At 58.0% G+C, this 57671-nt stretch carries 45 protein-coding genes and 1 riboswitch (1 of these 46 running past the window's edge); of the genes, 23 read left to right on the top strand and 22 right to left on the bottom strand.

The genetic code is table 11. From position 1 onward, the window contains the following. Positions 1-633, top strand: the 3' portion of a protein-coding gene (gene aroG / locus OMR58_RS10140) for a 3-deoxy-7-phosphoheptulonate synthase AroG (RefSeq protein WP_200563562.1). 420 nt of this gene lie to the left of the window's left edge; 633 of the gene's 1053 nt are visible here — the last part of the coding sequence; its start codon lies beyond the left edge, outside the window; the stop codon is at positions 631-633. 1158 nt (positions 634-1791) lie between these two features. Here the strand turns inward: aroG and gpmA are convergent. The 6 genes from gpmA to modE form a co-directional block, all read right to left on the bottom strand. Continuing rightward, positions 1792-2544, bottom strand: a complete 753-nt coding sequence (gene gpmA, locus OMR58_RS10135) for a 2,3-diphosphoglycerate-dependent phosphoglycerate mutase (protein WP_012441996.1) — start codon at positions 2542-2544, stop codon at positions 1792-1794. A 156-nt stretch (positions 2545-2700) separates the two neighbouring features. Next, on the bottom strand, positions 2701-3729 hold the full coding sequence (gene galM / locus OMR58_RS10130) for a galactose-1-epimerase (protein ID WP_200563564.1): 1029 nt from the start codon (positions 3727-3729) through the stop codon (positions 2701-2703). Further along, positions 3723-4871, bottom strand: coding sequence for a galactokinase (gene galK, locus OMR58_RS10125; RefSeq protein WP_200563566.1), 1149 nt, complete (start codon positions 4869-4871; stop codon positions 3723-3725). Before galK ends, galM begins: the two co-directional genes overlap by 7 nt. 2 nt (positions 4872-4873) lie before the next feature. Continuing rightward, a complete protein-coding gene (gene galT, locus OMR58_RS10120; protein WP_105591110.1) occupies positions 4874-5920 on the bottom strand; it encodes a galactose-1-phosphate uridylyltransferase in 1047 nt (348 codons plus the stop codon). 402 nt (positions 5921-6322) lie between these two features. Continuing rightward, on the bottom strand, positions 6323-7789 hold the full coding sequence (gene modF / locus OMR58_RS10115) for a molybdate ABC transporter ATP-binding protein ModF (RefSeq protein ID WP_264545835.1): 1467 nt from the start codon (positions 7787-7789) through the stop codon (positions 6323-6325). 74 nt (positions 7790-7863) lie between these two features. Next, positions 7864-8643: a molybdenum-dependent transcriptional regulator gene (gene modE, locus OMR58_RS10110; RefSeq protein WP_200563570.1), complete on the bottom strand. Its 780-nt coding sequence runs from the start codon at positions 8641-8643 to the stop codon at positions 7864-7866. 154 nt (positions 8644-8797) lie between these two features. Between modE and OMR58_RS10105 the strand changes: the two genes are divergently transcribed. The 4 genes from OMR58_RS10105 (at position 8798) to modC (ending at position 11640) form a co-directional block, all read left to right on the top strand. Continuing rightward, positions 8798-8950 (top strand): AcrZ family multidrug efflux pump-associated protein, encoded by a 153-nt coding sequence (locus tag OMR58_RS10105; protein ID WP_105591113.1) that lies wholly within the window; start codon positions 8798-8800, stop codon positions 8948-8950. Between the two features lie 169 nt (positions 8951-9119). After that, positions 9120-9893, top strand: a complete 774-nt coding sequence (gene modA, locus OMR58_RS10100; protein ID WP_105591114.1) for a molybdate ABC transporter substrate-binding protein — start codon at positions 9120-9122, stop codon at positions 9891-9893. Next, positions 9893-10582: a molybdate ABC transporter permease subunit gene (gene modB, locus OMR58_RS10095; RefSeq protein WP_105591173.1), complete on the top strand. Its 690-nt coding sequence runs from the start codon at positions 9893-9895 to the stop codon at positions 10580-10582. Before modA ends, modB begins: the two co-directional genes overlap by 1 nt. Beyond that, positions 10582-11640 carry a molybdenum ABC transporter ATP-binding protein ModC gene (gene modC, locus OMR58_RS10090; protein ID WP_264545834.1) on the top strand — a complete coding sequence of 353 codons (1059 nt, stop codon included), beginning with the start codon at positions 10582-10584 and terminating at the stop codon, positions 11638-11640. The genes modB and modC overlap by 1 nt, the downstream gene beginning before the upstream one ends. Here modC and OMR58_RS10085 read toward each other — a convergent pair whose 3' ends face one another. Next, entirely contained in the window at positions 11641-12459 is an 819-nt protein-coding gene (locus OMR58_RS10085) for a pyridoxal phosphatase (protein WP_105591116.1), read from the bottom strand. Positions 12460-12572: 113 nt separating this feature from the next. Between OMR58_RS10085 and pgl the strand changes: the two genes are divergently transcribed. Then, on the top strand, positions 12573-13559 hold the full coding sequence (gene pgl / locus OMR58_RS10080; RefSeq protein ID WP_200563574.1) for a 6-phosphogluconolactonase: 987 nt from the start codon (positions 12573-12575) through the stop codon (positions 13557-13559). A gap of 149 nt (positions 13560-13708) precedes the next feature. Here pgl and OMR58_RS10075 read toward each other — a convergent pair whose 3' ends face one another. From OMR58_RS10075 to bioA, 3 genes are all read right to left on the bottom strand, one after another. Continuing rightward, entirely contained in the window at positions 13709-14185 is a 477-nt protein-coding gene (locus OMR58_RS10075) for a kinase inhibitor (protein WP_105591118.1), read from the bottom strand. Positions 14186-14458: 273 nt separating this feature from the next. Further along, positions 14459-15505, bottom strand: a complete 1047-nt coding sequence (locus tag OMR58_RS10070; protein ID WP_264545833.1) for an NADP-dependent oxidoreductase — start codon at positions 15503-15505, stop codon at positions 14459-14461. A gap of 98 nt (positions 15506-15603) precedes the next feature. Further along, positions 15604-16896, bottom strand: coding sequence for an adenosylmethionine--8-amino-7-oxononanoate transaminase (bioA, locus tag OMR58_RS10065; RefSeq protein WP_264545832.1), 1293 nt, complete (start codon positions 16894-16896; stop codon positions 15604-15606). Positions 16897-16984: 88 nt separating this feature from the next. Here bioA and bioB point away from each other — a divergent pair, with 88 nt between their 5' ends. The 4 genes from bioB to bioD are packed head-to-tail and all read left to right on the top strand — an operon-like array spanning position 16985 to position 20573. After that, the gene (gene bioB / locus OMR58_RS10060; protein ID WP_105591121.1) at positions 16985-18016 is read left to right on the top strand and encodes a biotin synthase BioB; all 1032 of its coding nucleotides are present in this window, start codon (positions 16985-16987) and stop codon (positions 18014-18016) included. Then, complete coding sequence (gene bioF / locus OMR58_RS10055) at positions 18016-19167, top strand: 8-amino-7-oxononanoate synthase (RefSeq protein WP_264545831.1); 1152 nt, start codon at positions 18016-18018, stop codon at positions 19165-19167. The genes bioB and bioF overlap by 1 nt, the downstream gene beginning before the upstream one ends. Then, positions 19151-19909, top strand: a complete 759-nt coding sequence (gene bioC / locus OMR58_RS10050; protein WP_264545830.1) for a malonyl-ACP O-methyltransferase BioC — start codon at positions 19151-19153, stop codon at positions 19907-19909. Before bioF ends, bioC begins: the two co-directional genes overlap by 17 nt. After that, entirely contained in the window at positions 19902-20573 is a 672-nt protein-coding gene (bioD, locus tag OMR58_RS10045; RefSeq protein ID WP_264545829.1) for a dethiobiotin synthase, read from the top strand. Before bioC ends, bioD begins: the two co-directional genes overlap by 8 nt. A gap of 63 nt (positions 20574-20636) precedes the next feature. Here bioD and OMR58_RS10040 read toward each other — a convergent pair whose 3' ends face one another. After that, positions 20637-21353, bottom strand: a complete 717-nt coding sequence (locus tag OMR58_RS10040; RefSeq protein WP_105591125.1) for an ABC transporter ATP-binding protein — start codon at positions 21351-21353, stop codon at positions 20637-20639. A gap of 838 nt (positions 21354-22191) precedes the next feature. Here OMR58_RS10040 and uvrB point away from each other — a divergent pair. Continuing rightward, the gene (gene uvrB / locus OMR58_RS10035) at positions 22192-24216 is read left to right on the top strand and encodes an excinuclease ABC subunit UvrB (RefSeq protein ID WP_264545828.1); all 2025 of its coding nucleotides are present in this window, start codon (positions 22192-22194) and stop codon (positions 24214-24216) included. Between the two features lie 175 nt (positions 24217-24391). On the opposite strand, the gene yvcK is transcribed toward uvrB, so the two are convergent. Further along, positions 24392-25300, bottom strand: a complete 909-nt coding sequence (gene yvcK / locus OMR58_RS10030; RefSeq protein ID WP_264545827.1) for a uridine diphosphate-N-acetylglucosamine-binding protein YvcK — start codon at positions 25298-25300, stop codon at positions 24392-24394. A gap of 163 nt (positions 25301-25463) precedes the next feature. Next, positions 25464-25601: riboswitch (molybdenum cofactor riboswitch) on the top strand. Here yvcK and moaA point away from each other — a divergent pair. From moaA to OMR58_RS09995, 7 genes are all read left to right on the top strand, one after another. Next, entirely contained in the window at positions 25592-26578 is a 987-nt protein-coding gene (gene moaA, locus OMR58_RS10025; RefSeq protein WP_200563591.1) for a GTP 3',8-cyclase MoaA, read from the top strand. (Overlaps the previous riboswitch by 10 nt.) Positions 26579-26593: 15 nt before the next feature. Continuing rightward, positions 26594-27109: a molybdenum cofactor biosynthesis protein B gene (gene moaB, locus OMR58_RS10020; protein WP_200563593.1), complete on the top strand. Its 516-nt coding sequence runs from the start codon at positions 26594-26596 to the stop codon at positions 27107-27109. A 1-nt stretch (position 27110) separates the two neighbouring features. After that, a complete protein-coding gene (moaC, locus tag OMR58_RS10015) occupies positions 27111-27596 on the top strand; it encodes a cyclic pyranopterin monophosphate synthase MoaC (RefSeq protein WP_200547718.1) in 486 nt (161 codons plus the stop codon). Continuing rightward, positions 27589-27834 (top strand): molybdopterin synthase sulfur carrier subunit, encoded by a 246-nt coding sequence (moaD, locus tag OMR58_RS10010; RefSeq protein WP_105591131.1) that lies wholly within the window; start codon positions 27589-27591, stop codon positions 27832-27834. The genes moaC and moaD overlap by 8 nt, the downstream gene beginning before the upstream one ends. A 1-nt stretch (position 27835) precedes the next feature. Beyond that, the gene (gene moaE, locus OMR58_RS10005; RefSeq protein WP_105591132.1) at positions 27836-28303 is read left to right on the top strand and encodes a molybdopterin synthase catalytic subunit MoaE; all 468 of its coding nucleotides are present in this window, start codon (positions 27836-27838) and stop codon (positions 28301-28303) included. Between the two features lie 78 nt (positions 28304-28381). Then, positions 28382-29473: a DUF1615 domain-containing protein gene (locus OMR58_RS10000; protein ID WP_264545826.1), complete on the top strand. Its 1092-nt coding sequence runs from the start codon at positions 28382-28384 to the stop codon at positions 29471-29473. Between the two features lie 122 nt (positions 29474-29595). Beyond that, the gene (locus OMR58_RS09995) at positions 29596-30306 is read left to right on the top strand and encodes a Bax inhibitor-1/YccA family protein (protein ID WP_105591134.1); all 711 of its coding nucleotides are present in this window, start codon (positions 29596-29598) and stop codon (positions 30304-30306) included. Positions 30307-30349: 43 nt separating this feature from the next. Here OMR58_RS09995 and OMR58_RS09990 read toward each other — a convergent pair whose 3' ends face one another. Genes OMR58_RS09990 through OMR58_RS09980 form a run of 3 tightly spaced genes read right to left on the bottom strand, consistent with a single transcriptional unit; the run spans position 30350 to position 33305 of the window. Then, positions 30350-31303: a lysylphosphatidylglycerol synthase domain-containing protein gene (locus tag OMR58_RS09990; protein ID WP_264545825.1), complete on the bottom strand. Its 954-nt coding sequence runs from the start codon at positions 31301-31303 to the stop codon at positions 30350-30352. After that, the gene (gene clsB / locus OMR58_RS09985) at positions 31303-32547 is read right to left on the bottom strand and encodes a cardiolipin synthase ClsB (protein ID WP_264545824.1); all 1245 of its coding nucleotides are present in this window, start codon (positions 32545-32547) and stop codon (positions 31303-31305) included. The genes OMR58_RS09990 and clsB overlap by 1 nt, the downstream gene beginning before the upstream one ends. Further along, positions 32544-33305 carry an endonuclease/exonuclease/phosphatase family protein gene (locus OMR58_RS09980; RefSeq protein ID WP_264545823.1) on the bottom strand — a complete coding sequence of 254 codons (762 nt, stop codon included), beginning with the start codon at positions 33303-33305 and terminating at the stop codon, positions 32544-32546. The genes clsB and OMR58_RS09980 overlap by 4 nt, the downstream gene beginning before the upstream one ends. Before the next feature lie 182 nt (positions 33306-33487). Here OMR58_RS09980 and OMR58_RS09975 point away from each other — a divergent pair, with 182 nt between their 5' ends. The 4 genes from OMR58_RS09975 to OMR58_RS09960 all read left to right on the top strand — a co-directional run bounded on the left by OMR58_RS09975 (position 33488) and on the right by OMR58_RS09960 (position 38111). Continuing rightward, on the top strand, positions 33488-33877 hold the full coding sequence (locus OMR58_RS09975; RefSeq protein ID WP_105591138.1) for a YbhQ family protein: 390 nt from the start codon (positions 33488-33490) through the stop codon (positions 33875-33877). Positions 33878-34135: 258 nt separating this feature from the next. Continuing rightward, positions 34136-35620 (top strand): ATP-dependent RNA helicase RhlE, encoded by a 1485-nt coding sequence (rhlE, locus tag OMR58_RS09970; protein ID WP_264545822.1) that lies wholly within the window; start codon positions 34136-34138, stop codon positions 35618-35620. A 51-nt stretch (positions 35621-35671) separates the two neighbouring features. Then, the gene (gene dusC / locus OMR58_RS09965; RefSeq protein ID WP_264545821.1) at positions 35672-36613 is read left to right on the top strand and encodes a tRNA dihydrouridine(16) synthase DusC; all 942 of its coding nucleotides are present in this window, start codon (positions 35672-35674) and stop codon (positions 36611-36613) included. A gap of 295 nt (positions 36614-36908) precedes the next feature. Next, positions 36909-38111, top strand: coding sequence for an MFS transporter (locus tag OMR58_RS09960; RefSeq protein ID WP_264545820.1), 1203 nt, complete (start codon positions 36909-36911; stop codon positions 38109-38111). On the opposite strand, the gene ppk2 is transcribed toward OMR58_RS09960, so the two are convergent. Then, positions 38105-39022, bottom strand: a complete 918-nt coding sequence (gene ppk2 / locus OMR58_RS09955; RefSeq protein ID WP_200563611.1) for a polyphosphate kinase 2 — start codon at positions 39020-39022, stop codon at positions 38105-38107. The two genes, OMR58_RS09960 and ppk2, sit on opposite strands and share 7 nt — an antisense overlap. A gap of 198 nt (positions 39023-39220) precedes the next feature. Here ppk2 and OMR58_RS09950 point away from each other — a divergent pair, with 198 nt between their 5' ends. Then, on the top strand, positions 39221-40252 hold the full coding sequence (locus OMR58_RS09950; RefSeq protein ID WP_200563613.1) for a transporter: 1032 nt from the start codon (positions 39221-39223) through the stop codon (positions 40250-40252). A gap of 443 nt (positions 40253-40695) precedes the next feature. Here the strand turns inward: OMR58_RS09950 and OMR58_RS09945 are convergent, their stop codons facing one another. The 6 genes from OMR58_RS09945 to OMR58_RS09920 all read right to left on the bottom strand — a co-directional run. After that, positions 40696-41898, bottom strand: a complete 1203-nt coding sequence (locus OMR58_RS09945) for a L,D-transpeptidase family protein (protein WP_200563615.1) — start codon at positions 41896-41898, stop codon at positions 40696-40698. 508 nt (positions 41899-42406) lie between these two features. After that, positions 42407-45577 (bottom strand): glycosyltransferase, encoded by a 3171-nt coding sequence (locus OMR58_RS09940; protein ID WP_200563617.1) that lies wholly within the window; start codon positions 45575-45577, stop codon positions 42407-42409. Between the two features lie 20 nt (positions 45578-45597). Further along, positions 45598-46854 carry an HlyD family type I secretion periplasmic adaptor subunit gene (locus OMR58_RS09935; protein WP_200563619.1) on the bottom strand — a complete coding sequence of 419 codons (1257 nt, stop codon included), beginning with the start codon at positions 46852-46854 and terminating at the stop codon, positions 45598-45600. Further along, entirely contained in the window at positions 46835-49033 is a 2199-nt protein-coding gene (locus tag OMR58_RS09930) for a type I secretion system permease/ATPase (protein WP_264545819.1), read from the bottom strand. Before OMR58_RS09930 ends, OMR58_RS09935 begins: the two co-directional genes overlap by 20 nt. Next, positions 49030-50463 carry a TolC family outer membrane protein gene (locus tag OMR58_RS09925; protein ID WP_105591148.1) on the bottom strand — a complete coding sequence of 478 codons (1434 nt, stop codon included), beginning with the start codon at positions 50461-50463 and terminating at the stop codon, positions 49030-49032. Before OMR58_RS09925 ends, OMR58_RS09930 begins: the two co-directional genes overlap by 4 nt. Before the next feature lie 218 nt (positions 50464-50681). After that, a partial coding sequence (locus tag OMR58_RS09920) for an Ig-like domain-containing protein (protein WP_264545818.1) occupies positions 50682-57671 on the bottom strand: 6990 nt, incomplete at its 5' end.

Genomic DNA, 57671 nt, shown 5'->3' with positions numbered 1-57671 from the left:
GCCGGTGAGTTCCTTGATATGATCACCCCGCAGTACGTCGGCGATCTGATGAGCTGGGGCGCTATTGGCGCACGTACCACGGAATCTCAGGTTCACCGTGAGCTTTCTTCCGGTCTTTCCTGCCCGGTTGGTTTTAAGAATGGCACTGACGGCACGATTAAAGTTGCCATCGATGCGATTGGTGCAGCCGGTGCGCCGCACTGCTTCCTCTCGGTGACCAAGTACGGTCATTCAGCGATTGTGGAAACCAGCGGTAATCAGGATTGCCATATCATTCTGCGCGGCGGCAAAGAGCCAAACTACAGCGCGCACCATGTTAGCGCGGTGAAGAGTGGTCTGGAAAAGGCCGGTCTGCCGGCGCAGGTGATGGTTGATTTCAGCCACGCTAACAGCAGCAAGCAGTTTAAAAAGCAGCTGGATGTGTCTACCGATGTGGCAGAGCAGATTGCTTCGGGTGAGCGGGCGATCATTGGTGTGATGATTGAGAGCCATCTGGTGGAAGGTAATCAGAGCCTGGAGAGCGGTGAGCCGCTGGTTTACGGTAAAAGCGTGACCGATGGCTGCATTGGCTGGGAAGATACTGAAACCGTGCTGCGCCAGCTGGCTGCGGCGGTGAAGGCGCGTCGCGGGTAATATCCGATTAGCGGTGGGCGGTACCTGAGCAGGTTTGCTACCGCTACAGCGCCTGATCAGACGGCTCGCTGCCCGCTTCGGCGGTCCTCGCGCCGCTTTGCGGTGCCCTCACTCCGTTCGTCAGCCTCCCGGACCAGCACAGACGGGGCGTCCTGCCCCGGCTGTGCTTTTCGGCCGCGTCCATGCGGCCAAATCCTGGCTTCCTCTCTTCGTTCAGCGCTGCGGATTGCCGAAGCGGGCAGCGATCCGTTTGCTCTGTAGCTTCAGCGTTTTTTTGCGATAACCCCCATGACTATTCAGCTGGTTGGCTTTAATCAGATTGCTGATTAACGTCTGTGGTGCGACCCCGGAGCCAGCCTCTGAAATGAACGGCGGGCAATTCGCAGCACTGGGGCGGGCGTTGCTGGTTTGTGTAGTCTGGTGCCGATGTGATTGCGCGGACGGGTTGCTGCCCCGGCTGGCGGTCCTCGCGCCACGCGCTGCGTGGTGCCTTCCCTTCGTTCGTCAGCCGATCGGACCGGCTCAGACGGCACATCCGTGTGCCGACCGAGCCTTTCGCCCGTGTCCTGCGGGCTTATCCTGGCTTCCTTTCTTCGCTCAGCGCTGTGGATTGCCCGTCGGGTCAGCAACCCGTCCGCGCCGTGACTCTTGAGCTGTCTTCAGGTTTGAAAGCCGCTGTTTGCGCCGCATTTACGGCCAATACTCATGTTGAGTGCTATGGGCTGAACTGGTCATTAAGCAGCGACAATAATGACACGAAGGTGCACAGCCTCTGCCGGGGATGCAGGACAATCCGCAGCGCTGAGGTGAAAGCAGCAGGCCAGGAGACGCCAACATGGACGTTGGCGTCAGGCGAAGTCGGGTCAGGGATGACACGTCTTCGCCGGTCCGACCGGCCGGATGCTGTAACCGAAGGCATCACGCAGCGCGTGACGCGAGGACGGCCGGAAGCCCCGGCAGAGGCTGGGAACCCGGCACGGTTTTTCAGCAACACCGGCAGAGGCTGGGAACCCGGCACGGTTTTTCAGCAGCATCGAAAGAGGCTGGGAACCTGGCAACATTCTCGTCGCGACTCTCCCCAAACCGCACACAAAAAAACCGCCATCTCAACGACGGCGGCTTTATCAACTCAGCTCACTCCTGCCTCTCGGCAGAAAATTACTTCGCTTTACCCTGGTTAGCTACGGCCGCGGCTTTCGCTGCGATCTCGTCTGCATCACCCAGATAGTAGTGCTTGATAGGCTTGAAGTTTTCATCGAACTCATACACCAACGGCACGCCGGTTGGAATGTTCAGTTCCAGAATCTCTTCTTCGCTCATGTTGTCCAGGTATTTCACCAGCGCACGCAGGGAGTTACCGTGGGCAGCGATGATCACTTTCTCGCCGCTTTTCATGCGTGGCAGAATAGACTCGTTCCAGTAAGGCAGAACGCGATCGATAGTCAGCGCAAGGCTCTCGGTAGTTGGCAGCTGCTCTGCGGTCAGTGACGCATAGCGCGGGTCGTGGCCAGGGAAACGCTCATCAGCACGATCCAGCTCCGGTGGAGTCACCGCAAAACCGCGACGCCACTGCTTAACCTGCTCGTCACCGTATTTGTTAGCGGTTTCGGCTTTATCCAGACCCTGCAGCGCACCGTAGTGACGCTCGTTCAGACGCCATGATTTCTCAACCGGCAGCCAAACCTGATCAACTTCGTCCAGAATATTCCACAGCGTGTGGATGGCACGTTTCAGCACGGAGGTGTAAGCAAAATCGAAGGTGAAGCCTTCTTTTTTCAGCAGTTGACCCGCTGCTTTAGCTTCGGTGCGGCCTTTATCAGACAGATCAACGTCGTACCAACCGGTAAAGCGGTTTTCGTTGTTCCACTGGCTTTCGCCGTGACGCACCAGAACCAGCTTAGTTACAGCCATAGCTTAACTCCTTAATAACTTTACGTTTCTATGATAATGGGAATCGGTAAACTGCCGGAGCCTGCGCGCGACAATTTTAATGTGCATTACCATAGCTGAAATCTGCGCAGCGCGTAAGCCCGTCGCGCATGCGTTGCGCGTTTTTCATGCGCTTTATCAAACTGCAATCAACTGGTAACGCGTCACCGACTGATACGATTCACCTGGCGCCAGCCAACAGTCCGGCTGCGGCCATTCAGGGTGATTAGGCGAGTCGGGCAGGAACTCGCTCTCCAGCGCAATACCCTGGAAAGCAGTATAGACTCCCTGTTCGCGCGCCGGGGTTCCCGCCAGGTAATTCCCGCTGTAAAGCTGCAAAGCCGGAGCGGTAGTAAACACTTTAAGCTGTAGTTGACCGTCGGCAGACCACAGCTCGGCAGCCGGTTCCGGCGAGTCATTCAACAGGTAGGCGTGATCGTAACCTTTCACCCGCTGCTGATCGGCATCCTTCAGGAAATCCTGCGCCACGCTCTTCGCCTGGCGAAAATCGAAACCGGTTCCCTCTACCGCTTTCAGTGGCGCAGCGGGAATCCCTTCGCTATCCACCGGCAGATAGTAATCGGCATTTAACAGCAGACGATGCTGGCGCGCATCGCCGTGTTCCGCATCCAGATTGAAATAGGCATGATTAGTCAGATTCACCGGGCAGGGTTTATCCACCGTCGCCTGATAGCTAATCGACAGGGTGTTATCTTCATCCAGATGATAGCGCAGCGAGACGATCAGTTCGCCCGGGAAGCCCTGATCGCCGTCGGGTGAATCAAGGCGGTATTCCACTTCGCTTTCGCTCTGGCAGACAATCTGCCAGCGACGATGGCTGAAGCCTTCAGGGCCGCCGTGCAGCTGGTGTTCGCCCTGATTGGCGCTCAGTTTAATGGCCTCACCGTTCAGTACCAGCTGTGAGTGGGCGATACGGTTCGCGTAGCGGCCAACTGTCGCACCAAGATAGGCAGACTGGTGAAGATAGTCGGAAGGTGTCGCGCAGCCCAGCAGCGCTTCACGCACGCTGCCGTCGCGCATCGGCACGCGTGCGGAAAGCCACGTTGCGCCCCAGTCCATAAATGTCGCCACCATGCCGTTGCTGTTGCGCAGGGTGGTAATCCGCCACGGCTGTCCGTCCGGGGCGTGGGAATCAGGTTTTAGCATGGGCCGGCTCCTTCTGAGGCTTTGCAAACGTAAAATGTTTCTTTGATACCGGACTGTGCCTCGTACTGCTCCGCCACGGCCGCCTTCACGCCCGCTACGCGATCCTGCGGCATCAGCGCCACCACACAGCCGCCAAAGCCGCCGCCGGTCATGCGTACGCCACCGCTCTCACCCAGCGCGGCTTTAACGATATCCACCAGCTGATCGATTGCCGGTACGGTGATTTCAAAGTCATCGCGCATTGAGGCGTGGGATTCTGCCATCAGCACCGCCATGCGGGTCAGATCGCCGTTGGCCAGCGCATCAGCCGCTTCCAGCGTGCGGGCATTTTCCGTCAGCACGTGGCGTACGCGTTTCGCCACCAGCGGGTCCAGCTCGTTCTGGCGCTCGTTAAACTGCGCTAGGGTTACGTCACGCAGGGAAGACTGGCCGAAGAAGGCCGCACCTTCTTCGCACTGCTGGCGGCGGGTATTGTATTCACTGCCGACAAGGCTGCGGCGGAAGTTGGAGTTAATGATCACGACCGCGATGTCTTCCGGCATCGGAACCGGTCGGGTGCCGAGCGTACGGCAGTCCAGCAGCATGGCGTGATCCTTCTCGCCCAGCGCCGAAATCAGCTGGTCCATAATGCCGCAGTTGCAGCCGACAAACTGGTTCTCCGCTTCCTGACCGTTGACGGCAATCGCTGCGCCATCCAGCGCCAGTCCGTAAAGGTGATTGAACACGGTGCCTACCGCCACCTCCAGAGAGGCCGAGGAGCTTAAACCTGCACCCTGCGGCACGTTGCCGCTAATCACCAGGTCCGCGCCGCCGAAGTTTGGCTGACGCTGTTGTAAATGCTTCACCACGCCGCGCACATAGTTGGCCCACATATAGTCCGGGTGGGAAACAATCGGCTGGTCGAGGGAGAAAATATCCTGCTGGCTGTCGTAATCAGCTGCAACAACCCGTACCTGACGATCGTCGCGCTTCGCACAGCTGATGACTGTCTGATAATCAATGGCACAGGGCAGCACAAAACCGTCGTTATAGTCGGTGTGCTCGCCAATCAAATTCACCCGTCCGGGTGCCTGAAGCGTATCGGTAGCCGCATAGCCAAAAGCGTTGGTGAAAATCTGCTGGGTAGTGGTCTTTAAAGTCATGGTTATGCTCCGGTTTCGCGGAAATGGATATCGCTGACGGCACGCAGACGTTCGGCTGCCTGTTCCGGCGTTAAATCACGTTGAGTTTCAGCCAGCATTTCGTAGCCGACCATAAATTTACGTACCGTTGCTGAACGCAGCAGCGGTGGATAGAAGTGTGCGTGCAGCTGCCAGTGTTCGTTGTCTTCACCGTTAAACGGCGCGCCGTGCCAGCCCATGGAGTAGGGGAACGAGCACTGGAACAGGTTGTCATAGCGGCTGGTCAGCTTTTTCATCGCCAGCGCCAGATCGTCGCGCTGCGCGTCGCTGAGATCGGTCAGGCGCTTCACGCTGGCTTTCGGCAGCAGCAGGGTTTCAAACGGCCACGCCGCCCACCACGGCACCACGGCCAGCCAGTGCTCGGTTTCTACTACCGTACGGCTGCCGTCCTGCAACTCGCGTGCGCAGTAATCGACCAGCATCGGTGAGCCATTTTTGGCATACCAGGCACGTTGCAGATCGTCCTCGCGCTTCGCTTCATTCGGCAGGAAGCTGTTGGCCCAAATCTGGCCGTGCGGATGCGGGTTGGAGCAGCCCATCGCCGCGCCTTTATTCTCAAAGACCTGCACCCACGGATAGCTTTGGCCCAGCTCAGCGGTTTGTTCCTGCCAGGTTTTCACCACATCAATCAGGCCGTCCAGCGTCAGTTCCGGCAGGGTTTTGCTGTGATCGGGGGAAAAACAGATCACCCGGCTGGTGCCGCGTGCGCTTTCACAGCGCATGAGTAAATCTTCGCTTTCCGGGGCATCCGGCGTATCGGTCATCAGCGCCGCAAAGTCGTTGGTAAAGACATAGGTACTGGTGTAATCGGGATTTTTATCGCCGGTTACGCGGGTATTGCCCGGGCAGAGAAAACAGTCGGGATCGTGCGCAGGCAGCCTATCCTGCGAGGGTGTTTCCTGCGCGCCCTGCCATGGTCGTTTGGCGCGATGCGGGGAAACCAGAATCCACTGATCGGACAGCGGATTGTAGCGACGATGTGGATGATCCACCGGATTGAATTTTTGCATGTTAAGTCCTGATAACCTTCTGTCTGCGTCAGATCTGATAAAAAAATAGCACAGTCGCGGTGCGGAAAGCGTGATCGAAATGGAAAAAATGGAATCGTTTACACAAACTTTAAAAACGGCAATGTCGCTAAGAGTAAAGGATGGACACAATTTCGCAAGCTTGTGGTAGTGAATTAGTGGTAGCGATTACACGATGTGATTTACGCCACGTGCCGGTCACTGTAAGCCTGGATAAAACGCAATGGAGTGAAGAGGTAGAGCCGCGTCCGTGTTTGAGGTAAGTCATGCAGAAACGGGAAGGGAAGGTGCTAATGAGTATTAAGAGAAACACACCGGGTGAGTTCCACCAGAAGTGAGAGGAGAGCAGGGCAGGTCCACGAACGAACCCGCCCGGCGCAGGAATTACAGCGTTTCCTGTAAATATCCGTAGCGGTCGCCATCGGCAATAAAACTCAGACGATGGGTAATGCACTGCGGGGCATCTTCCGCGTGGTGGGAAACAAACAGCAGCTGGGTGCGGCCTTCACCGATCAGTACATCAACAAAACGACGAACCAGCAGGCGGTTAATCGGGTCCAGCCCCTGTAGCGGTTCGTCGAGGATCAGCAGAGCCGGGTGTTTAACCAGCGCACGGGCGATCAGTACCAGCCGCTGCTGGCCCCAGGAGAGATCGTGGAACGGCGTATCGCCCTGTTTTTCCATGCCCAGCAGATGCAGCCACTGTTTTGCCAGCGCCTGCTGACGATCCGAGACGGCCTGGTAGATGCCGATGGAATCAAAATAGCCGGAGATAATCACGTTGCGCACGCTGCTGCTGACCCGGTAATCAAGATGCAGGCTGCTGCTGACGTAGCCGATGTGCTGTTTGATATCCCAGATGGTTTCGCCGCTGCCGCGACGGCGGCCAAACAGCGTCAGATCGTTGCTGTAGCCCTGCGGATGATCGCCGGTGATCAGACTGAGCAGTGTCGATTTACCGGCGCCGTTCGGGCCAACGATCTGCCAGTGCTGCTGGCGATCGACCTGCCAGTCGAGATGGTGCAGGATCGGACGATCGTTATAGGAGACAACGCCGTCACGCAGCACAATCAGCGGTGCATCGGCAGCCAGCTGGGGAATGGCCTCCGCGTCGTCGGGTTCCGGCAGCGTCATGCCGTCAAGCTTTTCACTGTGCGCCAGCTGGGCGACCAGCGCCTCGGCAAGGATAGCTTTACGCGGGCCGGTATGGCTGAGATGGCACTCCGCCAGCACGCCCACCTGCTGAATGAAGTCGGGGATATCATCAAAGCGGTTCAGCACCAGCACCAGGGTGAAATCAGGCCGCTGCAGTTCCCCCAGCACGCTGGCGAGATTAGCGCGCGAAGCCACATCCAGCCCGTCAAACGGTTCATCAAGGATCAGCAGGTCGGGCTGCGCCATCAGCGCCTGGCACAGCAGGGTTTTGCGCGTTTCCCCGGTGGAAAGGTATTTGAAGCGGCGATCGAGCAGGTAGGTAATGCCAAACTTCTCCGCCAGCTGCTGGCAGCGCGCCGGGTCGCGCACCTCATCCTGAATAATCTCAGCCGCCGTGCGGCCGGTATCTTCTTCGCCGGGGCTGAGCAGGTCAGTGTTATTACGCTGCCATTCGTCGGCCACCAGTTTCTGTAGCTGTTCCAGCGACAGGCGCACGGGGTGCCTGAAATCGCCGATCGCCCGGCCTTTAGAGGGGGCCAGCTCACCAGAAAGGGCGCGGGCCAGCGACGACTTACCGCTGCCGTTGGCCCCGACGAACGCCCAGCTTTCACCGGCGCGTAAAGTCAGATCGTTCAGGTTCAGAGTTCGGGTATCGCTCAGGCGAAAGATGCCTTGCGTAATTTGCAACATTAACATTATTCATTCCATTTTATGCATCACACGGTTATTAGGGGCTTCCTGCCGTACAATGTCAAATCCCGCCCGATGATTCAGAGCAGCGTCGCGATGATGACGCGATCGGCATTAAAATATGCTGTCACGGCCGAGCCGGGCTGCAGTTTTTGCTGGGTGATAAGCTGATTTTCGACGGTGGCACAGAGCGTTTCACCGCTGCCGAGCGTCACCAGCACTTCGCTGCGGCTTTCACCCTGTTCTATCTGGCTGATGTGGCCCGTCAGCAGATTATCCGCGCTGACGCTTTCCTGAGTAATGCCAACCCACGGCGCTTTAATCAACACCAGCACCTCTTTGCCCTCAGCCAGCTGCAGGCGATTGGCGCTCTGCTCGGTCAGCGCGACCTTGATTTGGGTGTCACCGTCGGCCAGCTGTACCGTAACATGCTGTTGTACCGGCAGATTGTCGCGGCTGACGACGGTGCCGTACAGCTGGTTTCGCGCGCTGGTTTGCAGTGAAAAGCGCGCGATTGCGCCCAGCAGACTGCCGAGTGGCGCATCGTCCTGTAAAACATCGAATGCCTTCTGCTGGATCTGTTCCAGCAGCGCATAGAGTTGAATCAGGCGCTCGCCGTAGGGCGTAACGATGGCCCCGCCGCCGCCTTTACCGCCGGTGGCGCGCTCAACCAGCGTGCGGTCGGCCAGCTGGTTCATCTCGTTAATCGCATCCCAGGCGCTCTTATAGCTGATCCCCGCCAGCTTCGCGCCCTGGCTGATCGAGCCGCTCTCCTTTATCTGGCGCAGCAGTTCAATACGGCGCGGGTCAGCGAACAGCCGCTGCTGTAACTTCAGAATCAGGGCAATTTCGGCCTGCATTTTGCTCTCCCATTTTCAGCATCTCATTGCCGGATTGTAGCAGCAGGGGATGCGGATGCGTGGGGAATAAATTCAGCACGAAAGCACAAAAGGTCAGTGCAATCCTGTGTTCTGTCGTTACAATAACTTTTTTGTTCAGCGAAATGAGGCTTCCATGCTGGAATTACTGAAAGGCCTGGCTGTAGCGATCCTGATGGTCCCGGTTGTGATGGCGATTATCCTTGGTCTGATTTATGGATTAGGTGAAGTCTTCAACGTCATTTCTAAAATCGGGCACCGTGACCGCCCGGTTAAAAACCAGCAGTAACACGTTTTCCCCTCACGCCCGGTTTACCGGGCGTTTGTTTTCCCCGCTATCCGCTTTTGTGAAATTGACCTCAAATAATGTTCTGTTCCTCTTCATCGATTTTTCTGTGACGTTCGGCCGCGCTATCGCTATATTATTGCCTACATAACGAACCTCTCTGGAGAAGTGCATGTCTGTAAAAATGAATACCTGGCTGACCGCTGCGGTCGTCACCCTGAGCATCAGTGGCCACGCGGTTGCCGCGGATAACATCACCGTTTTTGCTGCGGCCTCGCTGACCAACGCCCTGCAGGATATCGCCAGCCAGTATGAGAAAGGGAAAGATGTCAAAATCGTTTCCTCATTCGCTTCATCCTCTACCCTGGCCCGTCAGATTGAGCAGGGCGCTCCGGCCGATCTGTTTATCTCTGCCGACCAGCAGTGGATGGACTACGCCGCAGAGAAGAAAACCATCGATGAATCCAGCCGTTTTACTCTGCTGGGTAACGATCTGGTGCTGGTGGCTCCGGCCTCTGCCAAAGCGCAGAAAGTGGATATCAGCAAAACCACCGACTGGAAAACGCTGCTGAACGGCCAGCGCCTTGCGGTGGGCGATCCTGACCACGTTCCGGCCGGTATCTATGCCAAAGAAGCGCTGGAAAAACTGGGCGCCTGGGATCAGCTGTCTCCGGTGATGGCGCGCAGCAACAGCGTTCGTGCCGCTCTGGCGCTGGTCGAGCGTGATGAAACCCCGTACGGCATTGTTTACGGTTCTGATGCGGTGGCCAGCAAGAAAGTCGCCGTGGTCGGCACCTTCCCGGCAGACAGCCACAAGCCGGTCGAATATCCGGTAGCTATCGTGAAAGATCATAAAAATGCCAGCGTCAGCGCCTTTTATGACTACCTGAAAGGACCGCAGGCGGCAGCGATTTTCAAACAGTATGGATTTGCGCCTAAGTCATGATGTTCCTCAGCGATCCCGAATGGCAGGCGGTTGCGCTCAGCCTGAAAGTCTCGGTGGTGGCGGTGGCATGCAGCCTGCCGTTCGGTATCCTGATGGCGTGGCTGCTGGTCCGCCGTCAGTTCCCCGGTAAAACTCTGCTCGACAGTATTATCCACCTGCCGCTGGTGCTGCCGCCGGTAGTGGTGGGCTATCTGCTGCTGCTGGGCTTCGGGCGGCGCGGGGTGATTGGCGAATACCTGTATGACTGGTTTGGCTTCAGCTTTGCCTTTAGCTGGCGCGGTGCCGCGCTGGCTTCGGCGGTGATTGCCTTCCCGCTGATGGTTCGTGCCATTCGCCTGGCGTTGGAAGCGGTTGATACCCGGCTGGAGCAGGCAGCCCGCACGCTGGGTGCCGGGCGCTGGCGGGTGTTTCTGACCATCACGCTGCCGCTGACCCTGCCTGGGATTATTGTGGGTACGGTGCTGGCTTTTGCCCGCTCTCTGGGCGAGTTTGGTGCCACCATCACCTTTGTTTCCAATATCCCGGGTGAAACGCGTACGCTGCCGTCGGCAATGTATACGCTGATTGAAACGCCGGGTGCCGAAGGCGCTGCCGCCAGACTGTGCGTGATTGCTATCGTGCTGGCGCTGTTTTCTCTGCTTGTTTCCGAATGGCTGACCCGCTGGGGTCGTAAGCGTTTAGGTCTTTAATGTTAGAACTCGATTTCAGCCAGCAGCTGGGCGACTGCCTGCTTAATGTGCAGACCAGCCTGCCGGGTAAGGGAATTACCGCCGTGTTTGGCGTGTCCGGTGCGGGGAAAACCTCGCTGATTAACGCCATTGGTGGGCTGACGGTGCCGCAGCAGGGGCGCATTGTGCTCAACGACCGGGTGCTCAGCGATACGGCTAAAGGTATCTGGCTGCCGCCGGAAAAGCGCCGCGTTGGCTATGTTTTTCAGGACGCGCGCCTGTTCCCGCATTATCGGGTGCGCGGCAACCTGGAATACGGCATGGCGAAAAGCATGCGCCCGCAGTTCGACAGTCTGGTTCAGCTGCTGGGCATCGAACCGCTGCTGTCCCGCTTCCCGTGGTCGCTCTCCGGCGGTGAAAAACAGCGTGTTGCCATTGGGCGTGCATTGCTGACTGCGCCGGAAATCATGCTGATGGATGAGCCGCTGGCCTCGCTCGATCTGCCGCGCAAGCGCGAGCTGCTGCCATATCTGCAAAAGCTGGCGAAAGAGGTCGACATTCCGATTCTTTACGTCAGCCACAGCCTGGATGAGCTGCTGCATCTGGCCGAAAACGTACTGGTGCTGGATAAAGGATCGGTCATCGCCAATGGTCCGCTGGAAGAAGTGTGGGCCAGTAGCGCCATGCGTCCGTGGCTGCCGCGCGCCGAGCAGAGCAGCGTGCTACGCGTACAGGTGCTGGAGCAGCATCCGCACTACGAGATGACCGCGCTGTCGCTGGGCGAGGAGCGTATCTGGGTCAGTCGCATTACTGCGCCGTTACAAACGCCGATGCGCATCCGTATTAATGCGGTGGACGTGTCGCTGGTGCTGGAACCACCGGTCAACAGCAGCATTCGCAATGTGATACCTGCCGTCGTAGTTGAGCTGCTGGAGATCGATCATCAGGTGGAGGTGAAGCTGCGGGTCGGTCACAGCGAGCTTTGGGCGCGTATTACGCCCTGGGCCCGCGATGAATTGAAGATTAAACCCGATATGCCGCTTTATGCGCAGATCAAAAGCGTGTCGATCACGCCCTGATTACAGAATTTCGCGGTAAATGGTTTCGGCAATACCCGGCTCAAGGTTGGTGCCGATCACGCGCCCGGCGCGGGCTTTAATCGCCTCGTCGGCGTTGCCCATTGCCACACCCAGACCCACGGTTTCCAGCATGCTCAGGTCGTTGTAGTTGTCGCCAAAGGCCAGCACGTCGCTCATCTGATAGCCTTCTGCGGCTACCCATTCGGCCAGACGTTTGCCTTTGCTGTTACCGGCTTTGGCAATATCGACCTGATCGTGCCACGACCACTCGCAGGCCAGGCCGAGTTCATCCTCAACCTTCTGCGCGAAGCGCTGCAGTTCCGCCGTGTCCTGGTGAGAAACGGCAAATTTCCAGATCGACTGTGCGCTCTGCGCCGCACCGGCCAGGCTGTCGACATGCAGGAACGTCGGGCGCTGGGATTCAGGCAGAGTCAGGCCCCAGTTAATCGTGCGGGTCACGTGACCAGTTTCGGCCTGGTACAGCATGGCATCATCCACATACAGGAGGCCGTGAATCGCGGCGTCGTCGAGCATTTCAATCACGCGCTGCGCCTGATCTTTTGGCAGCGGATCGGAATGTAAGACTTTTTTCGCCTGGTAATCATACAAATAGGTGCCGTTACAGCAGATTGCAGGTGTATCCAGCGCCAGTGCCTGATAAAAAGGATGGATAGCAACATGATGGCGACCGGTAACGATCAACACTTTTACCCCGGCCTGGCGCGCTTTAGCCAGCGCTTCCAGCGACTCGGGAAGAATGGTTTTATTCGGCGTTAAAAGCGTGCCGTCCAGATCAAGGGCGATGATGCGATAGCTCATATGCGTTTCCGTGACTAAATGTGAGTTAAAGAGTGTACACCCTGTGACGCCGGCCACAAAACCGACGAACGCAATCAATGATTACGACCCCGAAGACTTAACAAGGAGCATTCATGAAACACGTTGTTTATACCGCCAGCCCTGAAAGCCAGCAGATCCATGCCTGGCAGCTGAATGAGGATGGCGCGCTGACGCTGTTGCAGGTTGTCGATGCGCCGGGCCAGGTTCAGCCAATGGTGGTCAGCCCGGACAAAACGTTCCTGTACGTGGGCGCCCGTCCGGACTTCCGCGTGCTGGCGTATAAAATCGACAGTGAAGGCAAACTGAAAGAAGCGGGGCACGCATCGCTGCCGGGCAGCCCGACCCACATTTCCACCGACCGTGAAGGGCGCTTTATCTTCGTCGGTTCGTATAACGATGCCTGCGTCAGCGTCAGCCCGATTGGCGACAACGGCCTGCCGGGCGAACCTGCCCAGGTGATTAAGGGTCTGGACGGCTGCCACTCGGCGAATATCGACCTCGGTAACCGGACGCTGTTTGTTCCGGCGCTGAAGCAGGACCGCATCGCGCTGTTCGAGCTGGCGCAGAACGGCGAGCTGACTCCGCGCGCTCAGGCCGAGGTGAATACCACCGCCGGTGCCGGTCCACGCCATATGGTGTTCCATCCGAACCAGAAGTTTGCCTACTGCGTCAACGAGCTGGATAGCAGCGTCGACGTCTGGGCGCTGGGTGAAAAAGTCGAGAAGGTGCAGAGCCTGGATATGATGCCGGAAGGCTTCAGCGACACGCGCTGGGCGGCCGACATCCACATCACCCCGGATGGCCGCTTCCTGTACAGCTGCGATCGCACTGCCAGTGTGATCACCGTGTTCAGCATCGGCAACGACGGTGCGACGCTGACTATTGAAGGCTACCAGCAGACGGAAACCCAGCCGCGCGGCTTTAACATCGACAGCACCGGGCAGTATCTGATTGCGGCAGGTCAGAAATCACACCATATCGCGGTGTACAAAATCGCCGCGGATAACGGTCTTCTGCAGGAGCTGGCGCGCTATGCGGTAGGCCAGGGGCCGATGTGGGTCACCATCAGCGCGCTCTGATCGCCCGCTGACAGCTAATAAAAAAGGCAATCTGAGGATTGCCTTTTTTATGCGCGACGGCGGCCAGATATAGGCAATTGCCGCGTGGGGTAGAAATCTTACCATCGCGCAGAATTATAGCCTGCGCGATCGCCATTTCTGAGCGCCGATCAGGCGTAAATGGCGGTAATCGCCGCGCTGCCCAGCGTATGGAAATGTACGTTAAAGCCGACCATTGCCGCACTGGCGTTCTCGTCCACGTCCAGCTTTTCCACGTCCAGTGCGTGAACGGTGAAAATATAGCGGTGGTGTTCACCTTTCGGCGGTGCCGCGCCGCCGTAACCGGCGCTACCGAAGTCGGTGCGGGTTTGCAGCGATCCGGTCGGCAGTTCGGCAACGCCGGAACCGGCACCTTCAGGCAGTTCGCGGGTGTCCGCAGGCAGGTTGGCCACCACCCAGTGCCACCAGCCCGAGCCGGTCGGCGCATCGGGATCGTAGCAGGTCACCACAAAGCTTTTGGTTCCGGCCGGAACCTCATCCCACGCCAGATGCGGCGACAAATTCTCACCCTGGTAGCCCATGGCATTTAATACCTGGCGCTCCGGCAGCTTATCGCCATCGTTAAAACTCGTGCTAAACAGTTTCATTCCTTCTCCTGTCAGTGAAGATGTCAGCCATTTTCAGCCGCTCTGCGGCGGCAAAGGTCATCCCGGCTGCCTGCGCAGCCAACGCTGAAAAGGTATCATATCTGGGGCTGCGGCGGCACCAGCGTGCTAAACAATGGTATGCCGCCGCGTTCATCAGCGAAGCATTCGTGGCTCACGGTTTCATCTTTATGAGCAATGAAGCCGCATTGCCTGGATCTCTGTACCTGGGCTCATTTACTGCAACGCATCCGGGGATGATGCCCTTTGCCGCGTTTATGCTGGCGTATCGCCCGCTACCCGCACCACCACCTTGCCGAAGTTTTTCCCCTCCAGCAGGCCAATCAGCGTTTCCGGTGCGTTATCCAGACCGTCGACCACATCTTCACGGAACACCAGGCGATCCTCCGCCACCCACTGGCTCATCTGGCGGAAGAATTCGTCAAAGCGATGGCCGTAATCCTGATTGATAATGAAGCCCTGCACGCGCAGGCGTTTACGCAGGATGGCGCTTTGCAGCAGCGGCAGGCGGTCCGGCCCGGCGGGAACATTCGTGCTGTTGTAGTCGGCGATCAGACCGCAAACGGGAATGCGCCCTTTGGTATTCATCAGCGGCAGCACGGCGTTAAATACTTTGCCGCCCACGCTTTCAAAATAGACGTCGATCCCCTCCGCGCAGTGGCGGCTGAGCTGCTGTGCCAGATTATCATCGCGATGGTCCAGGCAGCGGTCGAAGCCCAGCACCTGTTCGGCATAGCGGCATTTCTCTGCGCCACCGGCAATACCGACCACATGGCAGCCTTTCAGTTTGGCAATCTGGCCCACCAGTGAGCCCACCGCGCCGGTCGCTGCGGCCACCACCACGGTCTCGCCCGGCTGCGGATTACCGATATCCAGCAGCCCCATATAGGCGGTGAAGCCGGGCATGCCCAGAATCCCCAAGGCGTGGGAGGGATGCTTAAGCACCGGGCCGCTAAGCTTAAATAAGTCACGGCCGTCGGACAGGGAAAAATCCTGCCAGCCGCTGTTGCTGACCACCCAGTCACCGACGGCGTAGTCGGCATGTTCAGACTGTTCGACAACCGAGACGGTGCCGCCGCACATCACCTCGCCCAGCCCGACGGGCGGCGCGTAGGAAGGCGCATCGCTCATCCGTCCGCGCATATACGGGTCGAGTGACAGCCACACGGTGCGCAGCAGCACCTGGCCGGTTTTTGGGGCAGGGACGTGCCGGGCTTCCAGACGGAAATTGTTTTCCGTCGGTGCGCCGTGCGGGCGCGAAGCCAGCAGGATGCGACGATTGGTTTGCTTGTCTTGTGGCATAAAAGAACCTCCGCTATCTCGTGCCCGGCTTCAGTGCCGCACACACAATGCTAAAAGCGTAGTGCATTCGGTCTGCGGCTGCCTCGCGCTGCGTGCCTTCAGGTCATCGTAAACAGCTGGGGATTGTCCACGGCGGCGGCAACCGTCGCGGTCAGCTTTGCCAGCTCGTCGCTGGAAATAATATAGGGCGGCATCAGGTAAATCAGGCGACCAAACGGACGTATCCACACGCCGCTTTCCACAAAGAAGCGCTGAATGGCGGCCACGTCCACCGGTCGGCGAGTTTCCACTACGCCAATCGCGCCCAGCACTCGCACATCGGCAACTTCCGCTGCGGCCTTTAACGGCATCAGCGCCGCCCGCAGCTGCGCTTCAATTGCCGCGACCTGCTCGGGCCAGTGGTTCTCTTCCAGTATCGCCAGCGACTCGGCCGCCACCGCACAGGCCAGCGGATTGGCCATAAACGTCGGGCCGTGCATAAAGCAGCCCGCTGCCCCGTTGCTGATGGTGTCCGCTACCCGGCGAGTGGTCAGCGTCGCCGAAAGCGTCATCGTGCCGCCGGTCAGGGCTTTGCCGACGCAGAGAATATCCGGGGCGATCCCCGCGTGTTCGCAGGCAAACAGCCTGCCGGTGCGGCCAAAGCCGGTGGCAATCTCATCGGCGATCAGCAGCAGCTGATAGCGGTCGCACAGCTCACGTACCCGCTGTAGATAGCGCGGGTGATAGAAACGCATCCCGCCCGCACCCTGCACAATCGGCTCAAGAATCACCGCACTGAGCTGACGATGATGGGTCACGATCAGCTGTTCCAGCGCGTCGGTATCGCTTTCGCGCCACGGGTCGTCAAACCGGCACGTCGGCGCGGGGGCAAACAGATGCTCGGGCAGATAGCCCTGATACAGGCTGTGCATTGAATTCTGCGGATCGCACACCGACATCGCCGCAAAGGTATCGCCGTGATAGCCGTTACGCAGCGTCAGAAAGCGCTGACGTTTCTCGCCGCGCGCCTGCCAGAACTGCAGGGCCATCTTCATCGCCACCTCAACCGCCACCGAACCGGAATCCGCCAGGAACACGCACTCCAGCGGTGCGGGAGTGATGGCGACCAGTTGGCGGCACAGCGCCACTGCCGACGGGTGCGTAATACCGCCGAACATCACGTGCGACATCTGCGCCATCTGGTTCTGTAACGCCTGATTCAGGCGCGGATGGTTGTAGCCATGAACCGCCGCCCACCATGACGACATGCCGTCAACCAGCTGCCGACCATCGGCCAGCTGTAACCGGCATTCCTGCGCGGCGACCACCGGATAGCAGGGCAGCGGATCGCGCATTGAGGTATAGGGATGCCAGATATGGTCACGGTCAAAAGCAAGATCGGCTGCATTCATAAATCACTTGTAAACCAAAAATAAAAAATTTAGTTTACAATTATAACCAGGCCGTGAAGACAAATGACAGACTTTTTTGGAGCAAGCAATGGCAAAACGTTGGACCCTTTCACAGACGCAGGCGCTGTTTGATAAGCCGTTTCTCGAACTGATGTTTGAAGCGCAGCAGATCCACCGCCAGCATTTTGACCCGCGTCAGGTACAGGTCAGCACGCTGCTGTCGATCAAAACCGGAGCCTGCCCGGAGGACTGCAAGTACTGCCCGCAAAGCGCGCGTTATAAAACCGGGCTGGAGTCCGAACGGCTGATGGAAGTGGAGGAGGTGCTGAACTCCGCTCGCAAGGCGAAAGCCGCCGGCTCCGGTCGTTTTTGCATGGGGGCGGCGTGGAAAAATCCGCACGAGCGCGATATGCCCTATCTGGAGCAGATGGTGCAGGGAGTGAAGGCGATGGGGATGGAAACCTGTATGACCCTCGGTACGTTGAGCGAGCAGCAGGCACAGCGGCTGGCCTCCGCCGGGCTGGATTTCTATAACCACAACCTCGACACTTCGCCGGAATTTTACGGCAGCATCATCACCACCCGCAGCTATCAGGAGCGTCTGGACACCCTGGGAAAAGTGCGTGATGCCGGGATTAAAGTCTGTTCCGGGGGGATCGTCGGCCTGGGCGAAACGGTCAACGACCGGGCCGGACTGCTGGTGCAACTGGCGAACCTGCCGACGCCGCCGGAAAGCGTGCCAATCAATATGCTGGTGAAAGTGAAGGGCACGCCGTTGGCGGATAACGAGGACGTCGATCCGTTCGACTTTATCCGCACCATTGCTGCGGCAAGAATTATGATGCCGCGTTCCCACGTGCGTCTTTCTGCCGGGCGTGAACAGATGAGCGAGCAGACCCAGGCGATGTGCTTTATGGCCGGGGCTAACTCGATTTTCTACGGCTGTAAGCTGCTGACCACGCCAAACCCGGAGGAGGATAAAGATCTGATCCTGTTCCGTAAGCTGGGCCTGAATCCGCAGCACACCGCGACGCACGCCGGGGATAACGAACAGCAGCAGGCGCTTGCCGCCCAGCTGATGACCGCTGACACCGAACAGTTTTACAACGCGGCCCTGTAATGAGCTGGTCGCAACGCGTTCAGCAGGCGCTGGAGCAGCGCCGTCAAAACGGTCAGTACCGCCAGCGAACGCCCTGCCAGCAGGCCGACGCCCGCAGCCTGAGCATCGCAGGGGCGGACTACCTCAACTTTTCTGCCAACGATTACCTCGGGCTGAGCCATCACCCGCGCATTGTGAATGCCTGGCAGCAGGGCGCGGCGCGCTATGGCGTTGGCGCAGGCGGCTCGGCGCATATCACCGGATTTCGCACCCCGCAGGTGGATCTGGAGCAGCAACTGGCCGACTGGCTGGGCTACCCCCGCGCGCTGCTGTTTATCTCCGGTTTTGCCGCCAATCAGGCGGCGATCGCGGCGCTGGCGGGTAAAGATGATCGCATCCTGGCCGACAAACTCAGCCACGCTTCGCTGTTAGAGGCCGCCAGCCACAGCCCGGCGACGCTGCGCCGCTTTGCCCATAACCAGCCGCAGGCGCTGGCCACCAGACTGGCGGCTCCGTGCAGCGGTGAAACGCTGGTGGTCACGGAAGGGATCTTCAGCATGGACGGCGACAGCGCGCCGCTGGCGGCGCTGCATCAGCTTGCGCAGCAGCATAACGCCTGGCTGCTGGTGGATGATGCGCACGGCATTGGCGTTTGCGGTGAACAGGGGCGGGGCAGCTGCTGGCAGCAGGCAGTTAAGCCCGATCTGCAAATCATTACCTTTGGTAAAGCGTTCGGCGTCAGCGGTGCGGCGCTGCTGTGCGATGACGACACCGCCGAGTTTATGCTGCAGTTTGCCCGCCATCTGATTTACAGCACCGCCATGCCGCCCGCTCAGGTCTGTGCACTGCAGGAGGCGCTGCGCTGCGTGCAGCAGGGTGACGAACTGCGCCAGCGCCTGCGGCAGAATATCGCCCGTTTTCGCGCAGGAGCCGATGGTTTGCGCTGGCAGATGATGAATGCCGACAGTGCGATTCAGCCGCTGTTAGTGGGGGAGGAAGGGGCCGCCGTGGAACTGGCTGCGCGGCTGCGGCAGCAGGGCTGCTGGGTGAGCGCGATTCGACCGCCGACCGTACCGCCCGGCACCGCGCGGCTGCGCATTACGCTGAGCGCGGCGCATCTGCCGGATGATATCGATCGCCTGCTGGAGGTGCTGCATGCTACAGGCGATTGATAAACGGGCGGTTGCCGTGGCCTTTGGCCGCGCTGCATCGGGCTATAACCAGCACGCCGAGCTGCAACGGCTGTGCGGTGAACGGCTGATGGCGCTGGCGAGGCGCGGGAGCACAATGCAGGTGCTGGACGCGGGCTGCGGTACCGGCTGGTTCAGCCAGCGCTGGCAGCAGAACGGCCATCGGGTGACCGCGCTGGATCTCTCGGCAGAAATGCTGCGTCAGGCGGAATCATCGGCGGTCGCATCGGACTACCGGCTGGGGGATATCGAAGCGCTGCCGTTCGCGGATGCCAGCTTCGACCGCTGCTGGAGCAATCTTGCCGTACAGTGGTGCAGCGATCTGCGTCAGGGGCTGAGCGAGCTGTATCGGGTGACCCGTCCGGGAGGGCAGGTGCTGTTTTCTACCCTCGAAGCCGGATCGCTGCATGAAGTGACGGCCGCGTGGCAGGCGCTGGGATCCGAGGCTCCTCTCAACCCGCAGCTGACCGCCAACGAGATCGCGCAGGCCGGGATCGGCATGAATTTACAACTGCACCGTTTCACATTGACGCTGGCCTACCCGGACGCCATTAGCGCGATACGTTCGCTAAAAGGGACCGGGGTGACCCATTTACATCGCGGTCGGGAAAGCCATTTTCTTAACCGGGAACGGCTACAGCAGCTTGAGCACGTCTGGAGCCGCGATCGGCGCGGCTGCCTGCTGAGCTGGAAACTGATTTTAGGAGTGATTGAACGTGAGTAAACGCTGGTTTGTGACCGGAACCGATACGGAAATAGGCAAAACGACCGCCAGCTGCGCGCTGTTGCAGGCCGCCAGCGCGGCGGGTTATCGCTGTGCTGGCTATAAACCGGTGGCCTCCGGCTGTGAAGTCACACCCGAAGGGTTACGCAATGAGGATGCCCTGCTGCTACAGCGGTTTTCCAGCGTCGATTTACCCTACGAGATGGTCAATCCGCTGGCGTTTATGGAACCCACCTCACCGCATATCGTCAGTGCGGAAGAGCAGCGTCCCATCGCCTTCAGCCAGCTATCCGCCGGGCTGTCGTCGGTAGCGCAGCACGCTGACTGGGTACTGACCGAGGGGGCCGGAGGCTGGTTTACCCCGCTGTCAGCGGATCAAACGTTTGCCGACTGGGTGGTGCAGGAGCAGCTGCCGGTGATTCTGGTGGTGGGGGTTAAGCTGGGCTGCATCAATCACGCGCTGCTGACCGCGCAGGCGATTCAGGCCAGCGGATTACCGCTGGTAGGCTGGATTGCCAACTGCGTACAGCCAGCCGGCAAGCGTCACGCGGAGTATATGGCGACGCTACGGCGGCTGCTGCCTTCGCCGCTGTTGGGGGAGATCCCTTATCTGCCCGATGAAACGCAGAGGGCGCAGCTGGGGCAGTATCTGTCTCTGCCATAGCGGCAGGCGCCCCGATGCGAAGACGCTGGAATAACGCCGGGATGCCACCCCGGGCAGCACTGTTCAGGCCGTCAGCCAGGTATTCACCACGCCTTCATCCAGCAGCGCCATTTTGCCGTGGGCGACGTTTCGCCCGCGGTGCAGCAGCAGGAAGTAATCGGCCACCCGGCGGATAAACGACAGGCGCTGTTCCAACAGCAAAATGGTCATGCCGAAATCATGATTCAGCCGGTGGATCAGATTGCCCATTTCCTCTTCCAGCCACGGCGACATACCTTCGGTCGGATCGTCCAGAATCAGCAGCTTGGGTTCCAGAACCAGCGCACGGGCCAACGCCAGATGCTGCTGCTGGTCGAGGGGCAGTTCGCCACTGCGCTGCTGGCGTAGCGAATAAAGTGCCGGAAACAGGTCATAAACCATCTGCGGGATAGCCCGGTGGCGCTCCTGTCCTGCACCGGCCAGCAGGGCGATTTGCAGGTTCTCTTCCACGCTAAGCTGAGAAAAAATTTGCCTGCCCTGCGGAACATAGCCAATGCCGAGAGCAGCACGCCGCTCTACCGGCTGCAGCAGCAAATCCTGCGGCGGCAGATCGCCTTCTTGCCAAATCATCGAACCGCTGTTGATCGGCAGGTGGCCCATGATGCAGTTAACCAGCGTAGTCTTCCCCATCCCGGGGCGGCCAATGATGCCGGTACAGGTGCCGGGGGGAAGATCGAGGTCCACATCCCACAGAATATGGTTTTGCCCATAAAATTGATTGATTGAACGTAAACTCAGCATCTTGCACTCTCCTCCAGACAGTATCCGATTGCACCCGCATTACAGGGCGATTTAGCTGGCGTACTATTTAACAAGCAATTAACGGGCCATCTCTACATAACGGTGAAAAACTCGATGAACTATCAGTTCTGCGGCTCTATTTGTCAGAAACGTTAAACAATTTCTAACGGTAATCAGCGGGCTGCACCCCGATAGTGCTCCGGGCTAATCAATTGTGGTGCAGCTGCTGCGTGAAATGGCAGGAGTGCGCTGAAGTCTGAAAGACGGGGATGCTTAAAATTCCTACTGTCTATGCAGAATTCCACCTTTTCATATCCAAAAAGGTGCGTTGAAGTGTGAAAAAAAAAACAAAAAAAAATATTTAGCAGTGGTTATGAGCGATGGGGACGATTTATACACATCAGACGTTTCAAGCGCTGTAATCAGTTATCCACTGTTACTGTGGATAACCTTGTGTATTAGATTGTGAAAACTTGCGTAAAGCGAGAGCGGGCGCGGCTTTGGCTCTGATTGATGCGAAACTCGGCTTGTTATTTAATTCTATTAAAATCAGCATTTTAACTAAAATCAAGCGCCGGGGATTCTTGAACCAAAGTCGGCCGCGCTTTTAACTGCCGACGCTTGACAAATGTTAATATAACAAAAGTTCTGGGGATAACCCGGTAACAGTTTATGCGCAGTCGTTTGCGTACTGTCCGACAAAAGTGCGGCTCTGCCCTCTGGATTCGCATTATGCAAATCAACTGTTAATTTATCCAGTATTTTTAACTGGCAAATTGGCGATGGCGGAGTAGAATTAGAACCCGGTTCGTGCATATTTCCATCAGGTAGCCTGCTAATGAGCAAAGTCTTTAAACTCAACTCCGATTTTAAACCCTCTGGCGATCAGCCTGAGGCGATCCGCCGTCTGGAAGAGGGTCTGGAAGACGGGCTGGCTCACCAGACGCTGCTTGGGGTAACGGGTTCAGGAAAAACGTTTACCGTCGCCAACGTGATTGCCGATCTCAATCGGCCAACCATGGTGCTGGCACCCAATAAAACCCTGGCCGCGCAGCTGTACGGTGAGATGAAGGAGTTTTTCCCCGACAATGCGGTGGAATACTTTGTCTCCTATTACGATTATTACCAGCCTGAAGCCTACGTCCCCAGCTCGGATACCTTTATCGAGAAAGATGCTTCAGTAAACGAACACATTGAACAGATGCGCCTGTCGGCGACGAAGGCGCTGCTGGAGCGCCGTGATGTGATCGTGGTAGCGTCGGTCTCGGCGATTTACGGCCTGGGCGACCCCGACCTCTATCTGAAGATGATGCTGCACCTGACGCGCGGCATGGTGATTGACCAGCGCGCCATTCTGCGGCGTCTGGCAGAGCTACAGTACACCCGCAACGATCAGGCCTTCCAGCGCGGCACGTTCCGCGTACGCGGTGAGGTTATCGATATTTTCCCGGCGGAGTCCGACGACTACGCGCTGCGGGTTGAGCTGTTTGACGAAGAGGTGGAACGGCTGTCGATTTTCGATCCGCTGACCGGGCAAATTACCTCGGTGATCCCACGCTACACCATCTATCCGAAAACCCACTATGTAACCCCGCGCGAGCGTATTTTGCAGGCGATGGAAGAGATCAAAGTGGAGCTGGCCGATCGCCGTCAGGTACTGCTGGCCAACAATAAACTGCTGGAAGAACAGCGTATCAGCCAGCGCACCCAGTTTGACCTGGAAATGATGAATGAGCTGGGCTACTGCTCGGGCATTGAAAACTACTCGCGCTATCTTTCCGGGCGCGGCCCGGGTGAAGCGCCGCCGACGCTGTTTGACTATCTGCCTCCCGATGGCCTGCTGGTGATTGATGAATCACACGTCACCATTCCACAGATCGGCGGCATGTATCGCGGCGACCGGGCACGAAAAGAGACGCTGGTGGAATACGGTTTCCGCCTGCCATCGGCGCTGGATAACCGCCCGATGAAGTTTGAAGAGTTTGAGGCGCTGGCCCCGCAGACCATTTATGTTTCCGCTACGCCGGGCAATTACGAGCTGGAAAAATCCGGCGGCGAGGTGATTGACCAGGTGGTTCGCCCAACCGGTCTGCTTGATCCGATCGTCGAAGTGCGCCCGGTTGGCACCCAGGTTGACGATCTGCTGTCGGAGATTCGCCAGCGGGTGGCGATTAACGAACGCGTGCTGGTGACGGTGCTGACCAAGCGGATGGCGGAAGATTTAACCGAGTATCTGGAAGAGCACGGCGAGCGGGTACGCTATCTGCACTCCGACATCGACACCGTTGAGCGTGTTGAAATCATCCGCGACCTGCGCCTCGGCAAGTTTGATGTGCTGGTGGGTATCAACCTCCTGCGAGAGGGGCTGGATATGCCGGAAGTCTCGCTGGTGGCGATCCTTGACGCGGATAAAGAGGGCTTCCTGCGTTCTGAACGTTCGTTGATCCAGACCATCGGCCGCGCGGCGCGTAACCTTAACGGTAAAGCGATTCTGTACGGTGATAAGATCACCCCGTCGATGGAGCGCGCCATTGGTGAAACGGAGCGCCGCCGTGAGAAACAGGACGCCTTTAACAAAGAAAACGGTATCGTGCCGCAGGCGCTGAACAAGAAAATTGCCGACATTCTGGAGCTGGGGCAGGGGCTGGCGAAAAACAAAGCCAAACCGCGCAGCATGAAGGGCCGCAGCATTGTGGAAGACGATCCGGGTTATGTGGATCTGTCGCCGCAGGGGCTGCAGAAACGCATCCACGAACTGGAGGCGCTAATGCAGCAGCATGCGCAGAACCTTGAGTTTGAGGAAGCCGCCGAGGTGCGCGATAAGCTGCATCAGGTGCGGGAGCTGTTTATCACCGCGTCGTAAGCAACGACGCGCTGATTGGCAGATGGCCCTTCACAGATGGGAACGTCGCGGCAGTGAGGCGATGGGTAATGATGGCTAACTATCCTGAATCCGGCCCCGTAGCGCACAGTCTTACGGGGCAGGCTGACTCAGAGCCAGGCGACCAGGGAGCGTAGCGGTGCTGTTTGCCGCTTAGCTAGTTCATCGCCTGGATGGCGTGCTCCAGCGCATTGCGCAGCAGCTGGCGATCGTGGCGATAGCGAATATCGTTAGCCTCCAGCGGTTCCTGTACAACCACCCGGTCGCTCAGCAGGCTGGTATCGCTGACCGGGCCGACCACCAGTGCATCAATCACCCGTTTGCCAATCGCTTTTTCCATAATCTCCAGTTTATCGGCGACGGTCAGTTGTGCCGCCGCCGGGCTGAGTTCCTTGCCCAGATTGCCGATAAACACCATGGTGGCCGGGCTGCGACGCAGCGCCTTTGCCAGTTCAGGCACCAGCAGTACCGGCATCAGGCTGGTGTAAAAGCTGCCGGGACCAATCAGAATCAGATCGGCTTCGGCAATCGCTTCTACGGCTTCGCGGGTGGCGCTGACCACCGGCGACAGTCTCAGCTCCTGCGGCCGTTGGCTCATCTGATCGATCTCGGTTTCGCCATACACCAGATGTCCTTCTGCATCGACGGCAACCAGATCCACCGGCTGCTCGGACATCGGGATCAGAAATGCATCGACCTTCAGCAAATTGCGGATAAGATTGATTGCTTCAAGCGGGCGTACGCTGAGGTGGTCGAGGGATTTCAGCATCAGATTGCCGAGATTATGCCCGGCCAGCTCGCCGTTTCCGGCAAAGCGGTACTCAAACATGGCGGAAGCCACACTCGGTTCGGCGATCAGCTGATTAAGGCAGTTGCGCATATCGCCCCACGCAATGCCGCCTTCCGAGCGGCGAATTCGCCCGGTGGAACCCCCATTATCGGTGGTGGTGACAATGCCGGTCAGGCGAGAACCTAAAGGAGAAAGAGCGGACATCACACGGCCCAGTCCGTGCCCGCCACCCAGAGCCACCACGCGATCGAGGTCGGCTAACGTGCGATTACGCATAGAATTTTTTCATCACGATGCAAGAATAATTATGTTTAGCATTTTACGCTAACCAGCGGCGAAAATGCGGAAAAATCGTTATATATCATAATATATACCGAAACTTTGTACTGGAATCCAGCCTGCTTTAGCGTTAAAGTTTTAACCAACTTGGTTTACCGATGAGCGGTAAATCACACTTAGCCCTGATACCTAAGTCTTTAAGCGGATACGGTGTCCTGGCCGCAACCTCGAGTTGCCAGGGTGCAGAAAGAAATGCCTGCATCTCCCGACATTGGAAAGGTGTAGCTGGTGCTAAATTTCACGGATAATTACGCCCGTAGTTTTTACTACCTGCGTTTATCGATCACTGACGTGTGCAACTTTCGTTGCACCTACTGTCTCCCCGACGGCTATCGGCCGCAGGGCGCAAATAATAAAAGCTTCCTTTCGCTGGATGAAATCCGCCGTGTGACCCGGGCGTTTGCCGCCGCGGGCACTGAAAAAGTGCGGCTCACCGGCGGGGAGCCCTCAATGCGCCGTGACTTCACCGATATTATAGCCGCCGTTCGCGAAAACAAAGGTATCCGCCAACTGGCAGTCACCACCAACGGCTATCGACTGAAGCGTGACGTTGCCCAATGGCGAGATGCCGGACTGACCGGGATCAACGTCAGCGTCGACAGCCTCGATCCCCGCCAGTTTCACGCCATCACCGGCCAGGATAAATTTGAAGAAGTGATGCACGGTATTGATGCCGCCTTTGACGCCGGTTTCAGCAAGGTGAAGGTGAACAGCGTACTGATGCGAGACGTTAACTACCGCCAGCTCGATTCCTTCCTCGGCTGGATCCGCACGCGTCCCATTCAGCTGCGTTTTATTGAACTGATGGAAACCGGTGAAGGCGGCGATCTGTTTCGCCGGCAGCACGTCTCCGGTGAATCTATTCGTCAGTATCTGCTTGAGCACGGCTGGGTCCTGCAGGCGCGCGCGCGCAGCGACGGCCCGGCACAGGTGTTTCACCACCCCGACTATCTGGGGGAAATCGGTCTGATCATGCCCTATGAGAAGGATTTCTGCGCCAGCTGTAACCGGCTACGCGTCTCGGCCGTCGGTAAGCTGCATCTTTGCCTGTTCGGTGACGGCGGCGTGCCGCTGCGCGATCTGCTGGAGAATGACGATCAGCAGGACGCCCTGCAGGCGCGTATAGCCAGCAGCCTCAGCCATAAAAAGCAGACGCATTTCCTGCACCAGGGCAATACCGGCATCACACAAAACCTCTCGTTTATCGGCGGTTAATCTAAGGATTTGATTATGGGTAAAGGTACAGCGGAGTTCATCGCACTCAACGTGGCGATTCTTACCGTGTCGGACAAGCATACGCTGGCCAGCGACACGTCCGGTGACTGGCTGAAAGAGGCGGTGAGCGAGGCCGGGCACCAGGTGCTCGATCGCGCCATCGTGCCGGATAACCGTTACCGCATTCGTGCAGTGGTATCCAGCTGGATCGCCAGTACGGATATGCAGGTGGTGCTGATCAACGGCGGCACCGGTTTCAACAGTAAAAACAGCACCCCGGAAGCCTTAGTGCCGCTGTTTGACCGCGAAATTGAAGGCTTCGGCGAGCTGTTTCGCATGGTTTCGTTTGAGGATATTGGCACCTCAACGCTGCAATCACGCGCGGTAGGTGGCATCGCCAACCAGACGCTGATCCTTGCCGTGCCGGGGTCAACGTCCGCCTGCCAGCTGGCCTGGGAGCGCATCATTCAGGATCAGCTGGATGCCAGAACGCGCCCGTGCAATTTCGTTTCACACGTAAAGAAGCTTTGATATGTCTCAGTTAACCCACATTAATGCCGCCGGTGAGGCGCATATGGTGGATGTCTCCACCAAACAGGAAACCGTGCGCGAAGCCCGCGCTGAAGCTTTTGTGGTGATGCACCCGGAAACGCTGCAAATGATCATCGACGGCAGTCATCATAAAGGTGACGTGTTTGCCACCGCGCGCATCGCCGGTATCCAGGCGGCAAAGCGCACCTGGGAGCTGATCCCGCTTTGCCATCCGCTGATGCTGAGCAAGGTAGAGGTAAAACTGGAAGCCCAGCCGGAGCAGCATCGCGTGCGTATCGAAACGCTCTGCCGCCTGACCGGCAAAACCGGCGTGGAGATGGAAGCACTGACCGCCGCGTCGGTAGCCGCACTGACCATCTACGATATGTGCAAAGCGGTGCAGAAGGATATCAGCATCGAACAGTGCCGCCTGCTGAGTAAAAGCGGCGGTAAATCCGGTGATTTCCAGGCGGTGCCTCATGCTTAATATTCTTTTCTTCGCTCAGGTGCGGGAACTGGTTGGCACCGATCGTATTGAGCTGCCTGCCGAGTATGCCGACGTGGAATCGCTGCGCGCGGCGCTGGCCGAACGCAGCGATCGCTGGGCGCTGGCGCTGGAGTCCGGCAAGCTGCTGGCGGCGGTCAATCAGACCCTGGTTTCGCATCAGCATCCACTTCGCGCCGGGGATGAAGTCGCCTTCTTCCCGCCGGTTACCGGGGGCTGAGATGGAAACACGTATTCGGGTCAGTGCCGATCCCTTCGATATGGCCGCAGAATATGCCTGGCTTTCCGCCTGCGACAGCGACGGGGCGGTGGTGACCTTTACTGGCAAAGTCCGTAATCACAACCTCGGCGATAACGTCAGCGCGCTGACCCTGGAGCACTATCCGGGGATGACCGAAAAAGCGCTGGCCGATATTGTAGCCGAGGCCCGTCAGCGCTGGCCGATGCAGCGGGTGACGGTGATCCACCGCATCGGGGAACTGTTTCCCGGTGACGAAATTGTGCTGGTGGGCGTCAGCGGTGCGCACCGCGGAGCCGCCTTTGACGGTGCGGAGTTCATTATGGACTACCTGAAAACTCGCGCGCCGTTCTGGAAACGGGAAGCCACCGCCGAAGGCGATCGCTGGGTTGAATCCCGCGACAGCGACAAGCAGGCCGCCGGGCGCTGGCAGCAGCAAAAGGCGGAGTAAAACCGCTTTATCTGATGGATCTACGGTGAATCAGCCGCTAGTCTGAGCGCATAAATCGGGTTAATCGTAAGGATATCCATGCTTTATCGCGCTCTGAGTCGCCTCTCTTTGCTGGCCCTGCTGATCCTCGCAGGCTGTAGCAGCCCGACATCTAAAAAAGCCGACGCGCCGCGTCCCGCCGATGTGAAAACGCAAATCACCCGCCTGCTGCCTGCGGGCGTTAGCGATCGCCAGGGCTGGGCCGGGGATATCTTCGTGGCGCTTAACGGTTTGAATATCCCGCCGACCGCCAGCAATATTTGCTCGGTGATCGCCGTTGCCGGGCAGGAGTCTAATTTTAACGCCGATGCGCCCGTCGCGGGGCTGCCGAAAATTGCCTGGGCTGAAATTGACCGCCGCGCGGGCCAGCTGCATATCCCGTCATTCCTGGTGCGTACTGCGCTGATGATCGACTCCCCGAATGGTAAAAGCTACGCCGACCGGCTCGATCGTGTGAAGAGTGAAAAAGAGCTGAGCGCAATATTTGATGACTTTATCAATATGGTGCCGATGGGGCAGAAGCTGTTCGGCAATCTGAACCCCATCCATACCGGCGGGCCGATGCAGGTCAGTATCGCCTTTGCTGAAGCGCATGCCCGCGGCTATCCCTACACGCCGGACGGATCTATCCGCCGCGAGGTATTCACGCGGCGCGGAGGCGTGTGGTTTGGCACCCAGCACCTGTTGGGCTATCCGGCCGATTATCCGGCTCCGCTGTACCGCTTTGCCGACTATAACGCGGGCTGGTATGCCAGCCGCAACGCCGCTTTCCAGGCGGCCGTATCGCGACTGAGCGGTATCAAACTGGCACTGGACGGTGACCTGATTAACTACGGCTCCGACAGCGCAGGATCAACGGAGAAAGCGCTGCGCACGCTGGGCAAACGGCTGGACTACAGCGACCGGGCCATTCGCCGGGCGCTGGAAAAAGGAGATGAAGCGGACTTCGGCAACAGCGATCTGTGGCAGGCAGTCTTCGCGCTGGCGGATAAAGACGCCGGGAAGACGCTGCCGCGTGCCGTGCTGCCGGGTATCAAGCTGGAAAGCCCGAAAATCACCCGTAATCTGACCACCGCCTGGTTCGCCCAGCGGGTGAACAGTCGCTATCAGAGCTGCCTGGCGCGCCAGTAGCAGATTCAACCCTTGCTCAACGGGGTGAGTTTGTTTCACGACGAACTGGCACAGACGGGAATCTATGTGCCAGACTGAGAACAGATTAACGGGTTTATTCACTTATCTTTGAGAGGAGCATCATGGACAGATATCCACGTTCCAGTGATTCAATCGTTCAACGTGCCAGTACGGGCCTGTCCACTTATATGGCGCAGGTATACGGCTGGATGACCTGTGGTCTGCTGCTGACGGCGTTTGTTTCCTGGTATGCGGCGAACACCCCGGAGGTCATGCAGCTGGTCTTTGCCAATCGCATTACCTTCTTCGGACTGATTATCGTGCAGCTTGGGCTGGTGGTACTGCTGTCGATGATGGTGCAGAAGCTCAGTGGGGCCGTCGCTACCGGCATCTTTATGCTTTACTCGGCGCTGACCGGCCTGACCATGGCCAGTATCTTCCTCGTTTACACCTACTCATCCATTGCCAGCACTTTTGTGGTGACAGCGGGGATGTTCGGTGCGATGAGCCTGTGGGGCTACACCACCAAACGTGACCTCAGCGGTATGGGCAGCATGCTGTTTATGGCGCTGATCGGCATTCTTCTCGCCTCGCTGGTGAATCTGTGGCTGAAAAGCACCGCGCTGATGTGGGCAGTGACCTATATCGGTGTGGTGGTGTTTGTCGGGCTGACCGCTTATGACACCCAGAAGCTGAAAAATATCGGTGAGAGTATCAACGTAGAAGATAAAGAGAATCTGCGTCGCTACTCGATTATGGGCGCACTGACGCTGTATCTCGACTTTATTAACCTGTTCCTGATGCTGCTGCGGATCTTCGGAAACCGCCGCTGATTCAACCTTATCACGGTCCGGGCTTATCCCCGGACCGTCTGCCTCATGCCGCCAGATTCTTTACTTTCAACGATTTAGCCCGGCTCTCCAGCCACAGATACAGCACCAGCGCCAGCAGCAGCGGGGCGATAAAATAGAGCAGGCGGTAAGCCAGCAGCGCGGCAATAATCGTGCCGTGGCCCACCGGTTCACCGCGCAGCAGCGCCAGAAACACCGCTTCCAGCACGCCAATTCCGGCAGGAATATGAATAATCACTCCGGCAATACTGCTAATCAGCAGCACGCCCAGCACCTGAGGGAAATCCACCTTCTGCATCAGCAGCAGCCAGATAATTGCCCCCATTACCAGCCAGTTCGCGCTGGAAACCGTAAACTGCACCAGCGCCATGCGCAGCGACGGCAGTGCCAGTTTGTGGCCTTTAATGCTCCAGCGGCGGCGGCGGGAAAAGGCACACAGCAGCAGATAGATAAACACAAACAGCAGCAGCCCGATGCCAATAGTGCGTAAGGTTGCCGACCCGACAAACCATCCGGCGGGAATTTTCACCATACCCGCGCTGAATACAATGCCGGACACCAGCACGTAACCCAGCCAGTTGGTGGCGATACTCAGGGTAAAAATGCGGGTAATGGTGCTGCTGCTTAAGCCCAGCCTTGAGTAGAGGCGATAGCGCATCGCCACGCCACCCACCCAGGTGCTGAGCGTCAGATTGAAGGCGTAACAGATAAACGACACCAGCATCACCTGGCGTTTTTCCAGCTTGTGGCCGCAGCTGGCGCGGCCGATCAGATCGTACACGCCGTAAGTCAGATAGCTGACGATCACCAGCGCCACCGAAGCCAGAACCGCCGTGCGGTTGTAGTTGACGATGGTGTCCAGCACCTCACTCCAGTCAACTTTGCGAGCGTAAATAACCAGCAAAACGATAACCGCGATAAAAAACAGCCAGGTCATCGCCTTTTTCACCGGTTTCCATAAGCGATGGGTTGTCGACATCAGAATTTGGCTCCTTCATTTTCCGTTCCCAGGCGGTCCTGGCTTTCCATCTCAGGCTGCACCGGGGCAGGGACTTCGGCCAGTTTAGGCGTATGGGCAGGTAGCCAACCGGCAATCGCGGGAAAATGGCGCAGGAAGTGGAACACCACCACGTTTTTACTTAACTGCCACCAGCTCTGCGGCGGTAGCTCGCTCTCTTCCACCCGTCGGCAGTCCTCACGCAGCAGGCGCTCAAGGTTATCGCGCACCTGCTGATTAAAGTCGCGGTCGTGGATCATCAGATTGGCTTCCAGATTCAGCGACAGGCTGAGCGGATCGAGATTGCTGGAACCGACGGTGGCCCACTGCCGGTCTTTTACCGCAATTTTGGCGTGCAGCGGGCGGCGGCAATATTCATAAACCTCCACGCCGCCTTTCACCAGAAAGCTGTAGAGCAGCTCTGCACCGACTTTAACGATGGGCATATCCGGTTCACCCTGAACAATCAGCCGCACGCGAACGCCGCGCCGTGCCGCATTGCGCATCTCGCGCAGCAGGCGATATCCGGGAAAGAAGTAGGCGTTGGCGATAATCACATCTTCTTTGGCCGTACGCAGCATCTTGAGGTAATGCTGTTCGATGTCATCGCGGTGATCGCCGTTATCGCGCCAGACCAGCAGCGCCTGCGCGTCACCGGGTGTGGCATTCTGCGCCGGACGATGGCGTCGGGTGCCCCACCAGCGGTGGCCCGAACGCTTGCTGCCGATCTCCTGCTGTACGTAGGCGGCAATATCGGCGACGATGGGCCCTTTCACCTCGACGGCATAGTCCTGCTTAGCCTGCGGGCCAAAGCTGGCGTTGTGCTCCGCCGAATAGTTAATGCCGCCTACGAAGGCAATATCGCCATCGGCGACCACGATTTTCCGGTGCAGGCGGCGGAACAGGTTGGTCCGCATCCCCAGCACCAGCGGGCGCGGATCGTAATACACGAAGCGTATCCCCTCTGCGGTCAGGCTGTTAACGAAAGCGTCAGGCAGATCGGGTGAGCCATAGCCATCCACCATCATTTCGATATGAACCCCGCGCCGGGCCGCAGCCAGAAGTTCAGCGTGCAGCGCCTGGCCGACGTCGTCATCGAACAAAATAAACGTTTCCAGCAGCAGGTTGTGCTGTGCGCGTTGGATCGCACCGAAAACGCGAGGGAAAAATTCTTCGCCGTTCTCCAGCAGCCTGATGGAGTTACCTTCTCGCCAGCCTGGTTTCATAGATGGATTTCCACCGCCAGCGGCGCATGATCGGAAAGATGTGACCACGGGCGCAGCGGAATAGTTTGTGGGCGGCCGATTCCGGCATTCCGCACGTAGATGCGGTCCAGCCGAAGAAGTGGGAAACGTGCCGGGAAGGTGCGCGCAGGTCTGCCATGCCGCTGGCTGAACACTTCTTCCAGCCCGGCCTGGCGTTTCAGGATGGCGTTGGCCCGCTGCCGCCAGTCGTTGAAGTCCCCGGCAATCACCACCGGTTCATCGGGCGGCAGGGCGTTGACCAGCTGGCAAATCATCAGCAGCTGATTGCGGCGATCGGCTTCGCGCAGGCCCAGATGGACGCACATCACGTGCAGCGTTCCCGCTTTGCCGGGCAGGGCAATCTGGCAGTGCAGGACGCCGCGCTTTTCAGTCCCGGCAATCGAGATGTCGCGATTCTCAAATTGGGTAATGGGCAGGCGAGAGAGCACGGCATTCCCGTGATCCCCCTCTGGATAGACGGCGTTGCGGCCGTAGGCGAAATCCTGCCAGATCGAATCCGCCAGAAATTCGTAATGTGGTACGCCGGGCCAGTTTTCCACCTTTAGCGCATGCAGGCGGTGGCTGCCCATCACTTCCTGCAGAAGAACGATATCGGCCCCGGTAGCACGTACTGCATCTCGTAATTCTGGCAGGATAAAACGTCGGTTAAAGGGGGTAAAACCCATATGTGTATTAATGGTCAGGATTTTAAATGAAAATCCTTGCGCATTTTGTGACATAATTAGCGCGCTCTCCCTTTCAACTTGTGAAGAGTAAAGTGTAGTCCTTGTCACAAAAGAGTGCTTAATTGCGCTTTTTTTTGCGGATTTGTCCGAAAGTTGAGTTAGTCTGGAGAACTGCGTTACTGGCCTGTGTCAGTAACATGCTTGGGTGGCCAGTCATGGACCACCGGGAGAAACAAATGAAATGGTCTAATCGTATTCAGATTGTCACTGGGCAAAACTGTTTACACATCGCGCTACACCTGCTGCTGATTGCCGCACTGGTGTGGGGATGGAAGCACCATGCGCTGCTGCAGGTCAGCCTGCTGCTGCTGGCGATGTATGCCAGTGTGTTTGCCGCCATGCTGTTGACGCAGCGTGTGCCGGGTTTGCGGCGCATTGGCGATTTCCTTGAAGATGTTACAACCACTTACTATTTCGGTGCAGCGATGTTAGTGCTGCTGGTACTGTCGCGGGTGATCCACAATAACCTGCTGCTCGGTGCCGTAGGGGTTGTCATGCTGGCCGGCCCGGCGGTTGTTTCGCTGCTGGCGAAAGAGCCGGCGCGTTCGCGCCACCGCCAGCGTTAATCCCAGACGGGCCACTTCGGTGGCCCGTTATTTTATCTGCCGTATACCCCCGCGAAGCCTTCCCCGATACCCGTATCTTTTTTAGGATTTCAGTACCAAGAATAACTCCCTGTAGAGCGTGGGGATCTGCTATAATCTGCCGCTTACGCACCGTGGTTTGTGCTCTCATTCAAGCGTCAGGACAATCCTGGCGTCATATTCTCCCCCTGGAAACTACACCGCTTTGCGGTCAGGGCGGATCCGGAGTCAGTCAACTTTATGTCATTTGATTCTCTCGGCCTTAATGCCGATATTCTTCGCGCTGTTGCTGAACAGGGCTATAACGAGCCAACGCCGATTCAGCGTCAGGCAATCCCGGTAGTGCTTTCCGGTCGCGACCTGATGGCCAGCGCCCAAACCGGTACCGGTAAAACTGCCGGTTTTACCCTGCCGTTGCTGCAACTGCTGAGCAGCAGTAACCCGCACGCTAAGGGCCGTCGCCCGGTTCGTGCGTTGATTTTAACACCAACCCGCGAGCTGGCAGCGCAGGTCGGTGAAAACGTTGCTGAGTACAGCAAATATCTGAACATTCGTTCGCTGGTGGTATTTGGCGGCGTAAGTATTAACCCGCAGATGATGAAGCTGCGCGGCGGCGTTGACGTACTGGTCGCCACGCCGGGCCGTCTGTTGGATCTGGAACATCAGAACGCGCTTGACCTGTCTAAGGTTGAGATTCTGGTGCTGGATGAAGCCGACCGCATGCTGGATATGGGCTTTATTCACGATATCCGCCGTGTGCTGGCCAAGCTGCCGGCAAAACGTCAGAACCTGCTGTTCTCCGCCACTTTCTCTGATGAGATCAAATCTCTGGCGGAAAAACTGCTGCACAACCCGGAGCAGGTGGAAGTGGCTCGCCGCAACACCGCATCTGAGCAGGTTACTCAGCACGTTCATTTCGTTGATAAAAAGCGCAAGCGGGAACTGCTGTCGCAGCTGATTGGTAGCGGCAACTGGCAGCAGGTGCTGGTCTTCACTCGTACCAAGCACGGCGCTAACCACCTGGCCGAGCAGCTGAACAAAGACGGTATTACTGCCGCTGCGATCCACGGCAATAAAAGCCAGGGTGCGCGTACCCGTGCGCTGAGCGATTTTAAAGACGGTAAAATTCGCGTGCTGGTGGCAACCGATATCGCCGCGCGCGGCATCGACATCGAAGAGCTGCCGCACGTGGTGAACTACGAGCTGCCAAACGTGCCGGAAGACTATGTACACCGTATTGGTCGTACCGGTCGTGCAGCGGCGGTGGGTGAAGCGCTGTCGCTGGTCTGCGTGGACGAGCATAAGCTGCTGCGTGACATTGAGCGCGTGCTGAAGCGTGAAATCCCACGAATGGCTATCGATGGCTACGAGCCGGACCCAACGATCAAGGCTGAGCCGATCGTTAACGGTCGTCAGCAGCGCGGTGGCGCAGGTGGCGGCGGTGGTCGCGGTCGCGGCGGTGCGCCGGGCCAGCGTAGTGGTGGCGGCGGACGCAGCGCCGGTGGCAATCGCAGCGGCAACGGCAGCAGCAACAGTAGCGGTAACAACGGTGGCGAGCAGCGTCGTCAGGGCAACGGTGGTGAACAGCGCCGTCAGGGTAACGGCGGCGGTGCGGCTATCGGTTCCGGTGCGGCACGCGGTGCGCGCCCGGAAGGCGGCAACGGTGCAGCACCACGCGTAAACCGTACCCGTCAGCGTCGTGCTAATCCTGGCAACAACGGCTAATTCATTCGGGGGAACCGTCCGGTTCCCCCTTTTACAACCCACAGGTTTATCATGCGCGTGCTACTGGCCCCGATGGAAGGCGTTCTCGATTCGCTGGTGCGTGAACTGCTGACCGACGTCAACGATTACGATCTCTGTATTACCGAATTTTTGCGGGTGGTAGATGCACTGCTGCCGGTGAAGTGTTTTTCTCGTCTCTGCCCTGAACTGGATCACGCCAGCCGGACGCCCTCCGGTACGCTGGTGCGCATTCAGCTGCTGGGCCAGTACCCGGAATGGCTGGCGGAAAATGCCGCGCGAGCGGTGGAGCTGGGCTCATGGGGTGTGGATCTCAACTGCGGCTGTCCGTCGAAAACGGTCAACGGCAGCGGCGGTGGTGCCACGCTGTTAAAAGATCCCGAGCTGATTTACCAGGGCGCGAAGGCGATGCGTGCCGCTGTGCCTGCACATTTGCCGGTGACGGTAAAAATTCGTCTCGGCTGGGATTCCGGCGATCGTCAGTTTGAAATTGCCGATGCGGTACAGCAGGCCGGTGCTACCGAGCTTGCCGTACACGGCCGTACCAAAGAAGACGGCTACAAAGCCGAGCGCATTAACTGGGCGGCGATTGGTGAAATCCGCAAACGCTTAACGATTCCGGTGATCGCCAACGGCGAAATCTGGGACTGGCAGAGCGCGCAGGACTGCCTGGCGGCGACAGGATGCGATGCGGTCATGATCGGACGTGGCGCGCTGAACGTTCCCAACCTCAGCCGGGTGATCAAGTACAACGAGCCGCGTATGCCGTGGAACGACGTCGTGATGCTGCTGAAGAAATACGTACTGTTGGAAAAACAGGGCGATACCGGCCTGTACCACGTCGCGCGCATCAAGCAGTGGCTGGGCTATCTGCGTAAGGAATACGAAGAAGCCAGCGGGCTGTTTGCCGAAATTCGTGCGCTGAGCACCTCAAAGGATATTGCGCAGGCGATTGGCAATATTACCCTGAAGTAAACGTCCATCAGGACTATCGCCGCCTTTTGTAACCGGGGAACTCTCCTTTTGCCAACAGAATGACTCCGGCCAGCGCCCGATGCCAGTAATCATCACCACTTTGCCCTGAAATTGCAGGGCAAATTGGTGGGTGGATTAACGTATTCTGCCGGAGCCTCCACGGAAAGTGCGTTTAACATTCGCTGCTGGCAACAAAAATCCTCTTTTTGACATAACTTATCGTGATTCTTCGCGGGATCTGTTAGCAAGCTAAGGGTATGATATAGCGACTATTACAACCTGTTTTGGCTCTGCTATGTCTGCAATTCCGGCATTAACCAATGCCCAGCTTAATAAACGCATTATCTCCGTCGTGGTTTTTACCTTTTTCTGTTACCTCTCTATCGGCCTGCCGCTGGCGGTGTTGCCGGGCTATGTGCATAACCAGCTGGGATACAGCTCGTTTGTTGCCGGGCTCATTATCAGCCTGCAATATTTCGCTACGCTGATTAGCCGTCCGCAGGCCGGTCGCTATGCCGATCTGCTTGGACCGAAAAAAGTGGTGCTGGCCGGGCTGGTGCTGTGCGGTGCCAGCGGTGCGCTGAGCATTCTGGCGGTGATATTTAATAGCTCTCCGCTGGTCAGCCTGCTGCTGCTTGCCATGGGAAGGGTGGTGCTGGGCTTCGGTGAAAGCCTGACGGCTACCGGATCGATCCTGTGGGGGATTAATGTCGTCGGCACGGTGCAGAGTGCACGCGTGATCTCCTGGAACGGCGTGGCGACCTATCTGGCCATGGCAATGGGCGCACCGCTCGGCGTGATGCTGAATTCGCTGTTTGGTATTCCTGGCTTTGCCGGACTGATCGTGGTGATGGCGATTCTCGGCTTCTGGATGGCAACGCGCCGGCCGGCGGTCAAAGTGCAGGTGGGCGAACGCACGTCGTTCAGCCAGGTGTTTGGCAAAATCTGGATCTACGGCCTGTGTCTGGGGCTGGGCACGGTGGGCTTCGGTACGATTGCCACCTTTATCACCCTCTATTTCAGCCATCACGGCTGGAGCGGCGCGGCCTTCTCGCTGACGCTGTTCAGCTGCGGATTTATTCTGATGCGCCTGCTGTTCAACAACAGCATCAGCCGCTTTGGTGCGATGCGCGTATCGCTGGTGTCGTTCACGATCGAGTGCGTCGGCCTGTTGATTATCTGGCAGGCGAGCAGCGTATGGATGGTGGATCTGGGGGCGTTTCTCACCGGTTCCGGCTTCTCACTGATTTTCCCGGCGCTGGGCGTGGAAGCGATTCGGCGCGTGAAGCCGCAAAATCAGGGATCGGCACTGGGGCTTTATTCTGCCTTCCTCGACTGCGGTCTGGGGATCACCGGGCCGCTGGCTGGCTTACTGATTGGGCACTGGGGAATTGATGCTATCTATCTGGCTGCGGCGGGCGTGGTGCTGATTGCGCTGGCGCTGATCGTGAGAATGCTGATGCGGGGGGACGGTCGATCCCCCCAGCCGGGTCAGTAAATTTCCGGTACGATCATCTCTTCCGGCACCGGGTTGCGGCGATACTCATCGTGACGCTCCCGGTGCGGCAGGGTGATAGTTTTCTGCTCCGTGTCCTCATACGGGATCTGGCGCAGCAGATGGCTGATGCAGTTCAGGCGCGCTTTCTTTTTGTCCACGCCCTGCACGATCCACCACGGGGCTTCATCAATATTGGTGCGCTCCAGCATTTCTTCTTTCGCCTCGGTGTACTCTTCCCAGCGGCGGCGGCTTTCCAGGTCCATCGGGCTGAGCTTCCACTGTTTTAACGGGTCGTGGATGCGGCTGAGGAAGCGCAGTTCCTGTTCTTCATCGGTAATGGAGAACCAGTATTTAACGATCTGAATTCCACTGCGCGTCAGCATCTTTTCAAACTCCGGCACGCTGCGGAAAAACTCTTCCACTTCCTGTTCGTTGCAGAAACCCATCACCCGCTCAACGCCCGCACGGTTGTACCAGCTGCGGTCAAACAGCACCATTTCCCCTGCGGCCGGAAGGTGAGCAATATAGCGCTGGAAATACCACTGGGTGCGTTCCCGATCGTTAGGTGCGGGCAGGGCAGCAACGCGGCAGGTGCGCGGGTTAAGGCGCTGGGTAATGCGTTTAATCACCCCGCCTTTGCCGGCGGCATCGCGGCCTTCAAAAATAATCACCAGGCGGTGGCCGGTGCGGGTGACCCACTCCTGCAGCTTGACCAGTTCACCCTGCAGGCGCAGCAGTTCGCGGAAATAGTGCTTACGCCAGGCTTTTTCACCCGGTTCAGGCTCGCGGCCGTCGCCAAAACGCAGATCGTCAAGCTCCATCTCCAGCTCTTCGTCGTAGCTGTCGTAGAACTCCTGCAGCAGGCGCTGGTTAATATTCTCAATGGAGAAATCATTACCTTGCATCGCCATTCTCGCTTACCCCCGGTAAGGTTAAAAAGTAGTCATTGTGCTGTTAAACAGAATTACTCTCCGGTAATACGCAGTTTTTATGACAAAGAAATGACGAAGCGGGCGAATAAATGCGCACCCGGCGACAACGGTAACAAAACTGTCATCTGCATAGGTCAGGATAGGGTTATTGCGGCCCTGTTTTAGCCTGGTAAAACTATGACTCAACGCCTGCCGCTGGTGCGGCAAAAACCCGACTTTAGTGATGATGTTTCCGGCCTGATTTATGGCTATCAGTTTTTCAACGGCCGCGAGCCGCAAAGTTTAACCGTACAGCAGTCGTGTGAAGCATGGAACAGCCAGAACAGCGCGGAAGATAGCTTTCTGTGGCTTCACGTTAATCTGAATCACGCTGCTGCCGCGCGCTGGCTGCAAACGCATTTTGCCGTAGATGAAGAGTTCTTCGACGAAATCCAGCACGGTTCACACAGTACCCGCATTGAGCGGCAGAACGATGCGCTGATGGCGGTGCTGAACGACGTGATTTTTGATGCGCGTGAAAGCGGTGAGGAGACTGCCACGCTGTGGATCTGGTGCCGGGCGGGGCTGGTGGTCAGCGCCCGCTTTAAGCCGGTCAGGCTGGTGGAGCGGTTACAGCAGAAGCTGATTGCCATGGACCTGCGATCGCCAACCGAGCTGCTGGCCCAGCTGCTGGCGGAACAGGAAGATGTACTCGGTTTGATCGTGCGCCAGTCGAATCAGTATGTCGATCAGATTGAAGAGAGACTGTTAGGTCAGCATATCAAAAGCAATCGCGCAGAGCTGGGCAGACTGCGGCGCACCCTGCTGCGTTTTCAGCGCCTGCTTGCCCCGGAGCCGGCAGCGCTTTTTCGGCTGATAAACCGGCCTCCCGGCTGGCTGAACCCCAGCGTGGTGCAGGATCTGCGGCAGTTTACCGAAGAGTTTACTGTGGTACTGAACGACCTTAATGGTTTGACCGAACGTATCCGTCTGCTGCAGGAAGAAGTGGCCGCGCAGCAGTTGGAGCAGAGCAACCGCACGCTGTTTACCCTGACGCTGATTACCGTGCTGGCGCTGCCCATTAATCTGGTCGCCGGTTTTTTCGGCATGAACGTAGGAGGGATACCGCTTTCAGGTAACCCGCATGGTTTCGTGCTGTTAGTGATGCTGGTGATGGTGTTTAGCTGTGCGGCGGCCTGGCTGGTGCTTCGGCGGCGGGAGCCGAGATAAAAAAAAGGGAAAGGGTGGCATCCTTTCCCGGTGGAAATGCTGGCCGAGACACAAACGCCAGCGGTGAGAACAACACGGGTTCTCCAAAGCCTATTGTTGTCGAGGGCATCAGCAAATTAACGCTAACGCAGCATTAAGCTAATGCGATTAGCCTGGTCAGTACGAGTCATTCCGTGCGCTTGTGCGTATTTTCGTTAATTAAATCAGACAGTAAGATATGGCCTAATTCAAAGTGATTATATAAGTTGCGGGCGATCAAAAAGGAGCAGGGCGCGATTCGAAGATGTGCAGCTGAAGGTGTCCGCAGCCATCCGGGAGAGGGCGTTCATAATTCTGCAAGTGAAGATTTATGGCATAAAAAAACTGCACCTTAATCAGCGGCTGTAGCCGCCTTTCAGGTGCAGTTTTTAATCACCGGGCCAGTGAGCGGCCCCTGATGCGAATCAGGATTTCGGCGTGCTGTAGATTGGGCCTGGCTGGCTCAGACCAGGAATGGTTTGCGCGTTGCTTTCAGCGGGTGCATCGGTCGCTGCCGGTGCAGACTGCTCGGTGGCTGGCTGCTCCGCCGCGGCCTGTTCAGCGGGTTGCTGTGCTGCGGCAGTGGCATCACCGGTAGCTGAATCAATCACGTTGGCACCCTGCGGGGTGACCGGCGTCATCGGCTCTTCTTTCGGCAGTGCACCTTCCTGCTCTGGGACAGCAACCGGAGCGGTGGCATCGGTTTCACCGTTTACTTTTACCGGCATACCGGAACGGGTTTTCAGCGCGTCTTCCATGCTGGTGGTGTTAACGCTGGCATCGCTAACCACTTTCGTTACCGCAGCGGTAAGCGTCAGTGGAACCGGCTCGCGTGACTGGAACTGCTCTTCAGTCTGCGACAGCGGGTTGTGGATCTCGACATAGCGTGAACCGTCCGGCTCGACCGTTGCCTTAACAGGCTGATCGATAAACTGCACACGTGTACCAACCGGCACGTTGTCGAACAGCCATTTAATATCGTCAGCGCGCAGACGTACGCAGCCGTGGCTTACGCGCAGGCCGATACCAAAGTTGGCGTTGGTGCCGTGGATGGCGTACAGGCGGCCAATATACAGCGCATAAAGACCCATTGGGTTATCCGGGCCAGCCGGGAAAACGGCAGGCAGAGATTCACCGCGCGCGGCGTACTCTTCGTGCATTTTCTTGGTCGGGGTCCAGGTCGGGCCGTCTTTTTTACGCTGAACGGACGTGGTCCAGTTAACCGGCGTATCTTTACCTAATTCACCGATGCCGATTGGCAGCACGACAACGGTTTTCGTGCCTTTCGGATAGTAGTAAAGGCGCATTTCGGCGCTGTTGATCACAATGCCTTCACGCGGAGCATCTGGCAGGATCAGCTGCTGAGGAATGATCAGTTTAGTGCCCGCTTTCGGCAGATAAACGTCAACCCCTGGGTTCGCTTCCAGAAGGTTGCTCAGCCCCATCTGATACTGGGCAGCAAAGGCTTCTAGCGGAAGCTTGCTGTCTTCAGGAATAGTGATTTCCAGATTCTGTCCGGTCAGGCGGCTGTTGGCGGCCGGAAGCGGATAAACCACGGCTAAGGCTGAGTGGCTGAACGCCGCTGCGGCCAGAAACAGGGTGACAAATGCACGGATGCTTTTTTTCATATTATTTCAGGTGTAGCGCCATGTAGACTGTTGATAAACGACCCAATACTGGTCAACTGTGACCGGCTGCACATTATATGTTCATAATGGCCTCGGATGAAACCAGGATTTATCTTTGTTGAACTTTCTTTACGAAGAATTGTCTGCAATGCCACCAAATCGTGGTGAATTTTCACCCGAGCCAGCGTCAACAACGACCTCAGCGATATTTCCTCTCAGTTAATTCTGAAGAAAACACCACATCATTCAGTCAAGGTAGCAGAACCCGCACGATGTTAAAGCCCCTGAAGCGGTAAGGGCACGTCGATAAGCACAATAAAGATCGTGTTCTTTATTAACTAACCAGAACGGGGATGTGCGCTTTGGTGTGAGTGTGACCAGAAACATTGCGGATGGTGACGATATCGGGGCGGAAAGTCCGCCCCGTCAACGATTGAATAAATGTTGTCATGCCTCAGACCATGATGCTCCTAATGCCGGTCGTAACGTCTACCGGCACGGCAAAGCATTACTGGCCGATTGCAGCACGTTCCAGGCTGGCTGGTAGCGCCTGCTGTTCGCGATCGGCCGCAAGCTGGCGCATATCATCCCACCACTGTTGCCATTTCTCCGCCACTACCGGGCTAAAGAAGCGTGCCGCGCTGCGTGCAGCGGCTCCGCGCATGGTGCGCAGTTTGCCCGGATGCTCAAGCAGATCGATCAGCGTATCCGCCAGCGCCTGCTCGTTGCCGTCTTCAACCAGCACGCCTGCCTTGAAGTTGCTCAGCAGATCGCGCGGGCCGTAATCGACGTTAAAGCTGACCAGCGGTGTACTGTAGGCCAGCGCTTCCAGGCCAAACAGCGAGAAACCTTCCTGGTCGGAACACAGTACCGCGCAGCAGGCCTGGCGGTGGATGTCTTCAACATCGGCGGAGAATCCATTGATATGGATATTTTTCGTCAGGCCTTTGTCCTGCACCTGCTTAATCAGGCCAGCACGCAGTGGGCCAACGCCCCAGGTATGCAGCTGCGCATCCGGCACCGCCTTCAGCACTTTTTCAAATACTCGCAGTAGTAGCCCGTGACGTTTCTCCTCGGAGTAGCGGGCCATGTACACCACATTTTTACTGGCCTTCTTGCTGATTTTCTTCGCTGCCTGCGGGTTATCAATATGGTTTGAAATGGTGCGCAGGCGCTGAGCCGGGAAACCGCCGTTAAGCAGCGCCTGGTGCTGCCCGTCGGTCAGCACCACCAGCTGGTCAATGTTTTTCTCGTTGTCGAGGACGCGCGCATAGCCCGCTTTCAGCTTGCCATCGGCCAGCAGGTGAGTGGAGTGGAACAGCGAGGTCAGCGTGCCGTTGCAGTGCAGGTGTGGCGCAAGGCGGATAAATTCACTCCATGGACGGTTTTTATCCACCAGGAAGTGCCATTCGGTACGCGGATCGAGGCACATGATCGCCATCGCTGCGACAAACGCCGCGTCGCTGCGCCAGCTCAGTTTCTCGCCGTTTGGCTGGCCGACTTCAATGCTGGACAACAGGCTGCTCTGCTGGCGCTGGGTATAGTGCTTGCGCAGAACGATACGCTGACGGCTGTCGACATAATCTTCAAAGCTCAGCTCGCCTTCACGTCCCGGCAGCGCATACTGCAACACGCGCAGCGGCGCGTCTTTAGCCCCCGTTGAACGTAACAGCACGCCCTGCGGGATCGCCGCCAGCGACGCGAGTTTTTTGCTATCGCAGAGCGGCGACAGCCACTGATAAATGCTCATCACCTGAGTCTCTGCCGGCAGCTTACCGGCCGCCTTAAAGGCTTCCGTGGTTTCTTCCAGCACCGGGTTAAACGATGAAATCAGGATGGTCGGCACCACGCCAAGATACTCTTTAAACAGCCTGACGCGGCGCATCGTCGCCACTTCAATGCCGTTACCGACGTTGCGCAGGTTTTCGCACAGGAACAGCACGCGTGGATCGCCTGATTTGCGCGGGCCACCGCGCGCGGCCAGGGCCTTAGCCGCTACCGAGGCCTTCACAGCGGCAGCCTGTTCATGGGATGGCTGACGGAGGTAGTTATGGTAGGCGACATAGCCAGACAGATAGTGTTCAACATCATCGATCCTCACTCGGAAGCTGTGGTGGCGGATAAAGAAGCTGCCAACAATACGCTCGGGGTTTTTAAAGAACATCGCCAGTTCCGGCCAGAAGAAGCCGTTCAGCAGGTAGCGGGCGCGGAACTCCAGCGCCTCGTAGAATTTGTTCAGGTCGAAGTCAAACAGCAGATGGGCGTGGCGCTCATCGGCGGCCATCCGCACGATCATTTTCTGCGCCGCCATCATCAGCTCAAGCAGCGTCGGGAAAGTGGTGATGCGCGTCAGCACAAAATTCAGATAGTCGCGTACGTTATCCAGTCCGAACTTGAAATAGCGCTCTTCCGGGCGGTACAGCGTCAGTTCATTAACGCAGTAGCTCAACCAGTGGTCGTGTGCCTGCCAGTGTTTATTCTCAATAAAGTAGTCAAACGCGCGCTCGACGATCTCCAGCCAGCGCGGATTGCGTGTAATGCCGTACAGCCGCATCAGCGCAAACGCCGCTTCACCGTCGTAATAGATGATGCGCTGTTCCGCCTTCACCGACAGGCTGGGGAAGTTCAGCACGTGGACAAACGACTTCTTATCGGTCTGCATAAAGCCGATGCCGTTTGCCAGCCGTTCCATCTGTGCCAGATAGCGTTCATCGCCGGTCAGTTCGGTGTATTTTGCCATCGCCAGAATACAGACGGCGTTACCGCCCAGCTTGATCTCATTTCCCGTATCCACGAGGAAATCGGCATCGCTGCCGTCCGGCAGTTTGCGCGTGTGGATCAGCTTGCCGGTCAGGTAGCGCAGCGAGCGCTCAACGGCTTCCATCTGCTGCGGCTGCTGGCTTTTCTCCCAGCCTTCCAGCAGGGCATAGGTGGAACTGGCGTGGCGCAGCGCGTTGTAGGAGTCGATAGGGCGGTCAAAGCAGGGGAACCAGCCGTAATAAAATTCACCGGATGATTTTACCTGTTCGGCCAGGAAGCTGGTGGCGCTGTTAATCACTTCAGGCAGCGTTTCACCCGGCCAGTTATCGATGCGGCGATAGCCCGCGTTGAGCCCGCGATTTTCCAGCGGCAGGGTCTGAGTACCGTCGGTAAATACGCCGCTGGTGGTAAAGCACCAGATGGTTTCATCATCACGCTGCGGCCACTTGAGCGGCTGGCCAAAACGCTGGCGGCCATAGCTGGCCAGATTAATCACGTTCGGCGTTGCCAGGTTTTTATTGCCTTCATACAGTACGGCGTTGGCGCACAGTTCCTGAGGCAGCATGGCGAGGGTGAACTGGCTGTCCAGCGACAGCCCGCAGCCGAAGTAATTACGCTTGGTTTTGCCGAATTCACGCTGCAAATCTTCCCAGCTCACCGCGCGCACCTGATCTACCACGTCAACCCGTAGCCAGAGTGGTGCGCGGCTCTGTTTTTTATTCCATTTTTGCAGCGCTCCCGCGCCTTCACTCCAGGCCTGTTCAAAACTGTTGCCGCTGGCGATATGGACATGCGCACGTTTATTACCGTGACAGAGACTGAAAAAGAGTACCCAGCCGGGATGACCTTCCGGCAGTGCTGTGGTCGTCATGCTTTCGGCAGAAACACGGGCTGCCTGCAATAGTTTGCTTAATGACATCTCATCTCCTCCAGAGACTATTAACGCTCTCTGAGCGCTTCTTTTACGCGGTTAAACGGTTTAAACAGGTAATCCATCACGGTTTTCTCGCCGGTTTTAATATCCACCGACGCGATCATTCCGGGTGAAATGGAGAATCGTTTGCCATTTTTATTCTGCAAATAGTCGACGTCCGTGCGGATAAATACGCGGTAGTAGTAAATTTCCGGCTTCACTTCGTCCTGGATGGTATCCGGAGAAATGGTCTCAACCACGCCGTGCAGCCCGCCGTAGATGGCGTAATCGTAGGCGCTGATCTTAACCAGGGCGTCCTGGCCGGGGTGGATAAAGGCAATGTCGCGCGGTGACAGGCGGGTTTCAATCAGCAGGCGATCGTCCAGCGGGACAATCTCCATCAGATCGCCATTAGGGGGGATTACGCCGCCGATGGTGTTCACTTTGATATTTTTAACGATGCCGCGTACCGGCGAGCGCACGGTCAGGCGATCGACTGAATCGGAACGTCCTTTTATCACTTCCGCCAGCGAGTCGGCTTCCGCATTGGCCTTCGCCATCTCTTCCCGCGCCTGCACGTAGTATTGCGAACGTAGATCGGTCAACTTCAGGTCAAGGTCCGCTTTCTGACGGCGCAGGCGCAGCACTTCCACGTTACTGGCAGCACCCGTGGTGGCCAGTCGCTCGGTGATTTGCAGCTCGCGTTTTACCAGGTCCAGCGCTTCATTGATTTGTGTTTCCGACCCTTTCAGCTGTGCGCGTCGGGTGTTATACAACCGGGTTTCGGTCGCTTTCAACGATTCATATTTATCCAGCTCGGCCGGGAAGGTCAGCGGCAGGTCGTTAACTTCCGCCGTCAGACGAGAGGCTGAAGCCAGTGCCGCTCTGTAGCGCGCCGCGCTTTCACCAACGTTGGACTGCGAGCGCGTCGGGTCCATCCAGGCGACAATTTCTCCCGCTTCAACCCGGGAACCTTCACGCACGTTCAGGCCGCCGAGGATCCCGCCGTCCAGCGACTGTAGCACCTGCTCTCGGGTGCTGGGGATCACCTTACCGGTACCGTTTGAGACTTCGTCCAGCGTGCCAAACCATGCCCAGACGCCGATCACCGCCAGCATCAGTCCGCAAAGCCAGACAATCCGCGTTGCGCCGGAGAGTTTGACTTCATCGCTGTGAATGCCATCAACATCATCCGCCAGCGAGATGGCCGCGGCATTGTAGGTTGGAGCAGGTAGGCGCGCCGCGTCGAGCGTGGCGGGCAAATCAGGCAAATTTGCTTTCATCACCGATCTCCTGAGTACGTTTTTTCTCTTCGGCGCGATTCATCGCTTTATCCTTCGGTGCATCCATAACCAACTGACCGTCTTTCAGAACCAGTACCCGTTCAGCCAGCTCCAGTACGGCGGCACGGTGGGTGGCAATAATCAGCGTGCGGCCGGCCAGCCAGCCGCTCAGGCGCTGCAGGAAGTCACGTTCGGTGTGTTCATCCAGAGAGGCGGTAGGTTCATCAAGCAGGACAATATTGGGATCGCGCAGCAGCATACGCGCCAGCAGAATGGACTGACGCTGCCCGCCGGACAGGCCCAGCCCGCCCTCCATAATTTTATGTTCCAGTCCCAGCGGCAGGCGCTTGATAAAGTCTGCGGCACCGCAGACTTCCAGTACCGCAAAGATATCCTCGTCGCGGGCATGAGGGGCACCCATCGTCAGGTTATCGCGCAGCGTACCGTGGAACATGCGGGCGTTCTGCGTCAGCAGGCCGACATTGCGGCGCAGGTCGGCCACGTCGATATGCGGCAGGCTAAGGTTATCTAACCGCAGCTCACCTTCAGCCAGCTCAACGCCACCGGCCAGCGCCTGTAGGAAGGTGGATTTACCGGCCCCGTTACGGCCGAGTACCGCAATACGCTCGCCGCGGCGAATCTCCAGCTTGGCTACACGCAGCGGTATCTGATTGGAATCCAGGTCGTAGCGGAACACAGCGGATTTGAACTGGTAGTCGCCATACAGCGTGGCGCAGTGGACGCGGGCTTCATCGCCGCCGTTTTCCACCGGTAGCTGCATGATGTTATCCAGACCGTCCTTCGCCGATTTGACCTGCTGCCAGCGTGCCAGCACGCCGCACAGGCTGGTCATCGGCGCAATCATGCGTGAGGAAAGCATCGAGGCCGCAACGATCGCACCGGTGGTAATTTCACCCTCAATCACCATCGGGGCACCGATCATCACTACCGTGGCATAGACAAGATTCTGTACCGTCATCCCCCAGCTGATCAGTCCCTGGGTCAGGCGGCGGGTTTTTAAACCGGACTGCGCGGTGATCTGAATATAGCTGTTCCACTGCTGCTGGAAGCGCTGCTCGGCCTGCATCAGCTTGATATCTTCCAACCCCTGCAGGCTTTCTACCAGAATGGCGTTACGCAATGTGGTTTCCAGCGAGGACTGACGCGCCAGCCGGGCCAGTTTCTTTTGCAACAGCAGGCCGGGAACCAGCATCAGGATGGTGGCGACCGGCGCGATCCACGCCAGATGTGGAGAAATCACCACCAGAACGCCCATAAATAGCAGGAAGAACGGCATATCGACGATGGCGGAAACGGTACTGGAGGTGACCATTTCTCGCACCTGCTCCAGCTCGCGAACCTGTGAAATAAAGCTGCCGGTAGAGCGGGGGACCGCACTGTTACGCAGGCGCAGCGCGTGGCCAAATACCCGGTCAGAAACGCGCAAATCGGCGCGTTTTCCCAACAGATCGGTAATATGCCCGCGGGCAATACGCATAACAAAGGAGAACAGAATCGCAATCATCACGCCGCCAAACAGCACATACAGCGTTGGGTACGATTGCGCCGGGATCACCCGGTCATAAACCTGCATCGAGAAAACGATGCCGGACAGCGCCATAATATTGATGATCAGCGAGGCCAGCATGACATACCAGTAGGGGCGGATATCGCGCAGGACCAGGTTGCGCAGCCAGTTCGGCGTGTATTCAGCCAGATAGCGATCGGCACGGATATCTTTTGCCACAGCGACCGGGCGGAAGGCGGCAATATGGCGGATTTCCGGCAGCAGTTCGGAAAACGGCAGTTGGGTCACCAGCTGGGCGTCGCTGATAAAGCTGACGCCGACGGTGTCCAGGCCGTCATAGCTTTCGATAATTCCCACCTGGCCGTCTTTCAGCTGGCTCACCAGTGGCAGCCGCCAGTTAGAGATCTCACTGTCTTTTTCATTCAGCAAACGCCCTGACAGCCCGGCCTGGCGACCGAGGTTCTGGATCACGGAAGCCAGTGGTTTATCCATCTGCCAGCTGGCCGCAGCCTGCAGGCCGCCGGGGGAGTATTCCAGACGGTAGTGTCTGGCGATGTGTCCAATGGCAGTCACCCAGTCGTGAAGATGGCTTTTCTCATTATTATTCTCGCCGTTATCGGGTTCGAGAGGTTCCTGGTGCAGCTGACTCATGGTTGGATCTCCACCTGCTGGATCTTCTGGTTATCCAGTGCAAAGGCACTTCGGATATGCCCCGTGCTGTACAGACAGTCCAGCTGCAGCGTGCGCAGCTGGGCGATGGTCTGCTGCTCGGTAAAACGGGACTGATAAATTTCCTGCTCGGCGTTCAGCACGTCGAGCAGCTGACGGGTGCCAAGCTGCAGATACTGCTGTTGATACAGCTCGCGGGTTTTTTCACCGAGTGCCTGCTGGCGGGCCTGAATGGCCAGCGTCGTGCTGAGGCTCATCGACTCATTCTGCGAAGCGCTGAGCTGCTGACGTGCATCCAGGCGGGCAGAGCGAACCATTGCATTAGCGGCTTCCAGCGTGTGTGCTGCCGCTGCGCGCTGCGCGTCCAGACCGCCGCCCTGATACAGCGGCATCTGCACCCGCACATAGGCAGAGTACTGAGTACGATCCAGCGACTGATTATTTGGATAGCGATCGTTGAGGTAGTGAGTGACTTCCGGCTCCAGGGAGATGGTCGGCATCCGCTGGGCATTGGCATAATCCAGCTGGGCCTGTGCCTGATTGGCTTGTGCCCAGGCCGCCAGCACGGAAGGTATTAAGCGATCGTCAACCTGGGTAACTTCACAGGCTTTCCCCAGCTTTGTGGGGAAATCATTATTGACGCGGTTTACAGCTTTCCAGCCAAGATAGGTGGCCAGCGTTGCGCGCCAGCGGTCAAGGTTAGCGCGATACTGCATCAGCGTAGCGCGTGCGCCTTCAATACGTGTGTTGGTCTGTACCACATCGGAGAGGGAACTGGCCCCCTGATCGTTACGTTCACGTGCCAGGCCGCCGATGGTGTTGAGCGAGTCCAGCTGCGCCTGCGCGATAGCAACCAGTTCCTGATAGCCCTGAACCTGAACGAGTGCGGCGGCCGTATCATGAGCGACCTGATCGATGCTCACCAATACTTTAGCCTGCTGTTGTGCCACGCCGGCATTCGCTGAACGCACCGAACTGTCGACTTTACCGAAGTCATACAGCATCTGCGATAGCGAAAGCACCAGCGACGGGCTGTAACCGTGTCCACTGTACGTGTTGGTAATGCCGTTGTTCATTCCACCGCTGATTTGCGGGTAGTACTTGGAGCGGGCGTAATTGACCTGCTCGTTCTGCTCAAACAGCTTGCCCACCTGTTCACTAATCGCGGGGTGCCACTGTACCGCGCGCTGTACCGCTTTGGTGATATCAAGGGGTTGCGAGCTATTTTCGATAATGGGTTCGGTGATTTCACCGTTAAGACTGGGTAATTCCTGTTGTGAAACTAGATATTGTGCGCTGATGCGCGAGGAGGAATCTTCATCCAGCTCTTCGGCCTGGGCCGGAGCCAGTGGAAATAAAGCACCGGTCAGCATTAATAAGCCTGCCGTACTGCGTTTTACGCGACGAATCATAGAAATTCTTTTTCCTGTTCGCTGTTGCTGATCTCTTACATGCTTCACCCGTCTGCGGGGTTTTACTGTTGTAACATTTAACAATCCGCGTACTCCTTCAGGCAAACCGTAACAGGAAACGGGGGTGCGGCAGCCCTTGGCTACACTACCCCCGTTAGTAAATAACGTTACATTTTTTGGCACATCCCTGTGCCACTGAAATATCCCTCAAACATTAGTTACACGGAAGTATTGTGCTGTTGCAGCAATTCGTCCAGGGTAACGGTCACATTTTCGAGAGTAATCAGTTCGGTTGAGTCGTACTGCGTTCCTGCACCGTCACGGTCAATCGACACCACGGTATTGCCGTCGTCGGTATGTTCTACCGAGACATAGTTACCGATGGTGGCGGCCGAACCGTCCCAGCCCTGCAGCAGTTCACTGACATCGATGTGATCTTCACCGACGGTGAAGTCGGTCCAGGTATCCGCACCGTTGCCGCCGGTTGAATCATCTTGATCCAGCAGGTGATAAACCACCGTGTCTGCTCCGTCACCCAGCGTGAAGGTGTCGTTGTAGGCACTGCCAGAGACAGAGTCGTCTTCACTGGTGCCGTTGATTGTTGGAGCCAAATCAATGGTCAGTGAATTCAGCGTTACCGTTCCATCGGTGTCGGTCAGGGTGTAAGAGAACACCTCTTTGCTGGTGATATCAGCCGCTGTAATTCCTTCGTTAAGTGCATAACTATAGGAACCGTCAGCGTTGATAGTCAGCGTTCCGTACAGACCGTCAACCGTGGTGGTTGCCGTACCGGTTTCACTCAGGCTGATGCCATCAATACCCAGCGTTGCGCCGGCATGATTGGTGGTATCCGCATCGTGAACGTTGCCGTGCACAGACGTATCACCGTCCAGACCGTCGAGTGAATCCAGCGCCATCAGCGAGCTGACCGTAGCCACACCGTTGTGCAGCGTGATTACCAGGTTAGCGCCGGACGTGACGCCGTGATGGTCGACAATCTGATAGCCAATGGTGACAGTTGGCGGTAGCGCGGTCACTTTCACACCCGAGTTCAGCGTATAGGTGTAAGCACCAGCCTGATTAACCAACAAGGTTCCGTATGTTGTGGTAATCGAGGTGAAGCCCGTTGCGTTCAGCGTTGTACCGTTAACGGTGGTGACATGTGCCCCCGCTGGAATGCTACCGTTAGCTGCAGTGGTATCATTCGTCAGCAGATTTCCGTCAACATGAGCGGTTTGTGTCACCACGGATGTTGTTGTGTCAGAACCCACTGTCAGGGTGTTGGTGGTTAGGGCATTAACGCCGGTTGATGACAGCACAACGATATAATTGCCCGCACTCGGTACGGTAAAGGATGCCGAACCTGTTCTCGGTGTTGCTGAGAGGAGTGGCACAGTATAGATATTGTGACTTTCAACCTTGCTGTAAGTCCCATTCGCGTTTTGTACATACAGAACGGCACTGACAGTAGATGCAACCTGCAGACCTGTAACTGTACCTGTAACGTTAATGGTACGAGAGTCACCGGCACCGACAGAGAACGTCAGGTGAGGCTGATTGCCGAGCAGTGTAACGGTGAGCAGGTCAGCGAGGTTCACACCCAGAAGCGCCTGTCCACTAGCTGGAGCGATGGTGGTTGGACTGGTCACCGTATTACTCTGGGTGGAGAAGTTAACCTGGCCCGCATCGTCATGTGCCGAGACAAGAACCGCCCCATTAACATGCCCAGCCGTAGATGGGTTATTCGCGGCATCAGTCAGTGTTACCGACAGCTGCGTGCCGTTAGTCTGTGCCGCTGTCAGATTCACGGTGAAGGTACCGTTTTCTCCAACTTTCACGTTCGCCGGGCTGATGGTATTGCCGTTAACATCTTTCACCGTCACCGTTGAGCCAGGCTCACCGGTACCCGTCAGCACCGTACCTGCCGCATTGATTGACAGCGCGGTTGGTGTATCCGGTGGCGTTGAGTCGTGAGCGACGATCGGTGCAGTTGGCGATGGGTTGCCCGCTTCATCGGTCTGCAGCACGGTCAGCGGCTGGCCGTTGGTCTGAGGTGAAGACAGGGTGACGGTAAAGCTACCGTTTTCCCCAACAACCGCACCCGCTACGCTAATCACGTTATTGTTAGCATCGCGTACGGTGATGGAGGCACCCGGTTCGCCGGTACCGGTAATCGTCAGACCATCCTCAGTGATACTCAGACCCGTTGGCGCGATTGGTGGCGTGGTATCGCCCGCATCAACGGTGGCCGGCTCGGACGGGTTACCCGCTTCATCGGTCTGAATGACGGTCAGCGTCTGGCCGTTAGTCTGCGCAGATGTCAGATTGACGGTGAAGTTACCGTCTTCGCCTACCACAGCACCCGCTACGCTAATCACGTTATTGTTAGCATCGCGAACGATGATGGAGGCACCCGGCTCACCCGTACCGGTGATGCTCAGGCCGTTTTCCGCTACCACCAGATCGTCAACCTGTGCCGGAGGCGTGGTATCGCCCGCTTCAACGGTTGCCGGTTCGGATGGGTTGCCCGCTTCATCGGTCTGGGTCACGGAGAGGGTTTCGCCGTTGGTCTGAGGCGTGCTCAGATTCACGGTGAAGTTACCGTCTTCGCCCACCACAGCACCCGGGACACTGATAATGTTGCCGTCAGCATCACGAACGGTGATGGAGGCACCCGGTTCACCGGTACCCGTAATGCTCAGTCCGTCTTCTGCCACTTCCAGATCGTCAACCTGTGCCGGAGGCGTGGTATCGCCTGCTTCAACAGTTGCCGGTTCGGACGGGTTACCCGCTTCATCGGTCTGAATCACGGTCAGTGTCTGGCCATTGGTCTGCGCAGCGTTGAGCAGTACGGTGAAGTTACCGTCTTCGCCCACGACAGCACCCGGCAGGCTGAGCAGATTACCATCAGCATCACGAACGGTGATGGAGGCACCCGGTTCGCCGGTACCGCTGATGCTCAGGCCGTTTTCCGCCACTTCCAGATCGTCAACCTGTGCCGGAGGCGTGGTATCGCCAGCTTCAACGGTTGCCGGTTCGGACGGATTGCCCGCTTCATCGGTCTGGGTCACGGAGAGGGTTTCGCCGTTGGTCTGAGGCGTGCTCAGATTCACGGTGAAGTTACCGTCTTCGCCCACCACAGCACCCGGGACACTGATAATGTTGCCGTCAGCATCACGAACGGTGATGGAGGCACCCGGTTCGCCGGTCCCCGTAATGCTCAGGCCATCTTCCGCTACGTTCAAATCGTCAACCTGTGCCGGAGGCGTGGTATCGCCCGCGTCAACGGTGGCCGGATCGGACGGGTTGCCCGCTTCATCGGTTTGAATAACGGAGAGGGTTTCACCGTTGGTCTGTGCCGGGTTCAGGTTCACGACAAAGTTGCCGTCTTCGCCCACAACCGCACCAGGGAGGCTGATAATGTTGCCGTCAGCATCACGAACGGTGATGGAGGCACCCGGTTCGCCGGTACCGATAATAGTCAGACCGTCATTGGATACGATCAGATCGTCAACCTGCGCCGGAGGCGTGGTGTCGCCCGCGTCAACGGTGGCCGGATCGGACGGGTTGCCCGCTTCGTCGGTCTGGGTAACGGAGAGGGTTTCGCCGTTGGTCTGAGGGGTGCTCAGCGTTACGGTGAAGCTACCGTCTTCGCCCACCACGGCACCCGGGAGGCTGATGACGTTGCCGTCAGCATCACGAACGGTGATGGAAGCACCCGGTTCGCCGGTCCCCGTAATGCTCAGTCCGTCTTCTGCCACTTCCAGATCGTCAACCTGTGCCGGAGGCGTGGTATCGCCCGCTTCAACGGTTGCCGGTTCGGACGGATTGCCCGCTTCGTCGGTCTGGGTCACGGAGAGGGTTTCGCCGTTGGTCTGAGGGATACTCAGATTCACGGTGAAGTTGCCGTCTTCGCCCACCACCGCGCCAGGGAGGCTGATCACGTTGCCATCAGCATCACGAACGGTGATAGAGGCACCCGGTTCACCGGTACCGGTGATGCTCAGGCCATCTTCCGCCACGGTCAGATCGTCAACCTGTGCCGGAGGTGTGGTATCACCCGCTTCAACGGTTGCCGGTTCGGACGGGTTGCCCGCTTCATCGGTCTGGGTTACGGAGAGTGTTTCACCGTTGGTCTGAGGTGAAGTCAGGTTTACGGTGAAGTTACCGTCTTCGCCCACCACAGCACCCGGAGCGCTGATCACGTTGCCATCGGCATCACGAACGGTGATGGAGGCACCCGGTTCGCCGGTACCGGTGATGCTCAGGCCGTCTTCCGCCACGTTCAGATCGTCAACCTGTGCCGGAGGCGTGGTATCGCCCGCTTCAACGGTTGTCGGTTCGGACGGGTTGCCCGCTTCATCGGTCTGGGTCACGGAGAGGGTTTCGCCGTTGGTCTGAGGTGAAGTCAGGGATACGGTGAAGTTACCGTCCTCGCCCACCACAGCACCCGGAACGCTGATCACGTTGCCATCGGCATCGCGTACGGTAATTGCCGCACCCGGTTCGCCGGTACCCGTAATGCTCAGACCGTCTTCCGCCACGTTCAGCTCGTCAACCTGAGCCGGAGGTGTGGTGTCGTCTGCTTCAACGGTGCCAGGCTGTGACTCGTTACCTGCTGCATCAGTCAGGGTAACGTTCAGAGTTTCGCCATTAGTCTGAGGTGTAGTCAGAGTCACGGTGAAGTTGCCGTCTTCGTCAACCACGGTGCCCGGAACGCTGATCACATTGTTGTTAGCGTCATAGACGGTAACAGATGCGCCAGGTTCACCCGTACCGGTGATGGTCAGGCCGCCTGCATTAACGATGAGACCTTCCGGTGCATCAGGTGCATCAACGTCGGCATCCGCATCAGCATCGGCATCCGCATCGGCGTCTGCATCCGCATCGGCATCCGCATCCGCATCAGCGTCGGCATCAGCGTCGGCATCCGCATCGGCGTCCGCATCGGCATCCGCATCGGCATCCGCGTCGGCGTCGGCGTCCGCATCGGCATCCGCATCGGCATCCGCGTCGGCGTCGGCGTCCGCATCGGCATCCGCATCGGCGTCCGCATCGGCGTCAGCATCGGCATCGGCATCGGCATCCGCATCGGCATCCGCATCGGCGTCCGCATCGGCATCAGCGTCGGCATCGGCATCGGCATCCGCGTCGGCATCGGCATCCGCATCGGCATCGGCGTCAGCATCCGCATCGGCGTCGGCATCGGCATCGGCGTCAGCATCGGCATCCGCATCCGCATCGGCATCGGCATCGGCATCGGCATCGGCGTCCGCATCCGCGTCGGCATCAGCATCGGCGTCCGCATCCGCGTCGGCATCAGCATCAGCATCGGCGTCAGCATCCGCATCCGCATCCGCATCGGCATCCGCGTCGGCATCGGCATCGGCATCGGCATCCGCGTCGGCATCGGCATCCGCATCGGCATCGGCATCGGCATCGGCATCCGCATCGGCATCGGCATCGGCGTCCGCATCCGCGTCGGCATCAGCATCAGCATCGGCGTCAGCATCCGCATCCGCATCCGCATCGGCGTCTGCATCCGCATCAGCGTCGGCATCGGCATCGGCATCCGCGTCGGCATCGGCATCGGCGTCAGCGTCCGCATCGGCGTCAGCATCCGCATCCGCATCGGCGTCCGCATCCGCATCGGCATCGGCGTCGGCATCCGCATCCGCATCCGCATCGGCGTCAGCATCGGCATCCGCATCGGCGTCTGCATCCGCGTCGGCATCCGCATCGGCATCGGCATCGGCGTCCGCGTCGGCGTCAGCATCGGCATCGGCGTCGGCGTCAGCATCGGCGTCAGCATCGGCATCCGCATCCGCATCGGCATCGGCGTCGGCATCGGCATCCGCATCAGCGTCAGCATCCGCATCGGCATCGGCATCGGCATCGGCATCCGCGTCCGCGTCGGCATCCGCATCGGCATCCGCATCAGCATCGGCATCGGCGTCGGCATCGGCATCCGCATCGGCGTCGGCATCGGCGTCGGCATCCGCATCGGCGTCAGCATCGGCGTCAGCATCGGCATCGGCGTCGGCATCGGCATCGGCATCCGCGTCCGCATCGGCATCGGCATCGGCATCCGCATCGGCATCCGCATCCGCATCGGCGTCAGCATCGGCGTCCGCATCCGCATCGGCATCGGCATCGGCATCAGCATCAGCATCCGCATCGGCATCGGCATCGGCATCGGCATCAGCGTCCGCATCGGCGTCGGCATCCGCGTCCGCGTCCGCATCCGCATCGGCGTCGGCATCCGCATCCGCATCTGCATCAGCGTCGGCATCGGCATCGGCATCAGCATCCGCATCGGCATCGGCATCGGCATCGGCGTCCGCGTCGGCATCCGCATCAGCGTCAGCATCCGCATCGGCATCGGCATCGGCGTCCGCATCGGCGTCGGCATCCGCATCCGCGTCGGCATCCGCATCCGCATCGGCATCCGCATCGGCGTCCGCATCGGCATCGGCGTCAGCATCGGCATCGGCGTCAGCATCGGCATCCGCATCCGCATCGGCATCCGCATCGGCATCCGCATCCGCATCGGCGTCAGCATCCGCATCCGCATCCGCATCCGCATCGGCGTCAGCATCCGAGTCATCAACGATCGGAGCATCTACGCTGGTTGGATCGGAGATATTGCCTGCTGCATCTTTGAGGGTAACTTTAAGAGTTTCGCCATCCACTTGAGCTGGATGAAGTTCAACTTCAAAATAGCCATTGTCTCCGACGGTAGCTGTCCCAATTGCGTTGCCGTCTGGATCATAAACGGTGACAGTAGTGCCCGGTTCGCCATAGCCCCAGAGGTAAGCACCATCATCTCCAACTTCTACGTCAGTTGGTGCGGTTGGCGCGGTGGTGTCATCCGCGTTCACCTGAGCGGCGGTGGACTCGTTGCCGGCCGCATCTTTCAGGGTGACGTCGAGGGTTTCACCGTTGGTCTGAGGTGGCTCCAGTGCCACGGTAAAGTTGCCGTCGTTATCAACGGTACCGGTGCCGATCACGGTGCCATCCGGGCCTTTCACGGTGACGGTGCTGCCCGGCTCGCCTTTACCGGAGAGAGAGCTGCCGTCGTCAGAGACGTCAAGGTCGGTTGGTGCAACGGGATCGGTGGTGTCATCCGCATTCACCTGAGCGGCGGTGGACTCGTTGCCGGCCGCATCTTTCAGGGTGACGTCGAGGGTTTCACCGTTGGTCTGAGG

Origin of the sequence: Erwinia sp. INIA01 (genome assembly GCF_025947915.1) — a bacterium.
Lineage (GTDB): Bacteria > Pseudomonadota > Gammaproteobacteria > Enterobacterales > Enterobacteriaceae > Erwinia > Erwinia coffeiphila.
The sequence above is the reverse complement of the archived record's forward strand: the minus strand, read 5'-3'. Positions and strand labels throughout refer to the sequence as shown.

Coding starts and splice junctions, on each gene's coding strand:
- ppk2 (WP_200563611.1), bottom strand. CDS start 39,022: ATGGCGATGCAAGGTAATGATTTCTCCATTGAGAATATTAACCAGCGC.
- moaD (WP_105591131.1), top strand. CDS start 27,589: ATGCTTAATATTCTTTTCTTCGCTCAGGTGCGGGAACTGGTTGGCACC.
- bioC (WP_264545830.1), top strand. CDS start 19,151: ATGCTACAGGCGATTGATAAACGGGCGGTTGCCGTGGCCTTTGGCCGC.
- OMR58_RS10105 (WP_105591113.1), top strand. CDS start 8,798: ATGCTGGAATTACTGAAAGGCCTGGCTGTAGCGATCCTGATGGTCCCG.
- moaC (WP_200547718.1), top strand. CDS start 27,111: ATGTCTCAGTTAACCCACATTAATGCCGCCGGTGAGGCGCATATGGTG.
- bioF (WP_264545831.1), top strand. CDS start 18,016: ATGAGCTGGTCGCAACGCGTTCAGCAGGCGCTGGAGCAGCGCCGTCAA.
- galM (WP_200563564.1), bottom strand. CDS start 3,729: ATGCTAAAACCTGATTCCCACGCCCCGGACGGACAGCCGTGGCGGATT.
- OMR58_RS10085 (WP_105591116.1), bottom strand. CDS start 12,459: ATGAGCTATCGCATCATCGCCCTTGATCTGGACGGCACGCTTTTAACG.
- modB (WP_105591173.1), top strand. CDS start 9,893: ATGTTCCTCAGCGATCCCGAATGGCAGGCGGTTGCGCTCAGCCTGAAA.
- galT (WP_105591110.1), bottom strand. CDS start 5,920: ATGCAAAAATTCAATCCGGTGGATCATCCACATCGTCGCTACAATCCG.
- yvcK (WP_264545827.1), bottom strand. CDS start 25,300: ATGCGTAATCGCACGTTAGCCGACCTCGATCGCGTGGTGGCTCTGGGT.
- OMR58_RS09950 (WP_200563613.1), top strand. CDS start 39,221: ATGACTCAACGCCTGCCGCTGGTGCGGCAAAAACCCGACTTTAGTGAT.
- OMR58_RS09925 (WP_105591148.1), bottom strand. CDS start 50,463: ATGATTCGTCGCGTAAAACGCAGTACGGCAGGCTTATTAATGCTGACC.
- bioA (WP_264545832.1), bottom strand. CDS start 16,896: ATGAATGCAGCCGATCTTGCTTTTGACCGTGACCATATCTGGCATCCC.
- rhlE (WP_264545822.1), top strand. CDS start 34,136: ATGTCATTTGATTCTCTCGGCCTTAATGCCGATATTCTTCGCGCTGTT.
- OMR58_RS09930 (WP_264545819.1), bottom strand. CDS start 49,033: ATGAGTCAGCTGCACCAGGAACCTCTCGAACCCGATAACGGCGAGAAT.
- galK (WP_200563566.1), bottom strand. CDS start 4,871: ATGACTTTAAAGACCACTACCCAGCAGATTTTCACCAACGCTTTTGGC.
- bioB (WP_105591121.1), top strand. CDS start 16,985: ATGGCAAAACGTTGGACCCTTTCACAGACGCAGGCGCTGTTTGATAAG.
- OMR58_RS10070 (WP_264545833.1), bottom strand. CDS start 15,505: ATGCCACAAGACAAGCAAACCAATCGTCGCATCCTGCTGGCTTCGCGC.
- clsB (WP_264545824.1), bottom strand. CDS start 32,547: ATGAAACCAGGCTGGCGAGAAGGTAACTCCATCAGGCTGCTGGAGAAC.
- OMR58_RS09945 (WP_200563615.1), bottom strand. CDS start 41,898: ATGAAAAAAAGCATCCGTGCATTTGTCACCCTGTTTCTGGCCGCAGCG.
- moaE (WP_105591132.1), top strand. CDS start 27,836: ATGGAAACACGTATTCGGGTCAGTGCCGATCCCTTCGATATGGCCGCA.
- OMR58_RS09940 (WP_200563617.1), bottom strand. CDS start 45,577: ATGTCATTAAGCAAACTATTGCAGGCAGCCCGTGTTTCTGCCGAAAGC.
- OMR58_RS09990 (WP_264545825.1), bottom strand. CDS start 31,303: ATGTCGACAACCCATCGCTTATGGAAACCGGTGAAAAAGGCGATGACC.
- OMR58_RS09975 (WP_105591138.1), top strand. CDS start 33,488: ATGAAATGGTCTAATCGTATTCAGATTGTCACTGGGCAAAACTGTTTA.
- modC (WP_264545834.1), top strand. CDS start 10,582: ATGTTAGAACTCGATTTCAGCCAGCAGCTGGGCGACTGCCTGCTTAAT.
- OMR58_RS10040 (WP_105591125.1), bottom strand. CDS start 21,353: ATGCTGAGTTTACGTTCAATCAATCAATTTTATGGGCAAAACCATATT.
- gpmA (WP_012441996.1), bottom strand. CDS start 2,544: ATGGCTGTAACTAAGCTGGTTCTGGTGCGTCACGGCGAAAGCCAGTGG.
- OMR58_RS09995 (WP_105591134.1), top strand. CDS start 29,596: ATGGACAGATATCCACGTTCCAGTGATTCAATCGTTCAACGTGCCAGT.
- pgl (WP_200563574.1), top strand. CDS start 12,573: ATGAAACACGTTGTTTATACCGCCAGCCCTGAAAGCCAGCAGATCCAT.
- modF (WP_264545835.1), bottom strand. CDS start 7,789: ATGTTAATGTTGCAAATTACGCAAGGCATCTTTCGCCTGAGCGATACC.
- moaB (WP_200563593.1), top strand. CDS start 26,594: ATGGGTAAAGGTACAGCGGAGTTCATCGCACTCAACGTGGCGATTCTT.
- OMR58_RS09935 (WP_200563619.1), bottom strand. CDS start 46,854: ATGAAAGCAAATTTGCCTGATTTGCCCGCCACGCTCGACGCGGCGCGC.
- OMR58_RS09960 (WP_264545820.1), top strand. CDS start 36,909: ATGTCTGCAATTCCGGCATTAACCAATGCCCAGCTTAATAAACGCATT.
- uvrB (WP_264545828.1), top strand. CDS start 22,192: ATGAGCAAAGTCTTTAAACTCAACTCCGATTTTAAACCCTCTGGCGAT.
- OMR58_RS09980 (WP_264545823.1), bottom strand. CDS start 33,305: ATGTCACAAAATGCGCAAGGATTTTCATTTAAAATCCTGACCATTAAT.
- modE (WP_200563570.1), bottom strand. CDS start 8,643: ATGCAGGCCGAAATTGCCCTGATTCTGAAGTTACAGCAGCGGCTGTTC.
- OMR58_RS10000 (WP_264545826.1), top strand. CDS start 28,382: ATGCTTTATCGCGCTCTGAGTCGCCTCTCTTTGCTGGCCCTGCTGATC.
- OMR58_RS10075 (WP_105591118.1), bottom strand. CDS start 14,185: ATGAAACTGTTTAGCACGAGTTTTAACGATGGCGATAAGCTGCCGGAG.
- dusC (WP_264545821.1), top strand. CDS start 35,672: ATGCGCGTGCTACTGGCCCCGATGGAAGGCGTTCTCGATTCGCTGGTG.
- modA (WP_105591114.1), top strand. CDS start 9,120: ATGTCTGTAAAAATGAATACCTGGCTGACCGCTGCGGTCGTCACCCTG.